Source organism: Lacrimispora sp. YZC11 (genome assembly GCF_057543815.1).
This window is the reverse complement of sequence record NZ_BAAJYQ010000002.1, coordinates 346,029-403,699: the sequence shown is the minus strand read 5'-3', so window position 1 is coordinate 403,699 and position 57,671 is coordinate 346,029. Positions and strand designations below refer to the sequence as shown.

Genomic DNA, 57,671 nt, shown 5'->3' with positions numbered 1-57,671 from the left:
CATGCCTGGAAGCGATTACTTAAAAGACCCGGAAACCGTAAAGAGCTGGAAATTTGGTCTCACTACCGTTGCCTGGAGAAAAGAGGATTTAAAAAACCGTTTAGCCAAGAGCCACCGTCTTGCAGGGGGCGAAGAAGAAATTGAACTGAAAGCATCAGGAGAAGAAGGAATCCTTCTCATCAAAGCCCTGTGCGGTCTTGAAAAAACTGTGAGCAATGTCAATATCCCCAATTCTTTCTTACAGATTCCAAACCTGCCGGCAGAATCCGTTGTTGAAACCAACGCCCTGTTCAGCCGGGACAGCATTAAACCGGTGGTTGCAGGCTCCATACCAGAAAGCGTCCTTGAACTGATCAAGCCCCATGTTGCCAACCATCAGCGCATCCTGGAAGCTGCCCTCACTTATGACCGCTCCCTGGTGTACGAAGCCTTCTTAAACGATCCTCTGGTAAAAGACCGGGCCGGGGAAGAAGAAATCAAAAAGCTGGCAGACGACATGATCGAAAACACTCTGGCTTATCTGCCAAAAGGCTGGAATTAGTACGATAAAAAATAAGGTGCTGCTGCAAAATGGATAGATTCTTCCTTTTGCAGCAGCACCTTAATCGTTTATTTATCCAGAAATTTCAGGGTGAAATGTGCTTCCCCCTGTTCATCGATCTCCATTATCATATAGGAGGGTTTTCTCCCTTCCTGCCTGGGATAGGAAAGACTGCCCGGATTTAAGATCGTAATCCCATTATGTACCTCGTAAAAGGGCCTGTGGGTATGCCCGTACATGGCGATATCAAGACCTCTATCCGCCGCCTCCTGCTCCAGCCGCTCAACTCCAAGGGATACGTTATAATAATGACCATGGGTCAGCAAAGCCCGGTACTTCCCTATTTTCACTTCCCTTTCCCGTTCCAGATCCGAGAAAAAATCATTGTTGCCAAGTACCATCTGAAGTTCACAGCCTGCAGGAATCCAGCCGGCTATTTTATCTTCGCTGCCTTCCGAATCCCCCAGGTGAATCAGCATGTCCAGGGGTCCGATCTCAGCAATGATCTTATGTAAACTCTCATCTTTGCGGTGCGTATCACTGACAATCAGTATTTTCATTATTCTCCCCTCCTGTAAAAATTTCTTTGAGCTGACCTTTCATGGCCTCAAGAGCCTTTCCGCGGTGGCTGATTTTATTCTTCTGTTCCATGGTAAGCTGTGCACTGGTCACTCCGAATTCCGGTATATAGAGGATGGGATCATAGCCAAAGCCGCCCTGTCCGGCAGGCCGGTCAGCCAGAAGCCCTTCCATGGACTCTTCCGTATGGAGTACCTGTCCATCCGGCAGCACTGCAGCAATATTGCATACAAAACGTGCGCTTCTTTCCCCGCCCTTTGCATTGGCCGCTCTGTCAAGGATATTCTGGTTTTTGATCTCATAGGAAGTATCTTCTCCCATATATCTGGCAGAAAGGATTCCAGGTTCTCCGTTTAAGCAGTCCACAACCAGGCCGGAATCATCTGCAAGCACGATTCCTCCGGTTACTTTCCACACTTCTCTGGCCTTTATCTCGGCGTTATCCCCAAATGTAGCTCCATCCTCCACAATATCCAGGCATGCACCTGCCTCTTTCATGGAAAGGACCTTCATTCTTAAGTCTTTTAGGATCTCCCTGACTTCCCTCATTTTTCCATCATTTCCTGTGGCAAATACGATTTTTTTATCGCTCATCTCTTCCGTCCTCCATAAAACATTTTCACCGGTCTGTTGTATAAGCCTTTAAGCACAGGTTGCAGTTCTTTTCTTCGGCCCGTTCCCATGTCATGCCATCGGCACTGATATAACCTTCTCCATCTGAGATATTGACAAAGGTACGTCCATCTCCCGCATCATATTCAATGGCAGCAGGATGGACTGCATCCGGCGTGGTAATCTTTACGATTACTGCAAAGCGCTCCCCCGGGGAAAGCTCTAAGTCTTCCTGCCATGCTCCCTTAAGAGGCACCGTATAATATCCCCCATAGTCAAGGCTTCCCTTAGAAAGAAGAACTTTCCGGTCAAAATCCCGGCCTTCCAATATATTGGATTCTTTCCCCGCATGACGCACGACGTAAACCTCATAGGAGGTGCTGGGACCTGTGGCATAGAAACCTGCCGCTTCAAGGCGTTGGGAGGTTCCGGCCTCGTATACATTGGAAAACCACACAGTATCTTCCCCATATCCCAGCTGGCCGACCCAGCCCCGGAGATCCGACTGATAAATATGGTCATAATTATCAGTATCTTCCACAACCGAATAAACAACGTTATTTATTCCAATATTGGAATCATAATAGGATATATAAAAATATCCCTGGTCTCCGAATCCATCTCCCCAGCTATTCATACAGATAAATGCCCCATCTCCCTGAACTTCCCCTTGAAAGTTCTCCTTCGGATAAGCATCATCCCAGCCAATGATCACGGAATCATGGTTAGGGGGCTCCGGACCTGCGTAGCAATAGGCGAAGGCTTCCTCATTATAGGAATCCGACCGGCTTTCCTCAGCCACCAGAGAGGTGTAAAGGGAGCTTTGAACCCCGCCATACGTAAGAACAGCCTGCTTGATCTTCTCATAATCTTTGTCCGGAAGAATCCGGATTTCCTGGACATGCTTTTCCGCTTTTAAGCCATCGGGCGAAATGCCGTCGCCGTATGGGTCATCTGATTCCAGTACCGGCCCTCTCCATGACAACAGATATGCCATGGACATGGTATATTCCCCGCCTTCTTCCTGGGGGATGCAAAAGCCATTGTTTAAAGACATATGATCTTCTGAAAAATCATAGTTTTCACCTGGCAGCAGTGCTGCTTCCAATGCCTGCAGCGATGCAAAGGCCCAGCAGGTTCCAATAGAACCCTGGTTTTTCACAGAAGGAACCCGGCCTTCCTTTCTCCCATCATAGAAGGCCGGGAGCTGTGTGTTTAAAATTTCCGTTTTCGATGATGACATCCGGCTGTTTGCCTGCACACTTCCTGATTCTATTAAGTAATCCTGGCCTGCTTTATTTGCAGGAACAAGCTCCGGACTTAGAATCCTGAATCCTGCCGAAAAACAGATGATCATCAGAAGGAGGAAAAACCATTTTTTATTCTTCAACCGAATCTCCCACTTTTCTTCTTGGGGGCTTTGGCCCCATAAACTGATAGAAATAGGTTTTCATCATACCATTATAAATCTTCCGGTTTTTATCCGCTTTTCTGCCGATGTATTTCTCAGCTTCCTCATAGGCAGTGATCATGTATAAAGACCAGGCATCAAGAGTCTTATACCGTTCTCCAATCTGCCGGTACAGCTCAGGTAAATTCTTCTTTTCATCAATTCGTTCCCCGTAAGGCGGATTCGTAATAATAAAACCGTATTTTTTTGGATGGCTTAAGGCAGCCAGGGGTCTTTGCTGAAAGTGGATCATATGGTCCACTCCCGCTGACTCCGCATTGGATCTGGCGGCCTTTACAATCTCACCGTCAATGTCATAGCCCTGTATGTCCACTTTGGCATTGGAATCCAAAAGATCGCTTGCCTCATCCATTGTCTCATACCAGCACTTTCTTGGAATTAAGTTTTTCCAGTCTTCGGCAAGGAAGGAACGATTCATGCCGGGTGCCATATTGGCCGCCATCATAGCCGCTTCAATCACAAAAGTCCCGCTCCCGCAGAAAGGATCTACCAGGATCCGGTCTTTATTCCATGGAGTCAGCATAATAAGGGCAGCAGCAAGGGTTTCCGTGATCGGAGCCTTGCTGGTTAATGTACGGTATCCTCTCTTATGGAGGGAATCTCCCGTGGTATCGATGCCAACGGTCACCTCATCCTTATGGAGGAATACCCGCAGAGGATAGCTGCTTCCGCTCTCTGGAAACCACTCCACGCCATAAGCCCCTTTTAACCGTTCCACCATGGCTTTCTTCATGATGGACTGGATGTCTGAGGGGCTGAATAATTTACTTTTAATAGAGGAAGCCTTAGCGACCCAGAACTTACCATCCTGAGGAATAAAATCCTCCCAGCAAATTGCCCTGGTTCCCTGAAAAAGCTCTTCAAAGGATTCCGCATGAAAGCTTCCTACCTTTAGCAAAACTCTTTCTGCAGTACGCAGAAATACATTGGCACGGCAGATGGCCTCATCATCTCCAATAAAAATGACCCTTCCGTCCTCTACTGATGCAATGTCATAACCCAGATCTGTGATCTCTCTTTTTAAAACCGCTTCCATGCCAAAATGACAGGGTGCGATCAGCTCAAATGTTTTTTTCACTTTATTCTCCTAAGTTCATCTCTTTTATTACATTTCCGTCAAAATCCATGACTCGGAACACCTTATCCTCCAGCATTCCGTAAGTAGGAGGATTGCCGCCCTTTGGAATGGACACGGAACCTGGATTCAATATGGTAATGTCACCAAAACGCTCTGCGGTCAGGATATGAGTGTGCCCATGAAGCAGGATATCTCCTTTTTGTACCGGAGGCAGGTTTTCCTTATTGTAAATGTGCCCATGGGTAGCATAGATTGTCAGGCCGGGAGCAGCAAGCAGGGCATAGTCCCCAAGAATCGGAAATTCCAGTACCATCTGATCCACTTCTGTGTCACAGTTTCCCCGAACGCTATAGATCTGGTCCTTATAGGCATTTAACATGGAAATCACCTCTTTGGGGGCATATTCCCTTGGAAGGTCATTTCGGGGGCCATGGTAAAGAATGTCTCCTAACAGGATCAGCCTGCCTGCTCCGGAAGATTTATATACATCTAACAGCTTCCTGCAAAAATAGGCAGAACCATGAATGTCGGAAGCAATCATATACTTCATAAGTTGTTTTCTCCTTTTGTATTTAATAGATATATTTTAAGGCTAGCGGGGTATTTCTGTCAATGAATTTACCTATCCGCGAACCATATATTTTCCTTTGTAATATGCGATTCCATTGGCTATATTGACTACATTATATCCAGACTGCTCCAAATTCCTGCAGACCATCATGCTTTGTCCGCCCCGGGAACAGTAAAATAACAAAAGTTTATCCTTTGGCAAGCTACTCACCCAACGATCCATATCTTCATATGGCAGATTTACCGCTCCCTGAATATGGGACTGCCTGTAGGACGATTGACTGCGAAGATCTATGATCATAATATCACTGCTATAATTGATATAATGATCGACTTCCCAAATCGGTATGGTCCTGAACATACTATCACCTGTCCTTTCTAGTAATAATATATTCCATATTTTCAGGTTTGCCAAAATCACATAGAAGAAGGAAGATTTCAACAAAAAAACGCGGGAAAGGACCTCTTTGTCACTTTCCCACGCCTTTTCTCAAGAACAATTGGATCAGCTTTCGTTGTTAGTTGAATCTGTTGCGGTTGTTGTCTTTGCTGGAATCACGGCTGCTGTCTTTGCTGGAATCACGGCTGCTGTCCCTGCTGGAATCGCGGCTGCTGTCCTTGCTGGAGTTACGGCTGCTGTCCTTGCTGGAGTTACGGCTATTGTTCTGATTGTTGTTCTGATTGTTGTTCTGATTGTTGTTCTGATTGTTGTTCTGGGAGTTTCTGGAATTTTCCATATCATTGTAGTTATTCTTGGACATAATAAATACCTCCTGTCGGCGTTTTACGTTACAAAGTTAGTATGGCGTGATTCCGAAATTTTATACAATTGTTTTTTTATTTTAAAATTAAAGCATAAATGGTATATTATTCGAAAACGCGGCTGTATTTTGTAAAAATACTTTGCATTTTTATCACAGCTATATTATAATCAAAATGAGGGGTTTTTCCCCTCATCCTTATTAATTATTTATACTCCCCTCAGAAGCAGCCGAGATAGCTCCCCTATTCCGGCTGCTTCTCTTTTTTTAATATCTAAAGACCCCCGGCATAAAATGCCGAGGGTCTTATATCCCTTTCGAAAATCCGGTAATCCGCTATTTTATTAATCGCCAAGAACATTAACGATTTTTACAGGTGCCCGATAATTCCACGGTGAAGTCTTAATACCTGTACTATAAGTTGATGAATGTACTACTTGTCCATTGCCGATAAACATGGCAACATGGTTTATGGATGATCCGCTTCCATAAAAAATCAAATCGCCTGGGCGCATCTGATCTGCGCTGACTGCTTTTCCCTGGGAAGCCTGTCCACCTGAGGAACGGTTTAAGGTAAGGCCTGCTGCATGCTGCATCACATATCTGGTGAATCCAGAGCAGTCTACTCCGGTGCGTGGATCGCTGCCGCCATATGCATAACGTCCGCCTACAAACTGAAGTGCGTAATTAACAATGCTCTGTCTGAAATTAACAACCGCCTCTGCCTGAACCTTTACATCCAATGCAGCCAATGTTTCCTCATCAGTTGAGGATACGGTTGCATTGCCCTCTACCGGCATAAAGCCATATGTATCATTGATCTTAACCTTCATGCATCCGTCGCCCATATCCTGTACAACTTCAAAGGAAGATCCTTTGGAAGCGGTCATAAGCGCTTCCTGACCAGCTTCATCCTTGCTGATCGTTACATTATCTGCTTCAACGGTCACCATATAATTCCCATAACTGAGTCCTGGACCGGAAATTTCATCTGCTCTTACATCTGAAGGAACTGCTATTACCATTGCTCCGCAAAAAGCCATAAGGCCTAACGTTTTCCATGCATTATTTATCATCGGGAAATCTGCTCCTATTTTTTACTTTTTGATTTTCAAATGTTACGTAAGTATTAAATTCATTACGGTTATTATACAATTACTTTATCTTTTCGTCAAGTATTATTTAAAAATGCACGAATTTCAAAATATTTTAGTTTAAAACCCTGACAAATTTCACAGGTTTGCGATACATGACGTTTGTTACGATAATTCCGGTCTTTTCTGTGGAAGCATGGACTACCCGGCCGTCTCCCATGTATAATGCAACATGGTTAATGGAACCATTTTTTCCATAAAATACCAAATCTCCTGCGCGGGCTTCCTCGAAGCTGACACTGCGCCCTTCCCTTGACTGAGACTTAGAGCTATGGCTTAAATTTACGCCAGCCGCATTCCTTAACACATAACTGGTAAACCCGGAACAGTCTACTCCTGTTTTAGGATTGACTCCTCCGTAGACATAGCGTCCGCCCACAAACTGAAGCGCATAATCTACGATTTTCTGGCGCTGCAGAACAGACTTGTCCACCTTTTCCTGAGTTTTCTCAATCAGGGTTGCAGCACTGCTTTGTATGTAACCTTCTCCTTCAGGAGTCTTTATTTTAAGCCAACCATCCTTGGGGGATTCAACCACTTCATAAGTCTGGCCTTCCCCAGCCAGGGAAAGAGCCGTTCCCAACCTATCAGCGTCTTCTCTGACAGACACAGGCATATCCATCTTCGCATAAAGTGTTGTGCTGGTTTCTACAGCAATTTCCGCTGCTTTCGCCTCTACCTGGGGAACCCCGCTTAAACTTGTTAAAAGTCCTAAAAGCCCCATCGCCTTCCACATTTTATTCTTCATATTAAATCTCCTGTTTTTACGTTTTTCTGTCGTTCCCGCAAAACTTCGTTAAAATGTTACATAATTGTTACATTTCGAATTATATACTTATTCCCTGATTTTGTCAAGCAAAAACGGCAGTCATGGCGCTTTATGCGTCATAACTGCCGTCACACTTTCGTAATATTTATTTGAATATATTAAATATATTTAACTTTATCGTCTCGTTCCTCTTACAAACCAGACAATGAGAAATACCAAAAGCAAGGGGCCCATAATAGGCATCAGAAGGCTGAAAATCCCTGTAACAATGCTGGCAATCAGAAAGAAAAATAAAATAAGCACCACAACTCCCAAAAGCTTCCAGTACCATTTGCTCAAGTCAATGTAATGCATACGACGTCCGAAATTACCCGGATCCTCATACACATCCCGGTCCGCGCCGGAGTAGGATTCATAGTAAGTTCTTCCGGATCCGCTGCTCTTTGCATTCTCGGCCGCCTCAAGAATTGTCCTGGCAATCAGCCTGGGATCGCCGATGGAAGCTATCACCGCCTCTTCCGTAGAACCATTTCTCACTTCCGTGCTGATATATTCTTCATAGTACCTGATATTTTCTTCGATCACGCTTCCAGAAACATCACCTGATAAAGCCTCCCTTAAGCGCTGTAAAAACTCCTGTCTGCTCATCTGAGCCTCCTTCAATTAAGTAAATAGCTTTGATTATTGTATCATCCGACAGGGATTTCGTAAAGAAACCTTCTCTGAAATAATTCTTAAAATTTCATAATATAGCTTATCAGAAATCGTTTTTCAGATTTCTGATAAAAGACAGTGCTTTTTACTGCCGTCCTTCCGATTATGAAAACTATTTTTTGTTTTCATAATACAACAGACTACTCTACCTTCTCCTTAATTACGCCATCCCGGTATGCCTCCACCAGTTCCTTTAAATCTGCAATCCGCTCGGCCAGCTCAGCGCCCTTATCCGTATCCGCCACCATGACCCGGTTCTTCATGTTCTCGACAACCGAAACCTTTGGTGTGCTTTCTTTATTAGGATCAAAAGGCTTGTGCTCCGCGAGAGCCAGATGATTGGAGTTATAAATCAGCGTATAGCCTGCGATCCCTGTCTTGGTCTGGTAAGCCTTTGACAGCCCTCCATCTATGAGAAACAGCTTGCCTCCCGCCTTTACCGGAGATTCCCCTTCCTTTATTTTCACCGGAACGTGGCCGTTGATGATGTGGGAACCTTTTTTGGGAAGGCCGAATTCTTCCAATATCTTATCACAGTATTCTTCCTTCATGCTAAGCCTGTAATAAGGGTTCATAGGCTCCTTGAGAGTAGAAGAATCTCCGATAAAATAATGTTCAAAGGTCGTCATCTTCCCCTTGCCGTAAACCGGGGATTTGGCTCCGCACCATAAATACCACATGAAATCCCTGGCATCCTCACTTTCCGCGGAACCCTCGGGCATAAAATATGCATTTTGAACCTTCCGGTCCACATAATCCATTAACGCCTTTCCTGAATAAGCATGGTGATCCACCACGATCTCTTCAAAGGAGCCGTCCTCCCTCATGGGAATACAGCCATGGTACAGGAGGTTTGAATTGTAGCATTTATACATGCTTCCATGAGAATACAGAAAACGAATATGCTTATGAAGAAGCTCGTTATGCATGAAGGAAAGCTGAAGGGTGTGGAGAAGCTCTCTCTCCTCTTTGCTCAGCTTTAACGGTTCCTTGGGATCCACCGTTGGGAAAAACTTATCAAGCATAGGATATTCCTTGCCCTCCACGGTCACAACGCCCCGTTCAAAGTCAATGGCCTCAATCAGGATCCGGTCGCTCATCTCGTATTCCGGATGTCGTTTTATGATCTGTCCTTCTACCTTAAACTGAATGATTGCAATGGCCTTATGCATCTTAGCCGCCAGTCCCGGGTCCACCGCGTCATAGATGTTTTCATCAAGGATCTGGGGAATGAACTGATCGCAGGGATCCTCCCGGTAAACCCTGGCCGCAAACATGGATAAAGGACGCAGGTTTATGCCATATCCGTCCTCCAGCACATCAAAGCTGTTATAGCTTATGGCAATACGCAGTACGTTGCAGATACATGCCAGATTCCCGGTGGCTGCTCCCATCCAGGAAACGTCATGATTGCCCCACTGTATATCAACGTCATGAAATTGCAGCAGTTCATTCATAATGATATCCGCCCTTGGGCCACGGTCGAAAATATCCCCGATAATATGCAGGCTGTCAATGGTCAGATTCTGGATCAGCTCACATAAGGCTATGATAAACTTATCTCCGACCCGGATGTCAATGATGGACCTTATAATCTCATTATAGTATACACGTTTATTGTCATCATTATAATCCACATGAAGCAGCTCATCGATAATGTAGGCAAACTCCGGAGGCATTTTCTTCCTTACCTTGGATCTGGTATACTTTGATGAAACCACTTTACAAATCTGTACCAGCCGGTAAATGGTCACTCTCTGCCAGTCGCCGTCTGCCAGGCCCTTAAGCTCCAGCTGATTCATGATCCGCTCCGGATAGTAAATTAAGCTCCCTAACTCCACTTCTTCTTTCTCTGGTATGATGTGGCTGAAGGTTTCCGTGATTTTTTCACGGATAACGCCTGAGGCACTTTTTAATAAATGAACAAATGCCTCGTACTCGCCATGCAGGTCACTGAAAAAATATTCCGTTCCCTTTGGTAAGCCCTGAATGGCCGTAAGGTTGATGATCTCGCTGGAAGCAGCCTTAATCGTCGGATACTCCCTCGCCATCAGTTTTAAATACGCCAAACTTCTCATAATACCTCCCCTTCTCCCTGAAGCGATGCTGCACTTCTATAGAGCTATAGTAACATAAAAGATATCAATTTAAAACCCTTTTTAGCGTGGCATTCCCGGCAGCCACGTCCCAACATACTGAATCGGATTCATGATAATGAGAGTTAGCCAGCAAGTTTATAGCGGGCGTGGTGTCTCAATTATGAACTGCGTGAACCAATCAATCTTATCATAACAAAAAAAGAATAGGGGTTGATTTCCCTACTCTCATATAGCACGGTTCATTGATGCCGGCACCTGCATATAAGGCGCCGGTATCAATTTGGGGCATTACTGAATAAAGGTTCCGGACTTAATCTGGTCAACGGCTTCCTTATACTTCGTCTGGATATCATCCGGTACAAGATTAGAGAAGGTTCCGACGCTTAGACAACCATTGCTTAAATCTCCATAAATAGTCTTGCCGCCGAAAGAACCGGATACCACATCCTCCATGCAGGCTTTAAGCAAAGCCGCGTTGTCAGTGACTATGGAGCAGATGATAATCTTGTCGTCGGCAGAACCTAAATCTCCCGGCTGTCCGATACCGTATCTGCCTTCGGAAGCTGTCAGGGCTTCGCGGGCTCCCGTATCGACTGCAGATGCGTCACCAAACATTACATCAACATCATAGGTGGAGATCATAGAGGAAGCGATTTCCTTTCCTTTGGCCGTGTCACTGAAGGAGCCGGCGTAAGCAGAAGAAACCTTGATATCCGGATTTACCTTCTGAGCGGCCTTTTCGTAACATTCGAGCTTTGCTTTGGTTGTGTCAAGTTCCATGCCGCCGATGAAGCCGATGCTGCCTGTTTTGCTCATAAGGCCTGCCAGAGCGCCCGCCATATAACCGATCTGTTTTGCATCAGGAAGGATTGAGGTAATATTATCCGTTTCGACCGTTCCATTTAACAGAGCGAATTTAATATCCGGATATTCTGCTGCCACCTGCTTTACTGCATCGGTATACTGGTTGCCGGGAGCAAAGATAAGGTTATAGCCAAGTTCCGCATAATCAGTCATAACCGTGGCGAAATCTGCAGTTGCCACATTATCGGTATACACAGTCTCCCAACCACTTTCCTTGGAAGCGCCAACCATCGCCTGGTAACAGCTTGCGCCCCAGCCTCCGTCAGAAACAGAGGAGTCCAGAATCATGGCTACCTTAAAATCTTTCGCCTTTTCGGTTTCAGCCGGAGCGGCAGTTGTTCCGGCTGCTGATGTGCCGGCAGCGGTGGTACCTGCCGTAGTTGTCCCGGCAGAAGATGGAGCGGCGGAACTGCCGCATGCCGGCAAGCTCATGACCGCAAGGGCGGCTGCCAGAAGCAACGAAGCGGTTTTCATAGTCTTTTTCATAATTAAATCCTCCTTTTTACGTTTAAAGTAGTATATAACTTCAGGAAAAAATCCTGTAATTACCTTTATCGCTCTTCCCGGTAATAAGGCTGTCCGTTTGCTTTGGGACCGCTCTTTTTTATTCCGAAAAATGCCAGGACGAACAAGGTACATAGATAAGGAATCATCTGAAGGATCTGGTAGGGAGTGGAAGGGCTTATAAGCTGCAGGCGGATCTGCAGGGCGTCGCAGAATCCGAAGAGCAGGCATGCAGCCATAACTCCCGTAGGCATCCAACGGCCAAAAATAACGGCGGATAATGCTATGAAACCGCGTCCGGCGACGATTCCTTCCGAATAGGTGCTGGTATAGCAGATGGTTAAGTAAGCCCCCCCGATGCCTGCAAGGGCCCCGCAGATGATGCAGGCAATGTATTTTTGAAGGATTACATTGATACCCAGAGTCTCGGCTGCCTTTGGAAACTCTCCGACTGCCTTGTAATTCAGACCGGCTTTTGTCCGATTTAAGAAAACAGCAGTGGCTGGGACCAGAAGATAAGCAAAATATATCAGCGGAATATGGTTGAAAAAGACAGGTCCTGCAATTGGAATTTTGCTGAGCACCGGAATAGGCACGGCTTTCATGGATACTCCCTGGATCAGCGTGGAGGTATCTGAAAATGACAGACGGTAAATAAAGGAGGCCAGAGCCGGAGCAAGGATGTTGAGTGCCATGCCGTATACGATCTGGGGAGCACAGAGCTTAATGGTACAAAAGGCATAGATCATATTGATGGCTATTCCGGATAAAGCGCCGGCTGCGATTCCTGCCATAGGACTTCCGGTACGAAAGCCGATAAGAAAACCCACTAAGGCACCGAATGACATGATGCCATCCAGACCGATATTGACTAGGCCTGCCCGTTCGGAATAAGTCTCCGCCAGAGCCACAAATAAGATTGGAGTAGCCATACGAACAGTGGATAACAGCAGTTCCACAAGGAAATTCAAATTTAAAAAAGCTTCCATTAGTCGGTTCCCTCCTTTCTTACGAGTTGCCTGCTAAAATATTGTTTCATAGACGGCAATTTAAGGAGTGCGGTACCGGCGACAGCAAATATAATGACAAGTGCCTGAATGATGTCTACGATAGCGGTAGGCACCTGCATTCCGGTCTGCAGGGTGCTTGCTCCTTTTCTTAGGACAGCAAAGATAAATGCCACAATTGCCGATCCAATGGGATTTAACTGAGCAATGAGTGCAATTGCCACACCGTCAAAGCCGTACCCCTGGCCAAAGCCGCTCATAAGGCGGAGCTGCTTTCCGTGAAGCTCTACACTGCCGCCAAGGCCGGCCACTGCACCGGAGATGATAAAGGAAAAAAGGATATACCGGTTTACAGGAAAGCCGTTAAAAAATGCGGCGGTTGCATTCAGCCCCACTGCCCGCAGCTTAAAGCCTTTGGAGGTGTAAAAAAGGAAGTAATAGCCTGCGAAAGCCAGGAAAAGTGCAATTCCAATTCCCCAGTGTACGGGAAAGCCTTTGGAAATAACGGCAATTTTCGTGCTGTCTGGAATGGCGTAGGTCTGAGGGACACTACCATCCCGCAGCAGGGTGGTGTATACATAACCCATGAACAAAGTTGCCACATAATTCAGCATAATGCTGACGATCATCTCATTTAATCCCCGGGTGATTTTAAGAATTCCGGGAATCGCTCCCCATATGGCACCGCTTACCATACCGATAAGCAGGCTCACAAGAATACCCGGTATTCCCTCCATTCCGGATTTGGTGACAAAGAATATGCTGGCAACGGCACCTATAATAAACTGCCCCTCTCCTCCAAGATTAAAAACACCGCATTTATAGGAGAAGGCAGCGGTCAGACTTGTGAAGATCAGCGGACAGGCGATGACCAGTGTCTGAGCAACCTTTCTGCTGCTCCCGAAAGCACCGGAAAACAAGTAACCATATGCCTGGAATGGATTCTTCCCGAGGCATAGTATGATGACGCCGCCAATGACAAACGCGACCAGAATGGAAATGACCGGCACGATGATTTTAGCCAGGTTATCTTTTAGTTTCATGTCCTAGTTCCCCTTTCCGGCCATAGCCAGTGAGATTTCTTCGATGGGCGGGTTGTCTCCGGCATAAACCCCCATGACCCGGCCTTCAAACATAACAATGATCCGGTCGGAGAGATTTAAGATCTCGTCAAAGTCAGCACTGATTAAAAGGATGCCGCAGCCTTTGTCTCTGGCGGCAATCATGGTGTCGTGAACATATCTGGCTGCTCCGATATCCAGTCCTCTGGTGGGATGGACCGCCACCAGAAGTTCCGGATCATTTTCCATCTCTCTTGCCAGAATGATCTTTTGCTGGTTTCCGCCCGACAGATTGCGGACCTCCTGTTCAATGGAAGCGCAGCGGATGTCATTTTTTTTCTGCATGCCAAGAGCAAATGCTGTAATGGATTTTCTTTTTAACAGTGCGCCTCGGCCATAAGAGAAACGTTTTTCTTCTGTTGACTTTAATACTAAGTTTTCCCATACGGTCATATTGCCGATCAGCCCCATTTTGTTCCGGTCTTCCGGTACGTGGGAAACATGGGAAAGGATAAATCCGTTTGGAGCAAATTTTGAAATCCTGTCTGCTTTCAGCGTTACGGTGCCGGCATCCGGTGAGATGATTCCTGCAGCCAGCTGGGCCAGCTGGGATTGGCCGTTCCCATCTACGCCGGCAATGCCCAGAACTTCCCCCTTTTTTACGGTAAGGCTGACGTCATTTAAACCGCTGTGCTTGTGCAGTTTCTGGTAATCCACATGCTCTAAGTTCAATACCTCAGCTCCGGGGGCCGTGACCTTTTGGTAGTGGCTTGGAACCATTTCCCGCCCGATCATTAGATTAGCCAGCTGAATTCCGTCCGTCTTATCCTTGTCCAGAGTGGTAACTGTTTCTCCTGCCCTGAGTATGGTAACGCGGTCACTGATTGCAAGTACCTCACGCATTTTATGGGATATAAAGATAACAGATTTGTTTTCATCTGTCAGCTTTCGGATGATGGCAAAGAGTCCTTCCGCCTCAATGTCAGTGAGTGCGGCTGTAGGCTCGTCCAGGATGAGAAGTTCAGCTCCGCGGTATAGGGCCTTTAAAATTTCAACCCTTTGCTGGGCACCAACGGAAATTTCTGTAACAGGCTTGTCCAGCTCCACATCCAAACCATATTTTTGGGCAAGTTCAAGGATATCCTTTTTCAGCTGCTCCTTATTAATAAATATAGAAGAATCCTTTTTGCTGCCTAAAATAATATTTTCAAGAACAGTCATGGCTTCAACCAGCATAAAGTGCTGATGCACCATGCCAATTCCCAGCCGGACGGCAGCCTTGGGAGATTCGATCTTTACCTTCTCCCCGCGCAGATAGATTTCCCCGCCGGTAGGCTGGTATAAGCCGATGAGAATATTCATCAGGGTGCTTTTTCCGGCCCCGTTTTCGCCTAACAGGGTATGTACCTCTCCTTCCTGTACCGAGAGATTGATGTTGCGATTTGCATATACTTCACCAAAATGTTTTGTGATATGTTCCATTTTCAGCAATTCTTTCATGGAAACCTCCTATCCTTTGATTTCCTTTATCAGGATTTCCTTGCAGTATGCAAAATACAAATCCAGGTCAAATGCCTGCCTATCTGCCAGAAACTGAACCGCAGCCCCTTCCAGCAGGGAGACTGTAATGCCGGAAAGCAGATTCTGTTTTATGAGAGGCATCTCCGGCGCAAAACAGCTGATCATATCACGGATTTCCTGGCGCCAGCTTTCGTAAGAAAGGCAGAATTCCCGGTGCATGTCCGGTTCCAGACGTGACTGGTTCCAGAAATCCAGCTCTGCAACATCATACCTTTTTTCTTTACGAATGGTATATATCTTTTGGTTTATGAAAATGCCTAAGTGATCTTCAAGGGATAACTGGGAGTCGGCTTTTAGAAGGCTGATGGAATGCTGACGGATTTCACGGTAGCGGTTTAAGACTTTTTTCTGGACAGCAAGGAGAAGATCTTTTTTGCTGATAAAGTAGTATTGGATGTTGGACTGAACCATATCGGCTTTTTCTGCCACTAGTCTGATTCTGAGTCCACCTATGGTTTTTTCCTGAATGATATCAAGCGCTGCATCCAGTATCCGGTCTTCGGTAGAAGAACCCCGGCGTTTTTTTGATTCCTGATTATTTGTTTTCATAAGCATTCCCCCTTTTGGTCAGGTGATCAATTTCTTGCATTATACGGAAATGACTTTTGGGTGTCAACGATTAAAAGGAATAATTGCAAATGTTAAGTTATTGGTTAATATTATGAAATAAATCAATTCGAACTAAGCAAAATTCAAAAAAATAATAAGGAATAACTAAATTTTCTAAAGATAGATACAATAGAAAAAATACGGTTTAGGAGAAGTGAAAACAGAACCAGGGGGACTCACAATATCCAGCGGAAATGAAATCGTTTTATAGAACCATAAAAAAAGAGCTTATTCCGGATGCTCATTATGAGACTCCGGAACAAGCCCGAGATGATATTTTTCAAATACATCAATATTTTAATACCAAGAAACCTTCTCAATAGTAAGGGATCGCAGCCACACCAAAGAAACTCCTCTCCAGGCGGCTTCAATGAGCATCTGACGCATATCCCTGCTGTGAAACCGGCTTCCTATGTTTTCATGGCTCCACTTATGCATATCTTCCATGGAGTGTAATACTGTTTCCATTGGTCGGATGTCATACCCTGTTTTTCTATGAATATAGTCCCGGCTTCCGCCTAAAACAAAATGATTGTGCAAATCAGCCTTGGGAATCCTGCGAACGGAATAGTATCCAGTACCGCTTTATTCTTGTATCGTCCACACATATTTCCTTTTCAAATTCTCCGCCATTTGCAATAATTGTCTTTTCACTTGACACATTATCGTAATTGCAGGTAATCAGCACTTTTTCTAATCCATAGCTTTTACAATTTTCCAGGTTTTGCTTGAGCATTTCTGTTGCATAGCCCTGTTTTCTTTCAGATGGCCGGACAGAATACCCGATATGGCCGCCCCAAACACTTAAGACAGGATGATTGATGTGATGCCTGAAATCAATGATACCCACAATTTTATTGTCAGCCAGGCGGACAGCAAGGTACGTGTCGGAAGTGACCTTGTCTTTTGGACAGGTTTCTTCATGTTTAAGCATTTCAATGCCCTGAATCCATTCTTCTGCCGATGAGCACTCTCTTAAATTCCCGCAGCCAGCCATGCTGTCACCAGAATCGATAAAATCCTGGCGATACTTCATAATATCATCTGCATATTCCGCAGATGGTTTTATAAGCTTGATTTTATCCATAAACAAGACCTCCCTGATTTTTAATTTTATGAACCTTCATTATATTCGTTTACATAATGCAGTTTTCTATTAAGCAAAAAATCCCTGACAGGCCATATTTCCCGGGGATTTTCTTCATTTAACTCTATAGCTTCCAGCTTATGTCCGCATGGGTCAGCCGGTCATCATCGCTGGATTTACATACGATGCATTCTCACTCTTTGGTATACTAATTACATTGTGCTGCGGAATTCCTTCTGCATTCTATGTAGTCTTTCTATAATTATATAATACGAAAATCATGAAAGCAACCCTTTTAAGCCCGCTATCATTCCATTGTGGCCGATAAAACACTTCCGGAAATCCCAAACATTTTGGGGTCACTCCTTGATGCCGCATTTGGCAAATGATATAATCTCTTTATTACGGAGACAGGATGTAACGCTTGTGCAATCAGAATACCGTTATACGTTGACTCAATCTGTGTTTCCCATTGCACTCACTGTTATTGACGTTGTTATGATTGCATTAACTTATTCAGAATATAAGAGGATTAAATCCTTATTTACCGAAGTCGGTTGGAAAGGTGGTTAAACAACATGTGCGGCAGATATTACATTGAAATTGATGATTTTGAATTGCGTTCTATTATTGCTGAAGTAGAGAAAAAAACTGTGGTAAAAACCGGAGAGATATTTCCCACTAACCTTGCACCTGTCTTATCCTCAAATGGAATCATGACAGCAATGCGTTGGGGATTTCCTAAATATGACGGCAAAGGCGAGATAATTAACGCCCGAAGCGAAACTGCAGCGGAGAAAAATATGTTTCGGCGCCCGATGATGGAGGGACGCTGCCTGGTGCCCGCAAGCTGGTATTTTGAATGGGAACGCCGCGGTAAACAAAAGGTGAAGTATGCTCTGATGGCTCCGGAAAGAAGTCCGCTATGGATGGCAGGACTTTCAAAAACAGACTCACAAACCGGAGACTCCACTTTCGTTATTCTGACCCGTCCAGCCTGGTCCGGTATTTCATTTATTCATGACAGAATGCCGGTAATTCTCCCTCAAAAAAATCACGACGAATGGCTTAATGGACATAACCCAATAAGTACAATGAATCAAGCGGTTAGTGAGGTACAATATAAGGTTGTATAAGAGACCGGGCGGGTAATATTTCTTCCATAAGCGACATTTCCGGCTCAATCATAGTAATATTTAAAATTTACGCATATAATATAAAGATTATATAAAATCTCTAAGAGGCACAAATGCACATGAATGAATTTGGTACAATCACACAATTGGGACGAATACTGCAAGTTAATGATGCAATGGTTACAGAGGTTTTTACCCGCAGCAGAACTACCGGATATGTAAGCATTGCCACTATATCCGAGCCCTTAAGACTTAATGTAGACTTTTACACTGACATTCTGAATCCATTTGGTCAACATATGTGCTTATGTGACATCCAAGAAGGCATGCTGGCAGACGCTTTATTTTCTCCAATTATGGAAAGGCGCATTCCACCGCAAGCTAACGCTTATTTAATTGTTGCAAGGGAATACGATCAGCCACCATTGAGCTCTACTACGGCCCGGATCACAAATGTAGACATCGATAATTTTATTATCTATACTGACGATGCCGATAATCCAGGCAATCAAATAGAATTTAATATTGGCACTATGGCTACCATTCGTGATAAAAATGGCAACCCTGTTCCTTTCCGCTCACTTCGCCCTGATTTAATAGTAAACGTGACTCATTCCGATATTCAAACTGAGGTTATCCCGCATCGGGCTGATGCTTTCCATATTCAAACATTATAAATTTTACTTAATGGTGCCAGCAGGTCTCAGTCAGCCTGCTGGTTTTTTGATTTATAACACTAACTTCGATAGTTGTAGAAGTTACTTCTTTATTTTAGGCTTCCCTTTTATTTCCACTATTAATCGAACGTACATTCGATTATAATATACCCGAGGTGATTACATGAATAATGTCATATTTCATATCGATGTAAACTCCGCCTTTTTAAGTTGGGAAGCAGTATATCGGATCCATCATTTGGGGGGAAATTTAGACTTGCGGGATATACCGTCAGCGGTTGGCGGAGATACTACAAAAAGGCATGGTATTATACTTGCCAAAAGTGTGCCGGCAAAGAAGTATCATATAAAAACAGGGGAATCCGTGACTGAGGCACTAAGAAAGTGTCCTGACCTGGTTTTAGTTCCCCCAAACTACAACCTCTACCAGAAATCTTCATCTGCATTTATCCATATTCTGAAACAATATTCTCCCGTTGTGGAGCAGTATTCCATTGATGAGGCGTATATGGATATGACTGGTACTGACTCATTATTTGGAGATCCTTATAAGGCAGCAAATGACATAAGAGAACGTATACACAAAGAACTTGGCTTTACAGTAAACATTGGAATCTCAAACAATAAAGTCCTGGCCAAGATGGCATCAGACTTTAAAAAGCCTGACAAAGTGCATACGCTGTGGTTAAGTGAAATAAAAGAAAAAATGTGGCCATTATCTGTAGCAGAATTATTTTTTGTAGGCAGAGCAACATTTCAAAAATTACGAAGATTGGGAATCAAGACCATTGGAGAATTGGCGCAGACTGATTTATCAATCATCAAAAGTCATTTCGGCAAGTATGGTGAGGTTATATGGTCTTTTGCAAACGGAATAGATGTTTCAGCGGTAGAACCTGCTCCCCCGCCAAATAAAGGCTATGGGAATAGTACAACCACTGCATTTGATTTAGTGGATGCAGGCGCAGCCAAGTTGGTCCTGTTATCATTAGCAGAGACCGTATCTGCCAGATTAAGAGACGACAACGTGAAAATCAGCGTGATCTCCGTGGGAATAAAGGACTATGACTTTGTATATTATGGCCATCAAAAAACCCTTGATACGCCAACAAATATCACTTATGAAATTTATGAAGCCGCTTGCCAAATATTTGATGAGATGTGGAATAAGATACCTATCCGTCATTTAGGAATCCATACGGGCCACGTGACCACAGAGGACAGCCGCCAATTGAATATATTCGATAAAGTTGACTATGAAAAAATGGAGCGGCTGGATAAAGCAGTGGATGAGATCAGAAAGCGTTTCGGAATGGACTCAATTAAAAGAGCAAGCTTTTTAAATGCGAAAGCGGTCGATCACATGAGCGGCGGAATCAGCAGAGAAAAAAGGACCGTGGACTACAGCAAACAAAATATATTGTAGGTGACAGATATGGGAGTATTTGGAATTGGGACTAATGTAAAGGACATTAGCAGCAGAGAACCACAAGGTAAAATGTATCATGTGGCATGCAAGGTATGGTTTACCGCCAGCTGCAGCCCCAGACCTCTGAGTCTTAAGTTTGAAGGGGATGATGGCATGATACAAACAATATCCGGGATAACCATAAAATGTTGGGAAGATAAAAATTATAACGGAATTCCATCGAAAGAATTTCAATGTGATGCAATCATCGGCGGATTAAAAAGAGAATTTAAACTGATCTTTTATATGGAAGCCTGTAAATGGGTTATGATAATATAAAAAGGTGGGACCGGAATCCCGGATACCCACCTGAAATTTTGCTCTGATAGTCCCGGATTCTGCAGTTCCCTGCTATCCTATGGAGTGATTCTTACCACCACCAGTTACATCTATTATTACAGAATCCAAAGTTATTACAGAAGTTGCATCTGCAATTTCTTCGGCAGCATCTGTTAAAACAACACATATATTTCCCTCCTTTCAGACAATGATATATTATACTTTATGGAAAGAACAGACAAGATGTGAAAATCAGATCCCCAGGGGCAATACTGCCTTAAAGATTTCCCGGATCCTGGATACCATTATGATCCGTCTTTACCAGTTACTTCTTTGCATTCCATTTTTTATATATTACAATTGTGTTACATAAGTGTTACAATAAAGTTGTTTCAAGAAAGCAAAACGAAAAATAATAAGGAGGTTACGTATCATGTTTTTTGACTTCAGCTCATGTAACTTAAGCGATTTATTAGATTTAATTTCTCAGTTCTGCAAATAATTTTTTAAAAAAGGTTCAACCCTCACGGCTGAACCTTTTTTGTAGGCAAATCCAGTTTAATTATACATGGAGCACTTCCCCATATTTAATGGATTTTTTTCTAAAATATTGATATAATCAGCATAGAGTTATTCACATTACCTTTAAGGAGGTAACTATATGCAAAAAATGCCGGTATTATTTATTGGACATGGATCACCCATGAACGCAATTGAGGAAAACCAGTATTCTTCCCAATGGGAGAAGCTTCCTGCGCGGATTCCCAGGCCTCAGGCCATCCTTTCCGTTTCAGCCCATTGGTTTACGTCAGGTACCAGGGTTACGGATTCCCCTGCTCCGAAAATGATTTATGACATGTATGGCTTTCCTGACGAGCTGTACCAGGTTACATACAGTGCACCTGGTTCACCACATTTTGCTGCGCTGACAAAAGAGCTGCTCAAGGACAGTGTTTCGTTTGATAATACCTGGGGCCTGGATCATGGCTCCTGGTCTGTCTTGCGGCGGATCTATCCTCATGCCGATATCCCCGTATTTCAACTTAGTGTGGACAGATTAGCACCCGCCAAAATCCATTTTGAAATCGGACGTAAGCTCCGTGCCCTTCGCCATCAGGGTGTACTGATTTTGGGTAGCGGAAATATCGTCCATAACCTTTCCAGAGTAAACTGGGATATGAATGGGGGATACCATTGGGCAGAGGAATTTGACGATTATATCAAAAGCAATATCCTGAAGGGAAACTTTGAAAATGTTATTCACTATGAACAGGCCGGTGCATCTTCTACTTTTGCATTTTCCGCATTGGATCATTTTGCTCCGCTGCTGTATGTTTTGGGAGCATCTGACGAGAGTGACCATGCCACCGTCTTCAATGATTCCTGTGTACTTGGCGCTCTTTCCATGACCAGCTACCTATTTGAATAACATTGCAAATCTTTCCGGACATTGTAAGAGCTGCTGCACCACAGGCGATAAGCCAGCGGGGCAGCAGCTCCTTCTGTTAAAGCGAAAATCAAACTTCTGGCATCCCTTCATTCTTCAAAGTAATTTTCCAAAAGTGACTCACGCTCGTCCCCGGAGCCGCATATGATATAACAATAGAAAAGGCAAAGGAGTTTCTTATATGTGCTGCCCATGCAATTTTACCCCCTACCGCGATGTAAACTGCAAGGACCTGGCAATCTTCTTTGAAGCCACCAGGGAATTACGGGGCGCAACCTACAAGCCTTACCTGGTAGCCATTCAGGAAGCCCGGGGAATCAACTTCCGCTTTATCTGCAATTCCTTCATTATGACCCGCCCGCCGCAAAATGCCATAACCATGGTATCCATTTTCAAACCCTTTTGCAAAGAAGGAGAGAAAGAGGAAGCAAGGGCGGTTGTAACGAATATATGCAAAATGGGATGCTATAAAGGTTAGTGAAGGTCCGCAGAAAATATCAGGATGCTATATCCCCTTTACCTCGCTGCAGAACAGAAAGGTAAGGTGATTTTATGATATATATAATACCACATTTAAAAAATCGCAAAAATACAAGCTATAAAACCAAACCCAAGATCGGAGGTTGGATGTTATCCTGCCCCGATTTTCTTTCATTGGAGACGGCCTGCCTGATCATCAATCAAAGCAGGCCGCTTTTATGTGGCCATAAATAAGGAGCCTGGCAGAAGCTAGATAGCAGCCGCCCGAGGCAGCAGTTTACGCAAAGCCCTAAAACGCCAGCCGGTACACATCAATCATCTCCGGTTTCCCCAGTGACCGGATTCCGGGCAAGGTTCTGGTTCCGTAAAAGGAGCATTTATCCGCCAGAATTTCTAAATCCGTTTCCTTTATTCCCGCATTCAGTCCTCTTAAGCTGACAGGCATTCCAAGGCTCCTAAAAAATTCTTCCAATCTGTTGATCCCATTAAGAGCTGTTTTTAAAGGTTCTTCAAAGTTCATTTCCACATTCATCACCCGGACAGCCAGCTGGGCAAACCTCATAGGATCGTATTCACATACATATCTGGCCCAGGAACAGAACAGGGCAGACAAACCGGCGCCATGGGCAATGACCGGATACATCCCGGACAGCTCGTGCTCCAGTTGGTGAACCTGCATCATAAATTCCCTTCCCAGACCGGTTAGTTCATTATGGGAAAGGCTGCCCGCCCACATAAGAGTGGCACGTGCCTCATAATCCTTAAGATTCTTATCCGCCACGGTTCCCGCTTCCATAACGGAGGTTAAAAGCCCTTCTGCGATCCGGTCTGTCAAAGGTGTATCCTTTGTCGTTCCTCCCAGATACCGCTCCAGGGTGTGCATCATGATGTCCACAGTTCCGCAGCCGGTCTGAAATTTGTTAACCGTAAAGGTCAGCTCCGGATTGCAGATGGCAAACAGAGGACGATGGGTCGGACTGTTGAATCCCCGCTTCAAGTCCCCGTCTTCATTTGTGATGACGCAGGATAGGCTTGTCTCACTTCCTGAAGCGGACAGGGTAAGAATGTTTCCGTGGGGAAGGGCTTTTGCCGGAACTTCTTCTTTTAAAAAGAATTTCCATGGATCAATTTCCGGATTAGGCGCTCCGTCAGCAATGCACTTGGCTGAATCAATGACACTTCCGCCTCCCACTGCCAGAATGAACTCCACATTTTCCCTTCTGCATAATTCCATGCCTTCTTTTACCAGTGATAAAACTGGATTTGGCTGTACTCCTCCAAAAAGAACATATTCTATTCCATGCTCCCTTAAGGATTCTTCCACCAGTCCAAGCAAACCGCTTTCCTTTACGCTGCCGCCTCCATAATGAATCATGATCTTATGGAATCCATATTCAGAAATAATGGCTCCTGCCTTTTTATGGGTATCACGGCCGAATATCACCCTTGTAGGTACACAATACTCGAAATTATTCATTCCTAGCCTCACTTTCCGCTGCGGTTTAAGTCTTCATGTTCCGCATCATTTTTATTCTTAATGAAAATTATACCACGAACACTTATTTTTTCCAATATAGACTCTCCCCACCTGTTTCCCTTCATATTTTTTAATGCCTTTGCATATCTTATATAGGAAAGCCTTAGTAATCTGCTTTCCTTTTTCATATGTAAGAAGTTTGATTAACCTGGCGGCTCATCGAACGGCTGATCTGCTGTATTCAGACCGGGCCTGGCTTGCCCTTATTAAGTAAATCATGCCATGGAATGACAAGGAGAACGCTTATGAACCTATTCAAAAAAGATATCAGACTTTCCCATGTATCCAGACACCATATCATTATTTACATAGAAGTCATCATTCTGACATTTCTTCTGGTCTCCTTGTTTTTCATATCCCCAGGCGGGAAGCTATCATTTCCGGTGGTCAATCAGGACAGAAACGCCAGTCCCTCAGAAGCAAAAAAATACATAAAATGGGTGGATTTTGATGTGACCGCAAGGGCCATGCAGGAAGCCTTCCGGTATGATGTCAACACCTGTCAATCCGAACCCCATTTAAACTGGGTGGATCTGCTTGCTTATCTTGGCGCCAAGTATGGAGGAGATTTTTCCAGGTATTCCACCAAAGACTTGGATTCGCTGGCAGAACAGCTTCTTTCCGGCAAGACCATGGAAGAACTGACTGCAAAAATGAGCCATTATGCTTATTACCGAGAAGCCTATGGAGCTGTGCTGGATGGCCTTGTAGGCCAGTATGACATTCAGATTCCCTCCCAAAACGCTCCCCTTTACGCCACTCCTGCCCTTCTTCCCGACGGCAGCTTAGATCCGGATAAGGTCTGGGTAAAAAAGTATGGGCTGAAAGGCTTTTCTCCTATTGCTAAGGGTTTCCCCTACAATGATTTTGACGATTTTGGGGTTGCACGCTCTTATGGCTACAGACGGCAGCATCTGGGGCATGATATGATGGGGCAGGTGGGGACTCCCGTAATTGCAGTGGAAAGCGGCTATGTGGAGGCCATCGGATGGAACCAGTACGGTGGATGGCGTTTAGGAATCCGCAGCTTTGATGGCAAACGGTATTATTATTACGCCCATTTAAGAAAGAATTATCCTTATCATAAATCCTTAAGCCAGGGCAGCATCGTTACGGCGGGAGATGTGATCGGTTATCTGGGCCGTACCGGATACAGCCGGAATGAAAATACCAATAATATCAATGAACCTCATCTCCACTTTGGACTTCAGCTCATCTTTGATGAGTCTCAGAAGGAAGGGAACAACGAGATCTGGGTGAGCTGCTATGAACTGACCAAATTCCTTACCATGAACCGTTCCGAGACTTTTAAAAACCAGGAGACAAAGGAGTATAACCGGGTTTATGATATGACAGATCCCGGGATCCCTGATAATTTCATTCCACCGGAACCTCCTAAGGAAGAAAATTAACTCTTAAATAAGTACGGGGGCTGTTGCGGCAAGTGCAACAGCCCCCGTACAATGCATACATTCGAGGAGATATGTGTGATACGCTTTATTTTACTTTTGGCTGCTGCTGGGTAATGCAGTGGATATTTCCGCCGCCAAATGCAACCTCTTCGGTACGTACCCCAACTACTTTGCGGTCCGGGTACATCACCTGGATCTGCCTTAAGGCCAATGCATCGTTTTCATCGCCATACTGGGGAACGATCACTCCCCCGTTTACTACAAGGAAATTCATATAGGAAGCGATGGAAACCTCGCCGTCCTCTCTTGGAAGAGTTCCTTCTACCATATCAATGGCTTCTGAGCCGTGAAGCAGAACCGGCTTCTTGGTCAGGCAAAGCTTATGTACCTTTAATTTACGGCCCTTTGCGTCTACTGCTTCAGATAAGGTCTTATAAGCTTCCTGAGCTTCTCTATAGAAAGGATTCTCTTCATCCTCAGTCCAGATGCAGGCAACCTCTCCTGGTCCTACATACTGGGCAACATCGTCAACATGTCCATTGGTTTCGTTAGGATCAATGCCATCCTTAATCCAGATTACTTTTTGGCAGTTCAAGTATTCATCCAGCATCTTCTCGATTTCTTCCTTTGTCATATGAGGATTTCTTCCCTCACTTAACAGGCACATTTCTGTTGTAATAATGGTTCCTTCTCCATCTACATGGAAGGAACCGCCTTCCAGAACAAAGCCTTCGGTACGATAGGAATCGATTCCTTCGTTTTCACATACCTTATGGGCCACAAGATCATCCTGATCCCATGGGAAGTAAAGTCCGTCTACCAGACCGCCCCATGCATTAAAGGTCCAGTCGCAGCCTCTGATGCCGCCTTTATCATTGATGACAAAGGTAGGTCCGCAGTCACGGATCCAGGAATCATTGCTTGTCATTTCAACCACCCGGATTTCAGACGGAAGATGAGCGCGGCAGTTCTGAAATTGCGCCGGGGATACACAAACGGTAACCGGCTCAAACTGAAGGATCGCTTTAGCAACCTCAGTAAATACAGCCTGTGCAGGCTTTGCGCCGTTTCTCCAGTTATCCGGCCTTTCCGGCCATAACATCCAAATCTGTTCCTGCTCTTCAAATTCTGCAGGCATACGGTATCCGTCCTGCTTTGGAGTTGTGTTCTCAATTCTCTTTGCCATAATTTATCCCTTCTCTTTCTTATTTATCTCTTTTTCTGTTTACAATCAGCTCGCCAAGTATGAGGAATACTACCGCACCGATGGTGATCGGCAGGACTCCTGCCAGGGTGTCCGGATCAAAGCTTAAAGGAACTGCGGTGAAGATCAGCGCCACGATGATCAGTGTCATTGGGACGAATGCCAAAACCCTTAAGAAAGCGTTGTTTCCCGGAACCTTAAAGGGCCGTTCTGTATCCGGGTCTATCTTTCTGAGCTTTAAGAAGGCCGGAAATACAGGAATATAGGAAAGCAAAAACATAACCAGATTCAGTGCGAAGAAGCACCAGAACAGATCCTGATTAGGTATTAAGGGCGCGATGATTAAAACCGTGCTGGCTACCAGTCCATTCATAATGGCAGCGCCAGTGGGCATATCATTCTTTTTGCTTCTTATCTTAAATACCGCCGGCATATCCCCGTTCTCTGCCGAATAAGCCGCTACATTGTTTACTCCCAGTGACCAGGAAACCATATTTCCAAAAAGCGTAAGCAGGAAACCAATGGCAACCACTGTGACAATGATTCCTCTGGTGCTGCCGGTCAAAAGCTGGACACTTGCAACCAATCCGGTACTGGTACTGATCTGGTCGGCCGGAATCGCAACACCGATTCCGAATGCCATAAAGATATAGATAGCAGCAATGACAATACCTCCTGCAACAATGGCCTGAGGAATCTGCTTCTTGGGATTCTCCATATCATCCGCAAAGGTACAAACAACTTCAAATCCAAGACAGTTAAATAAAATAACTGATATGTAGGATAAGCTGTTTAAATCAAAGCTTGGAATCAATGAAGCTAAGGTGTATTCATTGGCAACTCCATGAGTCACCGCACCATAGATACCAAGGCAGCCCAGGATTACAGCTATGAGTATTTTAATTACTGCCGCCCCGTTTAAGATCCAGGCACTGTCACAAATCGAATGAAAGCTGATAAAAACAATGATCCATACAAAGGCAAGCTCTATGATCAAGGACGGGAAAAATCCCAGTTGTCCTCCGGTCAAAAGATTAATAACTTCGGGGAACATAAGCGCCAAAGAAGCCATCCAAAGCGGAAAGTTGATCCAGTAATACCAGGACACCCTTCCTCCCCATTTTTTACCAAAGGCTTTTGACACCCAGTCATATAATCCACCGTCACCCTCATAGGTTGTCCCCAGTTCTGAGGAGATCAAGCCATATGGCAGCAAAAATGCTATTAAGAGGAAAATCCACCAGAAATACTGGGAATTACCAATCGCCGCCACCGGACTTGCTGCTTCTGCCACAAATACAACGCATATTACAGTCATTATGGCATCAATTAACCGAAACTTCTTCTTTGGCGCGTCTGACATAATTCTCCCCCTATCTGATATTTCTATCATCCATGAATTTCTCTAACTGTTCCTTTGCTGCTGCGATCTGAAGCTCGCTTGGAGCCTGATCTCTCTGATACTGTGTAAAGTAAACAAGCAGACCTCTCATTGCTGTTAAGCGGTTTCCTGCCTCTAAGAATGCAATGGAGCTATCGCTGTCAATGACTTCATCGGTCACGTCTTCTCCTCTGGTAGCAGGCAGACAGTGCATGAATTTGCATCCGATATTTCCAAGAGACATTAAATCTCTGTTTACCTGGTAATCCTTGAATGTAGCAACGCGCTCTTCCTTTGGTGTCTCGTTTTCATACAGTCCATACCATACGTCTGTATAAATGAAATCTGCACCCTTTACGCTGTCACGGTTATCGGTTACTTCCCATGTACCGCCGGAGATCCTGCAGTTTTCTTCCATGATCTTTTTGTGCTCTTCTAAAAGCTGATTGTTCTTTGGTCCGTAATGAACGAAATGCATGCCAAGCTTTGTGGTGATAAATCCGAGAGAAGCGCATACCTGTGTTCCGTCGCCTACGAAAACAACCTTGCAGTCTTCCAGCTTTCTGCCTCTTGGAAGATGCTCTACGATTGTACAAAGATCGCCGATTTCCTGGGTTGGATGATTGTAATCACTCATACCGTTTAATACCGGGATCGTGCATGCTTTGGCTAACTCTACCACTGTGTTGTGTTCAACCACTCTGGTCATTACCACATCGATCATCTGGGAAAGCACTCTTCCTGTGTCGCCGATGGTTTCATGTCCGCCAAGCTGGATCATGCCAGGTCCTAAGTACTGGGCATGTCCGCCAAGCTGTTCCATCGCTGTTTCAAAGGAAACACGGGTTCTTGTTGAAGACTGCTGGAAAATCATTCCCAGTGTTTTTCCTTTTAACAGAGGAGGATTATAGCCTGCCTTGATACTTCTTTTAATTGCCAGAGACAGTTCAATGATGTCTAACAACTGCTCCTTGGTGAAATCGTTGGTGTCAATAAAATGTGTAATTCCGTTTGCTTTCATGGCAAAGTCTCCTTATATAAATTTTTATTGTTAATTAGTTAAATGTGAATATAGTGCCTGTCTTTCCGTCCAACGCTTCAACCGCATTGTCAAGAGAGGTGATGATCGCCCGTTTTGACGGATTGGATCTTACAAACTTCATAGCTGCCTGAACCTTTGGAAGCATGCTTCCCGGAGCAAACTGCCCTTCCTCACAATACCGGTTTGCTTCCATAAGGCTAAGATGGTCCAGATTCTTCTGATCCGGTTTCTTGTAATTGACTGCCACCTTTTCCACTTCCGTTAAAATCACCAGTATATCTGCCTCCACTTCTTCTGCCAGGAGTTCTGCTGCAAAATCCTTATCAATCACTGCTGCTGTTCCATGGAGAGCTCCGGTTGGATCTTCAATGACCGGAATTCCGCCTCCTCCGCAGGTTATGACAATTGCCTTTGGCCATAACTCTTTTACCGCCTCAATCTCCACAATCTTTTTAGGAATAGGAGACGCGACCACTCTGCGGTATCCCCGGCCGGCATCTTCTTTCATAACGTATCCCTTTTCCTCTTCCAGAGCGTGAGCCTCTTCTTTGGAATAGAAAGGTCCGATGGGTTTGGTCGGATTGTGAAAAGCCGGATCGTGTTCGTCTACAATCATCTGGGTAGCGATGGTGACAACAGGAAAGTTCTGATTCCTCTTATTGAGCGCATATTTCAGACCCTGCTGCAAATGATATCCGATATAACCCTGGGACATTGCCCCGCACACATCAAATGGCATAGGCGGTGTTACATCTTTTGCAGTTTCAGAGGCAAGCAAAATTCTGCCCACCTGAGGTCCGTTCCCATGTACAATGGCCATCTCATAGCCACGCTCATTTAATTCTGCTATATACTCACAAGTCTTATGAACGACTTCAAGCTGTGCCTGAGCAGTTGCTTCTCCCTTTCCTGACTGCAGCGCATTTCCGCCTAAAGCAAGGACTATTTTCTCTGCCATCAGTAAAACCTCCTTTTGTGATTTTTGTTCTGCCGTGATTTGCTTTTTGCTGCGTCGTCACAAGATGAAAATAACAGTTCTCACTCCGGTTGAGAATGCAACCAGAGGGTAGATATTTATAACACTTTTAACTCTAATCCACATAAACTTCTCTAAACTTTTGTGCATTGTGCACCAAAAAATAGGCTTCTCGTGAAATTTTGGAGTTGAAAAAACTTTTTTATTTGCTATACTGATGATGGACAGCATGCGGACGAACAACAATCAGGAGGAATTATGGAAAAAGGTATCGTATTCATTTACAATCTGGTTCTGATCATGGTATACTCAGGTATCTTTTGGATGTCTTTCTCTCTCTTTTTTAATGGGAAAGAAAAGATCCTGTTATGGATAGGGATTATATTCGGGGCAGTTTTAATGGATGATATTGTGATTTTTGCGTCAGAAATGTTTGGGAATTTTGCAGAAAATTATAATAGGCTTTTTATGATCGTTCCGACCCATAAGACAATGATCTACCTGATCCTTTCACTGGGCTACTTAACCATTTTCAAACGGTTGTTAAATAAAGCAATCAATTGGCGTGATTATATGATTTTAGTAATTTACGTGACTTTCATGCTGTTCATACCGATCATGGAAAACAGTGCCTGGAAGATATGGCTCTATTTCCTCCCAAGCCAGCTTTATAACGCCTATATTGGAACAGAATGCCTGGGGATAATAAAAAAGAACCCTGAGGAATATCAGGATCCTTTCTTTATATGGTGTAAAAGGCTTTTTTATTTTACGGTCATCATGAATATCTCCATCATTGCAGAAGATACCATTGTGATTTTTAACTTTGATACTTACTCAAAATATTATATTAATATGAATAACAGGAGTTTTAGCTCCGATATCTTATATCTTATTTATGCCATATTTTCTGCCGGGTATCTTATGTACTACTTAAAGATATTATTAAAGAATAATACCATTGTATCAGAGGTAACCAGCCATACCCGGGGAAATCTGCCCTCTGATATAGAAGAAAGTATTTTGTACCGTTTCAGCGAAGCTTTCCATCTTACCGCAAGGGAGAGGGAAATACTGAGAGTTCTTCTAATGGACAAAACCAACCAGGAGATAAGCGATGATTTATACATCTCTCTGGGAACAGCGAAAACGCATGTTCATAATATTTTTCAAAAAATAGAAGTTGTAAAACGCCCTCAGCTTCTGGAGGTTTACGCCACCTACCGCGATGAACAACTTAAAAAAGAACCTGAAAAAGAAACGCCGTCCCCATAGGCTTTTACCTGCCGGGGACGGCGTGTTTTATTTCAGAAGATGGATAAATAAACCGCTGCGGAGCTTTGGCTCGAACCATGTGGATTTAGGGGGCATCAAAAGCCCTGCATCCGCCACGGCAAATAGTTCCTGAATGGAGGTGGGGTACATGGAAAATGCAACCGCCATATCCTGGCTGCACCGTTTTTCCAGCTCCTTAAGACCACGGATCCCTCCGATAAAATCAATTCTCTTGTCCGTTCTTGGATCTCCGATTCCTAAAACAGGACCCAGCAGATTGTCCTGGAGGAGGGATACATCCAGGCCCTTTACCGGATCTGAAGATTTCAGGGAATTTAAAGCCCTCAAGCTATACCATTTCTGGTTTAAGTACATTCCAAAAGACCATTTATTCAAAGGGGCGAAAGCTTCAGTCCCCATACAGGCCACTTCAAAGGACTGCCCTGCTTTTTGAAGAAACTCATCTTCTGAAAGGCCGTTTAGATCCTTAACCACCCGGTTATATGGCATGATCATCAGCTGGTCATGGGGAAACAGCACGGAAAGGAAATAGTTAAAGGGTTCTTCCCCTGTATATTCCGGATTTTCCATGCGCCTCTTAAGCCCTACCTTTACGGCGGAAGCCGCCCTGTGATGTCCATCTGCGATATAGGTAGAGGGGATCGTGCGGAAAGCCTCTTCAATCACGGAAATCCTGTCTTTGTCATGGATCTGCCATACCCTATGGCTGATCCCGTCTTCCGCCATAAAATCATACATGGGCTCTGTACCTGTTACTAAATTCACAATCCCGTTGACCGCTTCATTGGAACGGTAGGCCAGGAAAATTGGGCCGGTCTGGGCATCGGTGGTATCCACATGTCGGATCCGGTCCACTTCCTTTTCTTCCCTTGTGTTTTCGTGCTTTTTAATAACTCCATTTACGTAATCATCAATGGAAGAACAGGCCACGATCCCGGTCTGACGCCTTCCGTCCATCGTCAGTTCATAGATATAATAGGCTTCCAGACAATCCTTCTTAAAAGTCCCGTCCTCTATCCAGTTTTTCAGCATCTCCCCGGCTTTTTCATAAACACGGTCATCATAGGTATCCACATCATCGGAAAACTGGGTTTCCGGTCTGTCAATGTTTAAAAATGACCTTGGGTTGGCTGCTGTCACCTGGCAAGCCTCCTTACGGCTGTACACGTCATAGGGAAGGGCTGCTACCTGATGAGCATACCGTTCATCAGGCCTAACGCACTGAAATGGTTTTACAATCGCCATAATATCTCCTTTATTTGTTTACAGTTCAATCATGCAGAAACATGTATGTAATTTGTGCGTGTGAGCTTGCTCACTAAGTACAAATCACATACATGTTTCTATAGGGCGGACGCCCGGCATGAATCATTTAGCGGCCTCTTCACTTACCTTTAGGATAAAACTTCTATCCGCTAAATGATGAATGGCATGGCTAAACTCCAACTCTATTTAACTACCCTTACCCGGAGTACGCCTTTGATGTCACTTAGTTTCTTTATGCTCTCTTCATCCGGGGCGCTCTCCAGATCAAGGAGGGTATATGCATATTTTTCACGGCTTTTGTTAGTCATATCGGAGATATTCACATCCCCTGCTGCCAGTGTTCCCGTAATCTGCCCGATCATGTTGGGGATATTTAAGTGAAGCACTGCAATACGGCTGACCGCCTTGCACACTCCCATGTCGCAGAAAGGAAAGTTAACGGAATTGCGGATGTTGCCGTTATCAATATAATCCACGATCTCCTCTACCGCCATTTTGGCGCAGTTATCCTCAGATTCCTCGGTAGAAGCGCCTAAGTGGGGGATAACGATGGCTCCCTCCATATGGCTGGACTTTGGATTTGGGAAATCGGTCACATATTTCTTTACCTTGCCGGATTTAAGGGCCTCTGCCATATCATCCTCATTCACCAGAACATCTCTTGAAAAGTTCAGGATTACAACGCCGTCCTTCATGTGGTCAAGGACAGCCTTATCCACCATTCCTTTTGTAGAATCAATTAAGGGCAGGTGAAGGGTTATGTAATCGCACTCCTGGTAAATGGTATCCGCGGAGGTAATGTGCTTGATGTTTCTGGACAGCTTCCATGCTGCGTTTATGGAAATAAAGGGATCGTACCCATAGACCTCCATCCCTAAGGAAGAGCAGGCATTTGCCACTTCCGAACCAATGGCTCCAAGGCCGATGACGCCCAGCTTCTTTCCCTTGATCTCACATCCTGCAAAGTCTTTTTTGGCTATTTCCGCAGATTTTGCAATGTTCTCATCATTCTTATTATCTTTACACCAGCGGATGCCTCCTTCAATATCCCTGGAAGCCAGCATAAGGCCAGCGATGACCAGTTCCTTGACTCCGTTTGCATTGGCTCCAGGGGTGTTGAACACCACGACCCCTTTTGCGGCACACTCATCCAGAGGGATATTATTGACTCCCGCCCCGGCTCTTGCAATGGCTAAAAGACCTTCCGGAAGTTCAAGCTCATGCATGGAAGCGCTTCGGACAAGGACGCCCTCCGCTTCTTTTATGTCATCTGTTAATGTATAATCTTCTGTCAGCAATGCGGTTCCGCAGCTGGAAACCGCATTGAGGCAATGAATTTTCCTCATTATGTCTCCTCTCCCGACCGTATGGTCATTTCCCATGCTTTGCTTCAAAATCCTTCATAAAGGAAACCAGCTTCTCCACACCTTCTAATGGCATGGCATTGTAGATGCTGGCCCGCATACCGCCCACGCTTCTGTGGCCTTTTAAGTTTTCAAAACCTGCCGCTTTTGACTCCTTAACAAACAGTGCATCCAGTTCCTCATTTCCGGTCACAAACGGAACATTCATCAGAGAACGGTCCTTCTTTACTACGGTACCGGTAAACATCTGGCTCTGGTCCAGGTAATCATAAAGGATGGCTGCCTTCTTTTCATTTAATTCTTTCATGGCCTCTAAGCCGCCCCGCTTCTTTAACCACTGAAATACCTTTCCGCAGATATAGATTCCATAAGCCGGCGGTGTATTATAAAGAGATTTCTCATCGGCATGAGTCTTATATCGGAGCATGGTAGGCGTTCCCGGAAGCACATCCTCTGTGATCAAGTCTTCCCGGATGATGGCGATGACCACGCCTGCAGGCCCTACGTTCTTCTGGGCGCCTGCAAAAATCAGGCCATATTTTGAAATGTCAACAGGTTCCGATAAGAAACAGGAGGAGAGATCAGCAACAAGTGTTTTTCCTTTTGTATTTGGCAATGTTTTGAACTTTGTACCGTAGATCGTGTTATTTTCACAGATATAAACGTAATCCGCATCATCGGAAATCGGCAGATCCGAAACATCCGGGATATAACTGAAGGTCTTGTCGGCGCTTGACGCAACCGCATTGGCCGTACCGAAAAGCTTCGCTTCCTGGTATGCCTTCTTTGCCCACTGACCTGTAATGATGTAATCTCCCACGCGGTTCTTGAATAAGTTCATGGGAACCATAGCAAACTGCTGGGAGGCTCCGCCCTGTAAAAACAACACCTTGTAATTGTCCGGAATCTTCAATAAATCCCTCAAATCCGCTTCTGCATCACCGATGATGGACTCGAACATCTTAGACCTGTGGCTCATCTCCATGACTGACATACCACAACCTTTGTAATCCATCATCTCTTGTGCGGCTTCTCTCAGGACTTCTTCCGGCAGCACAGCAGGTCCTGCGGAAAAATTGTACACTCTGCTCATAATCTTCCTCCTCATACTTTTGTCTTAAATCTTTAAGTCTTCTGCGTCAAACGCATCCTGGATGGGCGCTCCCGGGGATACCATCGGGAATACCTTGTCATCACAATGAATCTGACAATCTATAACAACAGGAACGTTTAACTCTATAGCTTCTCTGAGGACAGACTCAAATTCGTCCTTACTGGTCACCCGGTAAGCCTTGGCTCCCAATCCCTCTGCCACCTTTACAAAATCCACCTGATCATTAAGTACTGTATGTGAATACCGTTTTCCATAGAACAGGGTCTGCCACTGGCGGACCATGCCCAGTACATGATTGTTTAAAACTACCTGGATGATGGGGATATTGTAGCGGGTGGCTGTGGCGATCTCATTCATGTTCATACGGAAGCAGCCGTCTCCTGCTACATTAATGACCACCTTATCCTTACAGCCCAGCTTTGCTCCCAGAGAAGCCCCTAAGCCGTAGCCCATGGTTCCAAGACCGCCGGAGGAGAGGAAGCTTCTGGGGTATTTATACTGGTAGAACTGGGCAGCCCACATCTGATGCTGGCCTACCTCTGTTGTAATGATGGCATCTCCCTGAGTGATCTCATAGATCTTTTCAATGATATAAGGACCGGTCAGTATGCTTTTATCAAAGCGCATAGGATACATATCCTTCAACCGGTCAATGTGAGCTAGCCATTCTTCATGGTTGATGGGATCTAAACGGGCATTCAGCTTTTTTAAGATGACTTTTACATCACCCACAACGCTGGCAAAGGTCTTGACATTTTTATTGATCTCCGCCGGATCCACATCAAACTGAAGGATCTTCGCCTTCCTGGCAAACTTGGCGGCATTTCCTGTCACCCGGTCGCTGAAACGGGCGCCCACTACGATCAATAAGTCACATTCAGTAATTCCAAAATTAGAGGTCTTGGTTCCGTGCATTCCTACCATTCCGGTGTACAATTCATCGGTTCCGTTAAAGGCTCCTTTTCCCATAAGACTGTCTGCCACCGGGGCCTGGATCTTGTGGGCAAAGGAAGAAAGTTCTTCCGAGGCATTGGCTGCAACCGCACCTCCGCCTACGAAAATATACGGCTTCTGGGATTTCCGGATCAGCTGCAGTGCTGTCTCTAAATCCTCCTCGGTTATGGTATCCTCCTGCCTTTTAATAGGTTCCGGAGTCTGAGATTCATATTCAAAGGTACCGGCGGTCACATCCTTTGTGATGTCCACCAGCACAGGACCCGGTCTTCCGGTCTGCGCGATCTGGAATGCCCGGCGGATGGTATCCGCCAGCTTTGTTATATCTTTAACGATAAAGTTGTATTTTGTGATGGGCATGGTCACACCGGCAATATCTATCTCCTGGAAGCTATCCCGTCCAAGGAGGTTCATCGCCACGTTGCACGTAATTGCCACCATTGGGATGGAATCCATGAAGGCGGTTGCAATTCCGGTTACCAGGTTGGTTGCTCCAGGTCCTGAAGTAGCCAGGCAGACGCCCGTCTTGCCTGTGGCTCTTGCATATCCATCCGCCGCATGGGCTGCCCCCTGTTCATGGGAGGTCAGGATATGGGTTATCTCATCCTGATGCTTATAAAGGGCATCGTATATATTCAGGATCGTACCGCCCGGATAACCAAAAACAGTATCCACTCCCTGCTCTTTCAGGCATTCAATTACAATCTCTGCTCCTGTCAATGTTTTCATAGGCTGCTCCTTATCTTTTATATTTCAAGAATCGCTCCCCGGCTTGCCGGGGCTGCCATGGCCGCATAGCGGGCCAGGTATCCTGTGGTCACCTGAGGTTTCCTTGGCTGCCAGCTGGCCTTTCTTCTGGCCATTTCGACCTCAGATACCTTTACGTCTAACCGGTGGTTATCAATGTCAATGGAAATGATGTCTCCCTCTTCCACCAGGGCAATGGGGCCTCCCACTGCTGCTTCCGGACATGCATGCCCGATGGAGGCGCCTCTGGAAGCGCCGCTGAAGCGGCCGTCGGTAATGAGGGCCACCGTGGAACCAAGTCCCATGCCTGCAATGGCTGAGGTGGGATTTAACATCTCCCTCATGCCTGGGCCACCCTTGGGGCCTTCATAGCGGATAACAACCACGTCTCCTGCCACGATCTTTCCGTCCTTGATGGCTGCTATGGCATCCTCCTCACAGTCAAACACTCTTGCCGGGCCTTCATGCTTTAACATCTCAGGCGCCACTGCGGAGCGCTTAACCACTGCAGAATCAGGAGCCAGATTTCCCTTTAATATGGCTATGCCGCCGGTCTGGCTGTAGGGATCTTCCACAGGCCGGATCACTTCATGGTTCTTATTTATACAATTCTTTATATTTTCTCCAACCGTTTTTCCGGTTACAGTCATACACTCTAATTCCAGAAGTCCCAGCTTGCTGACCTCGTTCATAACAGCATAAATGCCGCCTGCTTCATTTAAATCTTCCATATAAGTGGGTCCTGCCGGAGCCAGATGGCAAAGGTTCGGAGTCTTTGCACTGATCTCATTTGCGATTTCCAGATTTAAATCCAATCCTGCCTCGTGGGCAATGGCCGGAAGATGAAGCATGCTGTTGGTGCTGCAGCCCAGAGCCATATCCATGGTCAGGGCATTGCGGAAAGCTTTTTCCGTCATGATGTCACGGGGACAGATATTCTTCTTAAGCATCTCCATAACCGCCATTCCCGCATGCTTTGCCAGCTTAAGGCGTTCCGAATAAACCGCCGGAATGGTTCCGTTGCCTTTAAGGCCCATTCCCAGGACCTCGGTAAGACAGTTCATACTGTTGGCCGTATACATGCCAGAGCAGGAGCCACAGGTAGGGCATGCATTTTGCTCGTATTCCCTCACATCCTCTTCTGTCATGTTTCCTGCGGTATAAGCTCCCACCGCCTCAAACATGCTGGAAAGGCTGGTTTTATGGCCGTGCACACGCCCTGCTAACATTGGTCCGCCACTGACGAACACTGTGGGTATGTTAATGCGGGCTGCTGCCATTAAGAGTCCAGGAACATTCTTATCACAGTTGGGTACCATGACCAGGGCGTCAAAGGCATGGGCTCTGGCAAGGCATTCTGTGGAATCTGCAACCAAGTCCCTGGTAACCAGGGAGTATTTCATGCCAATGTGTCCCATGGCAATTCCATCACATACCGCAATGGCCGGAACCATCACCGGTGTACCGCCTGCCATGGCGACTCCCATTTTAACGGCATCCACTATTTTGTCCAGGTTCATATGGCCTGGTACGATTTCATTATAAGAACTGACAATACCGATCAGAGGTCTTTCCATCTCTTCCTCTGTCATTCCCAGCGCGTGAAACAGGGAACGGTGAGGCGCCTGCTGCATACCTTTTTTTACTGAATCACTTTTCATGTGCTGCACACTCCTTTTCTTTTCCAATCCGTTCCGCAATTAAATCTCCCATCTCTGCGGTTGAGACTTTTTTACACATTTCCGAATAAATGTCTGCCGTCCGGTATCCTTCCTTCAACACCTGTTCCACTGCTGCCTCCACTGCTGCCGCTTCCCTGTCCAGATCAAAGGAATAGCGAAGCATCATAGCGGCGGAAAGAACCGTTGCGATGGGATTTGCAATATTTTTACCCGCAATATCCGGGGCAGAGCCATGACTTGGTTCATACATTCCAAACTTGCTTTCATTCATGCTGGCCGAGGAAAGCATTCCAATGGAGCCTGTTATCATGCTGGCTTCATCGGATAAGATATCGCCGAACATATTTTCCGTCAGGATCACATCAAACTGTCCAGGGTTCATGACAAGCTGCATGGCACAGTTATCCACCAGCATATGGGTTAACGTCACCTCCGGATAATCCTTTGCCACCTCTTCCACCACGTTTCTCCAAAGTCTGGAGGAATCCAGCACATTTGCCTTATCCACGCTGGTCACTTTTTTCCGGCGTTTCATGGCAATATCAAAAGCCTTAACGGCGATTCTTCTTATCTCATTTTCATTATAGGTTAGGGTATCCACGGCAGTCATAACGCCATCCACCTCTTTGGTATACCGCTCCCCGAAATACAGGCCTCCTGTCAGCTCTCTCATAATGACCATGTCAAACCCGTCTCCGATGATCTCCCTTTTTAAAGGGCAGGCATCAGACAGTTCTTTATACAGATAGGCAGGGCGGATATTGGCAAATAAATTAAGACCCTTACGGATGGCCAGCAGTCCCGCTTCAGGTCTCAGATTCGGTGCCACATCGTACCATCTTGAATTTCCTACATCTCCGCCAACTGCCCCAAGGAGAACGGAATCACTGTTTTTCGCTGTTTCAAGGGCTTCATCTGTTAAGGGAACGCCATATGCATCAATGGAAATACCGCCCATTAATACTTCTGTATACTGGAACTCATGACCGTATACACTTCCCACTTTATCAAGGACCTTTCTCGCCTCTCCAATGATTTCAGGCCCGATCCCGTCGCCGGGAATCACTGCAATGTTGTAATTCATCTCTACCTCTCCCTCTATGACACTGTACTATGCTAATATATTTCTTCTCATAATAGAACATTTATCGGGATTTTTCAACTAAAATAAAATAATTTTCGGGAAAAGAATATATGAGATTGGAATTGATACTATAAATTTAGGTTATAAGTAAAAAAATGGGAACCAATAATCTGGTTCCCTCTGACTGATTTTCTTTCTAATTTTCTTCTGGGCTCAATGCCTCAATTTTCCGGGCAATGTCCATTTCTTCTTTGATCAGCTCCTGGAAATGCCCGCATACTTCCCCGATGATTTCCCGGTTGTTCTGCCTGAAAGAAGCCTTATATAACCCATGTTTCACTGCCGTCCACTTTAAGAAATATTCCTTATGGAAATACCCGCCATATTTATCACTGGACAATGGAATGTTCTGAAGATAATGAAGATAAAGATACCGGTTGTTAATCAAAGCATCTATGTACTTTGCAAGCAGTTCCCCATTTTTCTGTTTTCCATTCGCACATTCCCCGATTTGTTCAAGGAGATTTTCCTGTGTTATCTGATGAGTGCGCAGAATTTCCTGTGCCTCCCGCCGGATTCCTATATTATACTGTTTTTCTGCAATCTTATGAATCCGGCAAATATCAGAGGCGTGGGAAATCATATCTTCATCTGTTATCTCCATATCCTTTTTATCATACGTAGGATCAAAACAGGAAAAAAACCCTTTTTCCTCCTTCCGGGCAATAAAATAATGGAAACTGTGTAATGTATGATAATAAGGAACCCACGGAATGAAAAATGCATCCATCTCAACTACATTCCATTGTCCAACGGTAAGACAGGATATATTTTTCTCCATTTCCTGTTTGGAACAGCAATTCAAAAATTTCAGGCTTACTCCCAAGGCTTCCAGATTCACAGGCATTCTTCTGGATAAATATAAATGATGGATCTGGTCATACGTAAAGTCTGTTTCCGACCATAAGTCAGCTAAAGCATTCCGGTAATCCACACCTATGAGAACAGCAGCATTTATCATGCTGCTGGTATAGCAGTTTAATCCCTGAAAATAAATCAGATTCATAGCTGCTCCCCTCTTCTCCTTTCATTTTTTCCAGATGCAGTTTTTCTGATTGCATCAACTATTTGTATTTTTCGAGGCTGTTTAAATCCTGACAAATGGACTTTGCAGTAAGCCCTGATTTCTTCCTTGATTTTTTCCTGGCAGACTAGTGGATCGGCTGGAACGATATCTGCGCATACGGCTTCAATTCCTAAAGTATCCGTTTCTCCATAAACAACGCAGTCATTTACAAGCAGACTGTTTAAGATACAGGCCTCCACTTCTTCCGGATATACGTTGAATCCTCTGACAATAATCACATTTTTCTTACGCCCGCAGATATACAAATAGCCGTCCTCATCCAGATAGCCAAGATCACCCGTATACAAATAGCCGTTTTTCAATACCTTCTTTGTTTCCTCTTCATTTCTGTAATATCCCGACATCACGTTAGGTCCCTTTACAAGGATTTCTCCATTGGTATGAGGAATATCCGTGATCCCCCCGTCAGCTTCTATGGATATTTTAACTCCTTTTATTGCCTTTCCTACGGAGTCCAGTTTCTCTAAACTGATTTTCGAGCATTTTGTAATTAACGGAGCAGCTTCTGTCATCCCGTAGCCTTGCCAAAGCTGGATTCCCGGATAGGCAGTTAAAAGTTTTTTCAATGTGGCACCGGAAACTTTGCTTCCTCCGAATCCGAAATATTTTAATAAATGAATATCATAAGGAACAGGCCTGCCTGCTGTCTGTTCCATCAAAAGAGGAACCGCTGCCCCACCCTCATAGTGGGTCACCCTGCTGTCCTGAGCCGTTTTATAAAAAGAATCCAAAGTAAAGTCTTCTTTAAGGAGAACCATGGGAAACGCTTTCATTAGACAGGCACATAGGATCATCAATCCGTATGCAGAAGAAAACGGAGCTGCAAGGATGTACCTGATATCCTTCTCATCCATGTCCTCAAAACACATTTTATCTATATATCCCAAAACGGAAGTTTCAACATTCCTCTCTGAAAGAGGTACAATTTTTACCCTGCCTGTAGAGCCAGATGTTGTTAACAGGATTATTGGTTCATCTGGTCCTGGGCTGCTTTCGAAAAGAATAGGCATAGATTCTTTAAGCAGGCATTCCTCAACGTAAATCACCCGTAAATCAGGAACTTCCATGGATTTTATCTCATCAAAAAACTGTTGGAATCTCATGGAAGTAATGATAATATCTGTGTCTGTCTGGTCCAGCAGAGGAATTACTTCGTGTTTTGTCAGACGGACACTTATAGGAAATGCTGTTTTCCCCAACAGGAATATCCCGAAAAGAGCAGCAATATAATCAATCCCATCCGGTAAAAATATTGCGGCATTTTCCCAATGGTTTCTGGGCAGGCAGACCTGAATTGCCACGGCTTTTTTAATTAGATCTTGAAACGTAATACTTGTTTCCCCGTCAATAATCGCTTGTTTTTGCAGGTTTGTTTGATTTATGAGCAAATCTCTAATCATTTTTTAATTTTTCTCCTTTACTTTCTTCTCAGCCAGTTCAATCATCCGGCCGACTTCCAGACAGGATTCCATTTCCGTAATATCAAAGGTAATGGAATACGTATCCTCTATCTTGAGTAAAAGATGGATAAAAGAAAGGGAGTCAAGCCCCAGATCCTTATACAGATTGGTCTTTCTGTCAGAAACCGGAAACTGGGCCGCTTCCTCTATCATACGGATAATTTCGTCATTGATCATCACAACCGGTTATCCCTCCTTCTCCCTTCGGATATTCCTTTTACAGAAAAAGGCCTGTATCATGCTGCAAGGCCGGATACAGGCCTTTTTCTATTGCTTATTCTAGCAAAATCCCGCCGCTTACAGAGAACCTGACGAATAGTTCTGAAGTAACACCTTCTGCTCTGCAACCGACAATAATTCCAACAAGGGACCCCGCCGGGATAGTGGCATTGATGTCTGTCAGGGAACCTCTTTCCAATGTATATTTGGGAACCTGCCCTCCTCCAGCCGGTGCTATAAACGGATCTGAATAAGTCAGGGTATCCTGAAGTATGGTAAACACCATCTCACCTGTCATCTGCCCCGGTGTATCTGAAGTTAAAACTGCAAGAGCCGCAAACGGAAACAGCGTAGATCCCTCCGGTAAAAATAGTGACATTTTAGCCCCAAATAGTACATAAATATTTTTTACGACTGCATCATAAGGCATAACAAAACAACTACGGTAAAATTGATCATAGTTAACGAAGTTAAATGTAATCGTTCCAGCCGCCCAATCACCCTCTTGAAGTTGTGTAGGCCTGCCTGAATTAATTGCATTTGCTTCAAATCCGGCAAATTGAATAATTGATGGATTGCCCAGGTCATCTGTGGAAACCTCGGCATATTCATCGTCAATGGCAAAGGGAATCACTCCTGACATATTGGTGCCCGTTCCTGCTGGTCCGGTAGGTCCAGTTGCCCCGGCAGGCCCAGTCGCTCCGGTTAGCCCTATGGGGCCGGTGGATCCGGTAGGTCCAGTGGATCCGGTAAGGCCGGTGGGACCAGTCGGTCCAGTTGCTCCGGTAGGTCCGGTGGGGCCAGTTGCTCCGGTAAGACCGGTGGGACCAGTCGGTCCAGTTGCTCCGGTAAGTCCTGTGGAACCAGTGGGGCCGGTAGGGCCGACGGTGCCAGTTGCTCCGGTAGGTCCGGTGGGGCCAGTTGCTCCGGCAGCTCCGGTGGGACCAGTCGGTCCAGTTGCTCCGGTGAGCCCTATGGGGCCAGTTGCTCCGGTAGGTCCGGTTGGGCCAGTTGCTCCGGCAGCTCCGGTTGGACCAGTCGGTCCAGTTGCTCCGGTGAGCCCTATGGGGCCAGTTGCTCCGGTAGGTCCGGTTGGGCCTCCGGCAGCTCCGGCGGGACCAGTCGGCCCAGTTGCTCCGGTAAGTCCTATGGAGCCAGTAGGTCCAGTCGGGCCGGCGAGGCCAGTTGCTCCAGTCGGCCCAGTTGCTCCGGTAAGTCCTATGGAGCCAGTAGGTCCGGTCGGGCCGGTAGCTCCAGAAGGTCCAACAGGTCCAGTCGGGCCAGTAGATCCAGTCGGGCCAATAAGTCCCCGTGGTCCCATTGGTCCCATCGGTCCAACAGGTCCTTGTGGTCCCATCGGTCCTTGAGCGCCAGTTGCCCCGGTTGGTCCAGTAGGTCCGGTTGGCCCTGGTATGCCTTGTGGTCCTGTTGGTCCCACGCAGCATCTGCAACCTTGCGATCCTGTTGAGTTACAGCAGCGATTTTCATCAAGGCAGCAATTTTCATTACAATTTCTACATTTATTCATTATAATCCTCTCCTGTTAGAGCGTGAATTACGGCTTTTACTTGTAAGACTATTGTGCAAAACGAAATCATAACATAAAGGGTTTTCTACCTCTTTATACATTAATATATGTATTTTTTCTCTTACTGTCTAATTCCCTTACTGCGTACCGCCTTTATTAAAAGGGTTTGCTGTCAGTTATGGCACCCATGGCATATCACAACAATGATTCTGTTGCAGCATAAAAGAAAAGTACCTGCCAAAATTGACAGGTACTTAACCTAAAAATAAAACCGGTATTTACTGATGAATCATATCCTGATAGAACTCATAGGCCTCCTTAGCAGTAAATCCTTCGTGTACGATCTTTCGGACAGCCGCACTCATCTCCACAGGGTTTTGGCTCTGGAAGATATTTCTTCCCATATCGACCCCTCTTGCACCCTGGCTGATGGAGTTGTACGCAAGCTCCAGGGCTTCATTCTCAGGAAGTTTCTTGCCTCCTGCTACCACAATGGGAACGGGGCAGGCAGATACTACTTCTTCGAAGTTTTCACAGTAATAGGTTTTTATAATATTGGCTCCTAACTCCGCCACAATACGGGTTGCCAGTTTAAAGAACCTGTCCGTGCGCTCCATCTGCTTTCCTACTGCAACAACTCCCATGGTAGGAATGCTGTAGCGCATTCCCAAGTTCACTGCCTTTGATAAATTGTCAAGACTTGAAAGCTGTCCATCCCCTCCGATAAAAGTCTGAACCGCCATACAATCCGCATTCATACGGATCACATCCTCTATGTCAACGGCAAGAACTTCATGGGACAAGTCCTCGTCAAGCATAGAAGAACCCGAGGTAACACGCAATGCAATGCCTTTCCTTCCTTCTGCCGGTACACAGCTCCTGATCGCTCCTCTTGTTCCCATTAAAACATCAATGTTGGGAAGCAGCCTGGGCACCACTAGATCCAGTCTTTCCAGACCAGATACAGAACCCATGAAATATCCATGATCAAATGCGAACATAACCGTATTTCCGCTGTTCTCATCAAAGATATTCGTTAAATGCTTCTTCATACCCCAATCCAGATGACCCGCTCCCTTTACATAAAAAGGCCTATTGTTCGCAAACGGTTCATCCGTGTGATATTCATGTTCCACCTTTATTCCATCCAGATCTGCCATATTCTTTCTCCTTTTGCTTCTATATTATTTGCTGTCATGACTCCTGGCGTTTCATCCGTGTTAGAAATCATAGTTGTTCATATTATCTTTATTAAATACGGTACGCTCCGGAAGGAGAACAACTCCATTGTTTACCTCACCGGTGGCGGCTCCCTCAACCAGACAGTCATTGGGCATTACTTCCACAGTACCGATTTCCGGAATATCAATCTTGTCTCCCACCTTTACCTGATTCCCTGCGGACAGATAGGCGCCAAGATAGCAGCCGATGGCACCCTGTACCTGGCAGTCCCAAAGCCCCCACTGTTCAATCACTCCCGCATTGCAGTAATCCTTAATGGACATCGGGGATGCAAAACCGGTAATGGTCACATCTTCTTTTGTAAGGCCCTTGTTCTGGGCTGCCTTACACTGGCCTGGAAGAGCTGTGGAATCATTGCAGATAATCAGGTCAATATCCGGGTTGGCTTCCAGAATAGAAGCGCCGATAGAAACCGCTTTTTCTGCATCCTGCTCGGAATAATAGTTATTCGGAGCCACATTCACCCAATTCGGAAAGTTCTCTTTGATATAGGCTTCTCCCGCGACCTGCCAGGAGTTCTGGTCCGCTACCGTTGCCTGGGAATAATGCCAGCAGTATTTCACCGCGTCAGCTTTGACATCCTTCCCCCGCTTTGTTAAAGAATCCACTCCCATATCTACCAGCATTTTCCCCAGCATCTCAGGAGTTCCCTGTGAAACCATTAACGTACGTACCGTATCTGAAACATCAGAATCCCATGTGACCACGGTCAAGCCCGCGTCAGTGGCCTCCTTTAACGCGGAGTCAAGCCCTGTTGCATCTACAGAGGAAACACAGAGGGCATCTACGCCGCTTGCCACCGCATTATTGATTACCTGAACCTGGTCTGCCACAGCCGCGTTTGCGCTTCCCTGGTAGTCAACGTTAATTCCCCAGGATTTTCCATACTTCTGTGCTCCCGCATTAGCGGATTCAAAAAATGCATTTCCCGTAAGTTTTGGAATAAATGCAACTGTTTTTCCAGAAATACTGGAAGAACCGGTATTGTCTTTGCTCTCTTCCGCTTTTAATTCTGTTTTCGTTTCCCCATCAGGTGCCTTAGTTGCCACAGCCGGCTTTCCTGAGCCACCGCAAGCTGTCAGCGATGCCGCCACCAGTCCAGCTAATACAAGTGTCATTGCTTTTCTCATAAATAAAATCCTCCTTATATGTATTTGATCGTTTTATATTAATGAGGTTTTCACCTCATGTTACCAATCACTTCCGTTCTCTTTTCAGAAAACGTGCTTTGAGAGCCGGATTATTCAGGACGGCCCTGCCTGTCACCACTGCCAGTAAAAGAAGCCCGGCTGGAATATCTAAATACTGCTGGCTCACCTTAAAGCACAGGGGAAGCCCGAATCTCAAGGTTCCAATGACTACCGCTGCGAGGGCCGTACCAGGTACGCTTCCTTTCCCTCCAGTACTTAAAGTACCGCCCAAAACCACTGCAGTGATGATGGGAAGGGTCAGAGTAGAGCCAATATCGCTTTTTGCCGTGCCAAGATATGAGGTCAGGACGATTCCGGCCACAGCCGCACTGATTCCAGACAGAACATACGTACTCATAATAATGAGTTTCGCATGAATACCTGAATATTCCGCTGCATTGGGATTTACCCCTACCAGAAACACCTGTCTTCCATACCTGGTTTTATGGAGAAGAAAATAAGCAAGTACTGCCAGGATAAGAAAAATGATCACCTGACTTGGAATGACGCCAAACAGCTTTACTTTAGAGATCTTTAAAAAGCTGTCCGGGAAACCGCTGATCCCTTTGTAGCTCTCTGTTGCTGACAAATTGGACACCAGAAGAGCAATTCCCGAGTACAGAAAACTTCCTCCAAGAGTGACCACCATGGGCTGCACGCTGCAGTATGCGATAAAATAGCCGGAAAGAGCGCCGCATAACCCTGCTGCAATCATAGCGATCAGGGAAGCAACCCAGATATTCACTCCGCCATCCTGCCAGGCAACTCCCAGGATAATGGAAGAAAGCCCTACAATGGAACCGGCCTGGATATCGATCCCTCCTGTGATCATGACAAAGGTGACAAACAGTGAAATGATACAAATGGAAATGATGTCATTCATACTGCCAAACAGCACTCTCGGCATAAGGAACTTACTGTTCTTTGATGCAAAAACAACGATTTCCAGAATTAAAATCAAAGAGAGTACAAATTCCCACTTTTTCCAGATAAGAGCTTTCATTTCTTCTCTCCTCCTTTTTCTGCAGTCCTGGCGGCCAGGATCCGGTGGCGGTTTTTCTCTGCCGCCCGGTTCTGTGCCACCGTATTAATTACAACAATGGTCAGAAGCATGACACCTGTGATCGTATTGTCATAATCAGAAGAAAATCCAAGAAAGACAAGAATTCGGCTGATGGAGGACATGATGACCGCACCGATGGAAGCGCCGGCCAGGCTTCCAATCCCGCCGTTTAAACTTAAACCTCCAAGAACGCAGGCAGCAATTGCCTTCATCTCATATCCGCTTCCTGCCGTAGGCGTGATAAAGCCAATGCGGGATGCATAAACCATACCTGCTGCGGAAGCAAACACTCCGCACAGGACATAAGCTGCAATCTTCGTTTTATCTGCCGGTATTCCCACCAAGGTTGCACCAGCCGCATGATCTCCGACTGCAATAAAATATTTTCCCTTTTTCGTTTTTGTCAAAATAAGATGGGCAGTCAAGACCACAAGAACTGCCAGCGCATAAAAAACAGTTAAGTTTCCCATCAGGATGCGGTTTGACATTCTGGTAAATTCAGCCGGAAGGTTTTCTACCCAGGCACCCTTTGTGTATACATAAATCATCCCCCGCACAACACCGTTAACGCCCAGAGTAAAAATCAGAGAGGGAATGTGAAATACCGCCACGCCGACTCCATTGACCAGTCCTGTAAGAATACCGATAGCAAGAGCGGCTGCCGTAGCCGTTACCACCCCATATCCATCCCTTAAGAAAGCGGCTCCCACGGCTGCCGATAAGCCCAGCACCGCCCCAATGGAAACATCGATTTCTCCCGTCAAGATCACAAATGCAATTCCTGCCGACAGAAGAGTAAATACAACGCTGTCATTAAAGCAGTTCCATATGGCTGCCGGCTGCCAGAAACTCCTATTCACCAGGCCCACCAGAAAAATCAATCCTGCCAGAAACAGAAAACTATTTAACTCACGGATTTTTCCAATCTTCTTCATGCTTCCACCTGCTTTCCTTCTGTCACGCCAAAAGATGCCGCCATAAGGCTTGCCTGGGTGATCTCATGTCTGCCTAATTCTCCTCTAAGCCGCCCTTGAAAGACCACAACTGCCCTGTCTGAAAGCTCTACAATCTCTTCCATATCAGAAGAAATCAGCATAACCGCCACTCCCTGCTTTTTCAGTTCATGGATAATTGCATACACATCTCCCCGTGCCGCCGCATCAATACCACGTGTTGGCTCGTCCAGAATCACCAGCTTGGGATTGGTAGACAGAGACCGGCCAATTACGATTTTCTGCTGATTGCCGCCAGAAAGGCTTCCCGCAATCTGATCCTGCCCCGTAATCTTGATGCGGAAATCCTCCACATATTTCCGGGTGATAAGCTGCTCCGCCTTCCTATTTAAAAATATCCGCCCAAGGGATTTCCCCGGAACCAAAGCGGAGGTGGTATTAGCCGCAACATCGCTGATTCCAAACAGGCCATTTAAGCGGCGGTCCTCCGGTACATAATTGATACCGGTTTTTAAAACCTCCCTGGTAGAAAGGCCTGTCACATCTTTTCCATCCAGAAAAGCCTTCCCTCCAAGAACCTTATCTTTACCAAAAATCGTGACTGCGAGTTCGGTACGCCCGGCTCCCACAACTCCTGCAACCCCAAGAATCTCTCCCGGATAAATCTTAAGGTTTATGTCCCGGAATCCGTAACCGGAGTATCCCTTCAGTTCAAATACCGGCTCCAGTACAGAGTAATCCAGATCACAGGATTCTTTTTCCCCAGCTCTCTGCTGCCCATCCATATTGGGAGGAAGCAGCCCCTTAACCAGCATCTCCCTGGTAAAGTCCGAGGACTTTCCCTTTAATGTGATCACGCCGTCCCTCATAATTGCCACATGAGTGGCGATCTGAAATACCTCAGCCAGACGGTGAGTAATATAGATGATCCCAATGCCCTTCTTCTTTAAATCCTCTACAATCCGGAAAAGGCTTTCTACCTCATCAAAGGTCAGTGCGCTGGTAGGTTCATCTAAAATCAGAAGCTTAGCCTGCCTTAGAAGCCCTCTTAAAAGCTCCACCAGCTGCTGTTCTGCGATAGAAAGGCTCATTGCCTTCCGATCCGTATCCAGATGCCAGCCGATCTCATCCATGATGTGCCGCAGACGCTTCCGAAGAACAGCCGTATTTTCACTAAAACCGATCAGGATATTCTCTTCAACAGTCATATTGGGAAACAGCATGGGTTCCTGGGGAACCATATAAATCCCTTTTGAAAGAGCAACAGACGGTTTGAATACCGAAAGCATGTCCCCTGCAACCGTTACATTTCCTGCATCCGGTTGGTAGATACCCATTATGATTTTCATCAAGGTGCTTTTTCCCGCTCCGTTACCGCCAATCAGGGCAAGTACTTCTCCCTCTCCTACGCTTAAATCGATGCCTTTTAAAACAGCATTGGAGCCAAATGATTTGACAATACCGCTGACAGAAAACAGTGTCTGTTCTAAACGGGCTGCTTCTGATTGTTTCATATTTCCTCCCACCCATCATACTTGATATTTTTGTTCGCATCACCAACTTTTGTTCATGCCCATATCATACATGACCCAAAACAGGTTGTCAATAGTTTTTTCAGAAATTTATGGTGTTTTTGAACTAATTTAAGCGTTATATTATGTATTATTTATCATATATTACACATCAATTTCATGATTTCATTTTTTGATCCGGCACTATTGACATATGAAATTCCATTTGTTATACTAAAGAAAATTCGAAACATTTTATTCAATGCGAAACATTTGTTTAGAATAATAAAGAACAGGAGACCTAAAAATGAATTATGAAGATTCCCTTATTATTAAAACAGCATGGTACTATTATATAGAAAATATGACCCAGCAAAAGATTTCTGAAAAACTTGGAATATCCCGTATGAAAGTGATTAAGCTTTTGGAGAAAGCCAGGCAGGATGGAGTGATCCAGTTTCAGATTTCCCAGGAACGGAGCCGTCACTTAAAAGTCGAACAGGAATTAATCCGCAGATGGAATTTAAAAGATGCATTTGTAGTTCCCTCTGCACCAGGTATTTCCGCCCTCAACGATACCATCGCCAAAGCCGCCGCTATGTACATCAGTGACCGGATTACAGAAAACACATACATCAATATTGGATACGGAGATACTCTTGGCCGGGTTATCAATCATCTGGCCACCATAACGGAAGCACCTCTGTCTGCCGTATCTTTAACTGGAGGAGTCAGCTATTATCTTCCAAATACATTTTCCAGCAAATTTAATGCAAAACTGTTTCTGTATCCTGCACCGCTCGTTGTTTCTACTAAGGAGCTTTGCAGCGCTATGCAGAACGAACCTTCCGTTCAGGAAATTTCCCGCATGGTGAATCTGGCTTCCATGACAGTCGTAGGCATAGGAGGGATCAGAGAAGACGCAACCATAATCAAGAATGGGATCTTCACAAAGAATGACTTTCTCTATTTATCCATGCAGGGAGCCGTAGGTGATATCCTGAGCCATTTCATCGATCAGGACGGAAATCCCATTCATACCGATATTGAAGACCGGCTTTTAAGCACATCTCTTGCAACCCTGCGCACCCTGCCCAATGTCATTGGAGTCGCCGCAGGAGACAGCAAATTAAAAGCCATACGTGCTTCTTTAAAAGGCGGCTATTTAAATGTGCTGATCACAGATGAACAAACTGCATTAAACCTGATGGAAGAAGATCCCGACTCACCGATATGAAAATAGAATGGAGGAATGGATATGTCATCAAATTACCTTTTAGCCATTGATGCAGGCACCGGCAGCATCCGTGCCGTACTTTTTGACAGCAAGGGCAATCAGATCTCTTGTATTCAAGAGGAATGGGAACACAGGGAAGATCCCAGGTATCCGGGGAGTATGGATTTTGACTGGGTACATAACTGGGAGCTTGCCGCCTCCTGCATCCGAAGGGTCTTATGCACGAGCGCCGTCGATCCTTATGAGATAGCCGCAATCTCCACCACCTGCATGAGAGAAGGTATTGTTCTTTACGACAAGGAAGGAAAAGAAATCTGGGCCTGCGCCAATGTAGATGCCCGGAGCAATGAGGAAGTAGAACAACTGATCCGCAGAGACCCAGAGCTTGAACGCCTCCTCTATCAGGAAACAGGACAGTCATATGCCCTGGATGCCCTTCCCAGGCTTCTCTGGGTAAAGAATAAAATGCCTGATATTTATAAACGGATCGCATACATTGGAATGTTCAATGACTGGCTTATGTTTAAGCTGACCGGACTCCTTGCCGTAGAGCCAAGCAACGGATCAACAACAGGATTGTTTGATTTAAAAACCCGCTGCTGGAATCCGGAGATTGCCGGACGGTGTGGGCTACGGACAGATATTTTTCCCCTTGTAAGGGAATGCGGGACCGTAATCGGGAAAACCACTTCCTGTTGCAAAGACCAGACAGGACTGCCGGAAGGAATTCCTGTCGTCGTTGGCGGAGGAGATGCCCAGCTAGGCAGTATTGGTGTAGGTGTGGTACATGCCGGGGAAGCCGCGGTATTCGGAGGCAGCTTCTGGCAGTACGAATACAACACTGACAAGCCGGACACGGATCCGGACTGCCGTGTCCGTGTAAACTGTCATGCCATACCAGGCATCTGGCAATTTGAAGCTCTTGCCTTTCAGCCGGGCCTTGTCATGCGATGGTATCGGGACAGCTTCTGCCATGCAGAAAAAAAGCTTGCCGGGGAAACAGGCACGAACATCTATGATTTGATGAATGAGGAAGCAGAGAAAATACCGGCAGGGTGTTATGGAATGATGTGTACTTTTTCCGATGTGATGAACTTTATTAACTGGAAACACGCCGCACCGACTTTCTCCAACTTTGGCCTTGATCCCGGGAAATATAACCATTATACCTTTTACCGGGCAATTTTAGAGAATGCGGCTTTGGTTACAAAAGGACATTTAAATCTGGTCCAGGATGCCATCGGCCATCTTCCAAGAGAAATCACTTTTGCAGGCGGAGCCGCTAACAGTTCCCTCTGGGCTCAGATCCTGTCTGATGTTCTGGGGCTTCCTGTAAAGGTTCCTAAGGTAAAGGAAGCAACAGCACTGGGCGCCGCCATCCTGGCCGGATATGGAATTGGCATGTATCATGATATTGCTGAAACTGCAAAAGAACTGGTGACTATAGAGAAGCAGTTTATTCCAAACATGGAAAATCACAGGATTTATAATGAGATCTATGGGAAATGGAGAGAATTTTATCAGGCTCAGCTGGTTCTCTGCGACCGAAAAATCACCAAAAACATGTGGATTGCGCCCGGTTTATAAGTGAATAAAAAGGAGAGAAAAATATGTTCATCATCAATGAATCAGAAAAAGAATTCCGTTTTGGGGACAGCGGCCCAAAATATTTAATGAAAGGCCCCCGCATGAATTTTGCAGTCGTGCAGTTCCAGCCAGGGGAGGATTTTACCGCTCACTATCATAACGTGATGGAGGAAGATTTCTTCATCCTGGAGGGAGAGATCAATATTGTTGTAGATGGAGTCGTCCACCATTTAAAGCAGGGGGACTTCATCCACATTGAGCCTTCGGAGGTTCATTATTGCTTTAATCCCTACCAGAACAAAGTAAAGATGATATCCACGCTGGCGCCGTTCCAGGAAGTAGATAAGATAGAAGTAAAAGACTATACGTTTTAGTCATTATAAACTGTACCCTGATGGCTGGATATAGAAAAAGAGGCTGTTTGCCTCTTTTCTACCTCTTACGATCGGGGTACAGTTTATTTTTTTATGAAATACCTTTGTCTACCGTCAGACATTTATCAATGGAAGCTTTTTCTATTTCATTGATATTGGAAGAATTTTCTGTACGAGTGTAATAGCAGGTGGAATCACTGTTTAAAGAGCCTATGGACAAAGTAAAGGTTTCTTCCGAACCGTTCTTATCATAAGCATAGGTAATGACCGCAGACGGCTGATCAAGGCCATATCCTGCCAGTTCATTTTCCTGCACCTTATAATTAGGACAGCTTTTTACCTTTAAGCTGCTTAAGGAATCTGCCAGTACATTTAAGCCGGAATTATCGGAAACCTTATTGTCCGGCAGATCCACAGAGTCCCTGTACCATTCAATGGACCCATCTTTATCATCCAACTTCTTTTTTACAAAATGTTCACTGGAGTCTGCCTTAGTTATTGTAATGCTTTTTATGTCAGCTCCGGAAACAGCCGGAAATTCCTCCAGGGCCATCAGATCATTTAGTCCGGTGTTGGTTTCGTTGTACAACGTGGCGCTGATGAGATATGGGGTATCCTGCCCCTCCAGGGCGGCATAATAATCCTCGTCCCCGGCGGCATTGCCAAGGAGGATTACGGATCTCGTCCCATCTTCTGCAGTTGCGGCGATCCTTCTTATAGGCTGATCCAGGCCATAGGCGCTTAAGCTGTCCCCTCCTTCCAGTTTCCGCAGGGCTTCAAGCTTTGAAACCGTGGAAGCAAGTGCATCCACTTCCGCCTGTTTTACCGGAAAAAGTTCATCCCCGTCATAGTTCCATTTGCCATCCTTTTTTGTAAAGGACAGCTCCTTGCCGTCAAAATCATAGGAAAGGCTGGAAACATTGGTAAGATCGGTGAGATGGATTATATCTCCCCCCTTTTTCTCCTTTGCCTGTTCCTGGGAGCGGTTCATATACTGACCCACTCCCACATAAACCACACACAGAACCGCCAGAGCGGCCGTTCCGTATAAAAGGCCTCTTTTCTTTTTCATGTTTTAGCCTCCTTTTACAGACGTTTGCGCTTCAGCCAGATCACAAGCCCGGCTGCCAGCGTCACCACCGGGATAACAAAAATAAACAGGATTCCCCACATGCCTCCATGGGTAACAGTGTTATAAGTTACATCCAGGCTCTTGGCTGGTATGGATACATTTGAAACGTCATCGAAATTGGCTGTAACCGCATTCATGAAAAGATTTAAATTGGTTAAGTTGGTAAAGCTGGTGTTAAGACCTTCATCAATAAGGGAAGGGGTGCTGAATACGGTCAAACGTGCCGTTCCGGAACTCAAAGTCTTCTCAGATACGGCTCCCAGGATATAGGTTCCTTCTGTCTGCTTATCGGCCGTTACCAGCATACCTCCGTCACTGGTCTCCATAAATGGGGTCACTTCCACGCCTTCCGGCAAATCCTCCTTCTGGGTCAGGGCGGCGGACTGAAGGACAAGAGCCGCGCTTTTTTCGTCAATGCCGTTTGTCACTTCACTTCCTGCCTGAATGGTTGGAAAGATATAGTAGGGATTGTTCTGATAAAACTTCTTGGTATCTGCTGCAAGACCGTTTTCCAGATTCAGGCCATAATCGTTCATAAGCGCATTTAAATTTGTACGGTCCTTCTCTGAATAGCCTGCAAGGATCATAACCCTGCCGCCTTTATCCAGGTAATCGGAAATCATCTTCTTTTCATCATTAGCCAGGTCTGATACCGGCGCATTAATGAGCAAAAGTTCACAATCCTCAGGAATGCTGCCGCCTGTCAGGAGATTTAAGGAATTCACGGTTAAATTGGATTTTTTCAACATATCAGAAGCCGTGGCCCCAAGAGCCGGTTCTCCATGGCCTTCTGTCACGTAAACCGTTTTCTGTACATTGTTGATCACATGGGAAATAGCCCCGGTAAGCTGGCCTTCTCCATCAAATTCTGTTTCCTTGGACTGTCCGTAATAATAGTATGACATTTCATCCATTTTAATGATATCCGTCAGGGCGATGGATTCTGTCCTGCCTGTAGAATCACAGCTTACTAAAAGCGTGTTGTCTTGCGCATTCAGCTGTTTTACCTGGTCTGGATGAAGGACGGAATCCACGGTCACTACCTTGACATGGCTGGATAAATCCTCGTAGCGTTTTATAAAGCTTGTAATCCGCTTATCCACAGACTCAGGTGCTGCCACCACATAAATCGTAATATCCTTATCAAGTCCCTTAACAAGATTCTCTGTGGTTCCTCCCAGGGTGTAGATCCGGCTGCTGCTCATATCCCATTGCCGTACCTTCTCCGGAAGACGGCCTACGATCAAGTTTAATATTACTACGGCTGCTATGACGATCAGGGAAAGGATCGCCGTATAGCCACCTTTTTTTAATTTTCTTGTCATTTCCATCCTCCTAACTCCATCTGCGTTTCTCTATGGACTGCACGGTCAAGAATATCAGCAGGAATATGATGCTGATATAGTAAACCAGACCGCCTGCATCAAAGATGTCATGACTGGCAAAGTTCTGGAACACGTCGGTCACTGCGATCTTTTCCAGCACATTTGTCAGGGCGCGGTCAAAAAGACCTCTTTTCACGAGGTACAGCACCGCGATGCAAAGGACTCCTGCTGTTTCTAAAAAAGCCGCAAGGGGACCATGACTTGTTACACGGTAGACAGCAAAAACAATTCCGGTCCAGAGGATCAAAAACCCTGCTGCAGAACCGATCGCCGATGTGGGCAAAAATCCTACAAGGCTGGGCCATAAAAGCAGCAAAAGGATGATTCCAAAGGTTCCCACCGCTGCGATGATCTGGCTTTCAGTTAAGGAAGAAATAAACATCCCCACGGCAATATAGACGCCTCCCAGCAGGAAAAAGGCCAGTATGGAAGCATAATCCGCCTTTAAATTCGCATTTCCGTTGAGCTTGATGATGAGAGGACAGATTCCGGAAAGCAGTACCGGAACAGCGTAGACAGTTATCATGGAAAGATATTTTCCAAGAACCATCTGGGTAACGGATACCGGGGAGGTGAGTAAAAGCTGGTCTGTTTTCGTCTTCCGGTCATCCGCAAAGCTTCTCATGGTAAGCACCGGAATGCCGATCATGATAATGGTCACCATACCGGACAGGGTATAGGAAAAATAGGGGTATCCGCTCATCATGTTATAAGCCATAAAGTAAATTCCTATGAACAGCACCATAAAAGCGATAAATACATAACCGGTCATGGACTGAAAATATGCCTTCAGTTCCCTTCTATAAATAGCTGCCATTATTCTTCATCCCCCTCTCCGTCTACATCCTCTTCCTTAAGATCCTCCTCTGAAGGCTCCTCTTCAAAATCATCTGCTTCAGGGCTTTCGCCTGTTTCTATAACCTCTGCGGCCCCTTCACCTGTCAGTTCAAGGAACACCTCTTCCAGAGACGCCCTTGTGACCTGCATGGAAAGAATGGGAAGTCTTTGGCCGGCAAACGCAAAGAAAATGGTTTCCCTGATATCCTCTCCATCTCCTTCCTCTTCTGTGCAGATACGGAAATTCACCCTGCTTATTCCTTCTTCTCCGCTCTCCTGTACCGATACATCGGCTGCCTGGGGAATGGTTTCCAGAATTTCAAGGATCTGTTCTGGATTTCCTTTCACCAAAAGTTCCATTCCGGCGGTTCCGGCCATCTGGCGTTCTAAATTTTCCGGCGTATCGCTGGCAATCAGCTTTCCCTTATTAATGATCATGATGTGATCGCATACCGCGCTGACCTCGGAAAGGATATGGGAGCTTAAAATAACCGTATGCTTCTGCCCCAGCTTACGTATGGTATCCCGGATCTCGATGATCTGCTTAGGATCCAGTCCCACGGTAGGCTCATCTAAAATAATGACCGGGGGAAATCCTAAAACTGCCTGAGCCAGACCCACACGCTGCCTGTAGCCTTTTGATAAGTTGCGGATCAAACGGCCTTTTACATCTTCCAGTCTGGCAAGCTCCATGACCTGGTAAACAGCCTCATCTCTCTCTTTTTTCGGTATTTTCTTTAATTCCGCAGCAAACAGCAGCTGCTCTTCCACAGTCATATCCACATAAAGCGGAGGAAGCTCCGGCAGATAGCCAATGCACTTCTTTGCTTCCTCCCCATCTTCCAATATATTATGGCCGTTGATCAGCACATCACCTCCCGTAGCGCCGATGTACCCAGTCATAATGTTCATTGTCGTGGATTTTCCGGCTCCATTTGGCCCTAGAAATCCATATATCTGGCCATCGTTGATGGTAAAGCTCAAATGGTCCACAGCCAGATGGCCGCCGTAATCCTTTACCAGATTCCTGACTTCAATCAACTCTCTCTCCTCCTGTTCTTTCATGCATTTTGCATCTTTACTTAGGGTAAAAGGGAATTGTGAAAATTGTGTGATATATTTTTGTTAATTGTGTGATGAAAGTATGAAATATTTCGACAAACTTAAAAATAAAAAAGCCGTACACAGGAATGACTGCA

54 protein-coding genes (1 of these 54 only partly in view) are annotated in these 57,671 nt (G+C 45.4%); 12 read left to right on the top strand and 42 right to left on the bottom strand.

Features of this window, described 5'->3' with window-relative positions; translation table 11 throughout:
• Nucleotides 1-541, top strand: the 3' end of a protein-coding gene (locus AC27IJ_RS01845) for a family 4 glycosyl hydrolase (protein ID WP_487147290.1). It extends 857 nt beyond the left edge of the window; 541 of the gene's 1,398 nt are visible here — the last part of the coding sequence; its start codon lies beyond the left edge, outside the window; it ends in the stop codon at nt 539-541.
• A gap of 68 nt (nt 542-609) precedes the next feature.
• Here AC27IJ_RS01845 and AC27IJ_RS01840 read toward each other — a convergent pair whose 3' ends face one another.
• The 18 genes from AC27IJ_RS01840 to AC27IJ_RS01755 all read right to left on the bottom strand — a co-directional run bounded on the left by AC27IJ_RS01840 (nt 610) and on the right by AC27IJ_RS01755 (nt 17,061).
• Nucleotides 610-1,101 carry a metallophosphoesterase family protein gene (locus AC27IJ_RS01840; protein ID WP_312446086.1) on the bottom strand — a complete coding sequence of 164 codons (492 nt, stop codon included), beginning with the start codon at nt 1,099-1,101 and terminating at the stop codon, nt 610-612.
• Nucleotides 1,079-1,714 (bottom strand): RdgB/HAM1 family non-canonical purine NTP pyrophosphatase, encoded by a 636-nt coding sequence (rdgB, locus tag AC27IJ_RS01835; RefSeq protein ID WP_312446084.1) that lies wholly within the window; start codon nt 1,712-1,714, stop codon nt 1,079-1,081. The genes AC27IJ_RS01840 and rdgB overlap by 23 nt, the downstream gene beginning before the upstream one ends.
• Before the next feature lie 25 nt (nt 1,715-1,739).
• Nucleotides 1,740-3,122 carry a lectin like domain-containing protein gene (locus AC27IJ_RS01830; protein WP_312446083.1) on the bottom strand — a complete coding sequence of 461 codons (1,383 nt, stop codon included), beginning with the start codon at nt 3,120-3,122 and terminating at the stop codon, nt 1,740-1,742.
• Nucleotides 3,112-4,281 (bottom strand): THUMP domain-containing class I SAM-dependent RNA methyltransferase, encoded by a 1,170-nt coding sequence (locus AC27IJ_RS01825; RefSeq protein WP_330695056.1) that lies wholly within the window; start codon nt 4,279-4,281, stop codon nt 3,112-3,114. Before AC27IJ_RS01825 ends, AC27IJ_RS01830 begins: the two co-directional genes overlap by 11 nt.
• Before the next feature lies 1 nt (nt 4,282).
• Nucleotides 4,283-4,831, bottom strand: coding sequence for a phosphodiesterase (yfcE, locus tag AC27IJ_RS01820; protein ID WP_312446082.1), 549 nt, complete (start codon nt 4,829-4,831; stop codon nt 4,283-4,285).
• Nucleotides 4,832-4,903: 72 nt separating this feature from the next.
• Nucleotides 4,904-5,212 (bottom strand): rhodanese-like domain-containing protein, encoded by a 309-nt coding sequence (locus AC27IJ_RS01815; protein ID WP_312446081.1) that lies wholly within the window; start codon nt 5,210-5,212, stop codon nt 4,904-4,906.
• Between the two features lie 157 nt (nt 5,213-5,369).
• Nucleotides 5,370-5,612, bottom strand: coding sequence for a hypothetical protein (locus AC27IJ_RS01810; RefSeq protein WP_312446080.1), 243 nt, complete (start codon nt 5,610-5,612; stop codon nt 5,370-5,372).
• A gap of 344 nt (nt 5,613-5,956) precedes the next feature.
• The gene (locus AC27IJ_RS01805) at nt 5,957-6,688 is read right to left on the bottom strand and encodes a C40 family peptidase (protein WP_331663214.1); all 732 of its coding nucleotides are present in this window, start codon (nt 6,686-6,688) and stop codon (nt 5,957-5,959) included.
• 133 nt (nt 6,689-6,821) lie between these two features.
• Nucleotides 6,822-7,514 carry a C40 family peptidase gene (locus AC27IJ_RS01800; protein ID WP_312446079.1) on the bottom strand — a complete coding sequence of 231 codons (693 nt, stop codon included), beginning with the start codon at nt 7,512-7,514 and terminating at the stop codon, nt 6,822-6,824.
• A 195-nt stretch (nt 7,515-7,709) separates the two neighbouring features.
• The gene (locus tag AC27IJ_RS01795) at nt 7,710-8,183 is read right to left on the bottom strand and encodes a DUF1700 domain-containing protein (protein ID WP_312446077.1); all 474 of its coding nucleotides are present in this window, start codon (nt 8,181-8,183) and stop codon (nt 7,710-7,712) included.
• A gap of 206 nt (nt 8,184-8,389) precedes the next feature.
• A complete protein-coding gene (locus tag AC27IJ_RS01790; protein WP_487147289.1) occupies nt 8,390-10,327 on the bottom strand; it encodes a fructose-1,6-bisphosphatase in 1,938 nt (645 codons plus the stop codon).
• 309 nt (nt 10,328-10,636) lie between these two features.
• Nucleotides 10,637-11,698 carry a BMP family protein gene (locus AC27IJ_RS01785; RefSeq protein ID WP_487147288.1) on the bottom strand — a complete coding sequence of 354 codons (1,062 nt, stop codon included), beginning with the start codon at nt 11,696-11,698 and terminating at the stop codon, nt 10,637-10,639.
• 65 nt (nt 11,699-11,763) lie between these two features.
• Nucleotides 11,764-12,705, bottom strand: a complete 942-nt coding sequence (locus AC27IJ_RS01780) for an ABC transporter permease (protein WP_312446073.1) — start codon at nt 12,703-12,705, stop codon at nt 11,764-11,766.
• On the bottom strand, nt 12,705-13,766 hold the full coding sequence (locus tag AC27IJ_RS01775) for an ABC transporter permease (protein ID WP_313256663.1): 1,062 nt from the start codon (nt 13,764-13,766) through the stop codon (nt 12,705-12,707). Before AC27IJ_RS01775 ends, AC27IJ_RS01780 begins: the two co-directional genes overlap by 1 nt.
• A gap of 3 nt (nt 13,767-13,769) precedes the next feature.
• A complete protein-coding gene (locus AC27IJ_RS01770; RefSeq protein WP_313256662.1) occupies nt 13,770-15,284 on the bottom strand; it encodes an ABC transporter ATP-binding protein in 1,515 nt (504 codons plus the stop codon).
• 9 nt (nt 15,285-15,293) lie between these two features.
• Nucleotides 15,294-15,914: a TetR/AcrR family transcriptional regulator gene (locus AC27IJ_RS01765; RefSeq protein ID WP_312446069.1), complete on the bottom strand. Its 621-nt coding sequence runs from the start codon at nt 15,912-15,914 to the stop codon at nt 15,294-15,296.
• Nucleotides 15,915-16,271: 357 nt separating this feature from the next.
• Complete coding sequence (locus AC27IJ_RS01760; protein ID WP_312446068.1) at nt 16,272-16,442, bottom strand: hypothetical protein; 171 nt, start codon at nt 16,440-16,442, stop codon at nt 16,272-16,274.
• Nucleotides 16,443-16,515: 73 nt separating this feature from the next.
• Entirely contained in the window at nt 16,516-17,061 is a 546-nt protein-coding gene (locus tag AC27IJ_RS01755; protein ID WP_312446066.1) for a GNAT family N-acetyltransferase, read from the bottom strand.
• A gap of 578 nt (nt 17,062-17,639) precedes the next feature.
• On the opposite strand from AC27IJ_RS01755, the gene AC27IJ_RS01750 reads away from it, so the two are divergent.
• The 6 genes from AC27IJ_RS01750 to AC27IJ_RS01725 all read left to right on the top strand — a co-directional run bounded on the left by AC27IJ_RS01750 (nt 17,640) and on the right by AC27IJ_RS01725 (nt 22,546).
• Nucleotides 17,640-18,197 carry an SOS response-associated peptidase gene (locus tag AC27IJ_RS01750; RefSeq protein WP_312504224.1) on the top strand — a complete coding sequence of 186 codons (558 nt, stop codon included), beginning with the start codon at nt 17,640-17,642 and terminating at the stop codon, nt 18,195-18,197.
• Nucleotides 18,198-18,316: 119 nt separating this feature from the next.
• Nucleotides 18,317-18,874, top strand: a complete 558-nt coding sequence (locus tag AC27IJ_RS01745; RefSeq protein ID WP_312446063.1) for a hypothetical protein — start codon at nt 18,317-18,319, stop codon at nt 18,872-18,874.
• Between the two features lie 163 nt (nt 18,875-19,037).
• Entirely contained in the window at nt 19,038-20,300 is a 1,263-nt protein-coding gene (locus AC27IJ_RS01740; protein ID WP_312446062.1) for a Y-family DNA polymerase, read from the top strand.
• Nucleotides 20,301-20,309: 9 nt separating this feature from the next.
• Nucleotides 20,310-20,621 carry a hypothetical protein gene (locus AC27IJ_RS01735; RefSeq protein WP_312446060.1) on the top strand — a complete coding sequence of 104 codons (312 nt, stop codon included), beginning with the start codon at nt 20,310-20,312 and terminating at the stop codon, nt 20,619-20,621.
• 661 nt (nt 20,622-21,282) lie between these two features.
• Nucleotides 21,283-22,050 (top strand): 4,5-DOPA-extradiol-dioxygenase, encoded by a 768-nt coding sequence (gene ygiD, locus AC27IJ_RS01730; RefSeq protein WP_312446059.1) that lies wholly within the window; start codon nt 21,283-21,285, stop codon nt 22,048-22,050.
• A 199-nt stretch (nt 22,051-22,249) separates the two neighbouring features.
• Nucleotides 22,250-22,546, top strand: a complete 297-nt coding sequence (locus AC27IJ_RS01725) for a hypothetical protein (protein ID WP_312504223.1) — start codon at nt 22,250-22,252, stop codon at nt 22,544-22,546.
• A 291-nt stretch (nt 22,547-22,837) separates the two neighbouring features.
• Here the strand turns inward: AC27IJ_RS01725 and AC27IJ_RS01720 are convergent, their stop codons facing one another.
• Complete coding sequence (locus AC27IJ_RS01720) at nt 22,838-24,025, bottom strand: iron-containing alcohol dehydrogenase (protein WP_312504222.1); 1,188 nt, start codon at nt 24,023-24,025, stop codon at nt 22,838-22,840.
• A 305-nt stretch (nt 24,026-24,330) separates the two neighbouring features.
• Here AC27IJ_RS01720 and AC27IJ_RS01715 point away from each other — a divergent pair, with 305 nt between their 5' ends.
• Complete coding sequence (locus AC27IJ_RS01715) at nt 24,331-25,497, top strand: M23 family metallopeptidase (protein ID WP_312446055.1); 1,167 nt, start codon at nt 24,331-24,333, stop codon at nt 25,495-25,497.
• Between the two features lie 85 nt (nt 25,498-25,582).
• Here the strand turns inward: AC27IJ_RS01715 and aguA are convergent, their stop codons facing one another.
• From aguA to arcC, 4 genes are read right to left on the bottom strand one after another with little or no spacing between them, the layout of a single operon-like run.
• Nucleotides 25,583-26,683 carry an agmatine deiminase gene (gene aguA / locus AC27IJ_RS01710; RefSeq protein ID WP_312446053.1) on the bottom strand — a complete coding sequence of 367 codons (1,101 nt, stop codon included), beginning with the start codon at nt 26,681-26,683 and terminating at the stop codon, nt 25,583-25,585.
• A 19-nt stretch (nt 26,684-26,702) separates the two neighbouring features.
• Nucleotides 26,703-28,064, bottom strand: coding sequence for an APC family permease (locus AC27IJ_RS01705; RefSeq protein ID WP_312446050.1), 1,362 nt, complete (start codon nt 28,062-28,064; stop codon nt 26,703-26,705).
• A gap of 10 nt (nt 28,065-28,074) precedes the next feature.
• Entirely contained in the window at nt 28,075-29,103 is a 1,029-nt protein-coding gene (gene ptcA, locus AC27IJ_RS01700; protein WP_312446049.1) for a putrescine carbamoyltransferase, read from the bottom strand.
• A 34-nt stretch (nt 29,104-29,137) separates the two neighbouring features.
• Complete coding sequence (gene arcC / locus AC27IJ_RS01695) at nt 29,138-30,082, bottom strand: carbamate kinase (RefSeq protein WP_487147287.1); 945 nt, start codon at nt 30,080-30,082, stop codon at nt 29,138-29,140.
• 276 nt (nt 30,083-30,358) lie between these two features.
• Between arcC and AC27IJ_RS01690 the strand changes: the two genes are divergently transcribed.
• On the top strand, nt 30,359-31,375 hold the full coding sequence (locus AC27IJ_RS01690; RefSeq protein WP_313256654.1) for a helix-turn-helix domain-containing protein: 1,017 nt from the start codon (nt 30,359-30,361) through the stop codon (nt 31,373-31,375).
• Nucleotides 31,376-31,402: 27 nt separating this feature from the next.
• On the opposite strand, the gene AC27IJ_RS01685 is transcribed toward AC27IJ_RS01690, so the two are convergent.
• From AC27IJ_RS01685 to AC27IJ_RS01615, 15 genes are all read right to left on the bottom strand, one after another.
• Nucleotides 31,403-32,641, bottom strand: coding sequence for a DUF1015 domain-containing protein (locus AC27IJ_RS01685; protein ID WP_487147286.1), 1,239 nt, complete (start codon nt 32,639-32,641; stop codon nt 31,403-31,405).
• Nucleotides 32,642-32,844: 203 nt separating this feature from the next.
• Nucleotides 32,845-34,008, bottom strand: coding sequence for a phosphoglycerate dehydrogenase (locus AC27IJ_RS01680; RefSeq protein ID WP_312446041.1), 1,164 nt, complete (start codon nt 34,006-34,008; stop codon nt 32,845-32,847).
• Nucleotides 34,009-34,033: 25 nt separating this feature from the next.
• The gene (gene serC, locus AC27IJ_RS01675; RefSeq protein WP_312446040.1) at nt 34,034-35,119 is read right to left on the bottom strand and encodes a 3-phosphoserine/phosphohydroxythreonine transaminase; all 1,086 of its coding nucleotides are present in this window, start codon (nt 35,117-35,119) and stop codon (nt 34,034-34,036) included.
• Nucleotides 35,120-35,143: 24 nt separating this feature from the next.
• Nucleotides 35,144-36,823, bottom strand: a complete 1,680-nt coding sequence (ilvB, locus tag AC27IJ_RS01670) for a biosynthetic-type acetolactate synthase large subunit (RefSeq protein WP_312446037.1) — start codon at nt 36,821-36,823, stop codon at nt 35,144-35,146.
• A gap of 17 nt (nt 36,824-36,840) precedes the next feature.
• Complete coding sequence (gene ilvD / locus AC27IJ_RS01665; protein ID WP_312446036.1) at nt 36,841-38,502, bottom strand: dihydroxy-acid dehydratase; 1,662 nt, start codon at nt 38,500-38,502, stop codon at nt 36,841-36,843.
• A complete protein-coding gene (leuB, locus tag AC27IJ_RS01660; protein WP_312446034.1) occupies nt 38,492-39,607 on the bottom strand; it encodes a 3-isopropylmalate dehydrogenase in 1,116 nt (371 codons plus the stop codon). The genes ilvD and leuB overlap by 11 nt, the downstream gene beginning before the upstream one ends.
• Nucleotides 39,608-39,803: 196 nt before the next feature.
• Nucleotides 39,804-40,673, bottom strand: a complete 870-nt coding sequence (locus AC27IJ_RS01655; RefSeq protein ID WP_487147285.1) for a hypothetical protein — start codon at nt 40,671-40,673, stop codon at nt 39,804-39,806.
• On the bottom strand, nt 40,670-42,154 hold the full coding sequence (locus AC27IJ_RS01650; protein ID WP_312446029.1) for a class I adenylate-forming enzyme family protein: 1,485 nt from the start codon (nt 42,152-42,154) through the stop codon (nt 40,670-40,672). The genes AC27IJ_RS01655 and AC27IJ_RS01650 overlap by 4 nt, the downstream gene beginning before the upstream one ends.
• A 3-nt stretch (nt 42,155-42,157) precedes the next feature.
• Nucleotides 42,158-42,391, bottom strand: coding sequence for an acyl carrier protein (locus tag AC27IJ_RS01645; protein ID WP_312446027.1), 234 nt, complete (start codon nt 42,389-42,391; stop codon nt 42,158-42,160).
• Between the two features lie 97 nt (nt 42,392-42,488).
• Nucleotides 42,489-43,961 (bottom strand): collagen-like domain-containing protein, encoded by a 1,473-nt coding sequence (locus AC27IJ_RS01640; RefSeq protein WP_487147284.1) that lies wholly within the window; start codon nt 43,959-43,961, stop codon nt 42,489-42,491.
• A gap of 278 nt (nt 43,962-44,239) precedes the next feature.
• Nucleotides 44,240-45,121: a 3-hydroxy-5-phosphonooxypentane-2,4-dione thiolase gene (gene lsrF / locus AC27IJ_RS01635; protein ID WP_312446025.1), complete on the bottom strand. Its 882-nt coding sequence runs from the start codon at nt 45,119-45,121 to the stop codon at nt 44,240-44,242.
• A gap of 60 nt (nt 45,122-45,181) precedes the next feature.
• Nucleotides 45,182-46,333 (bottom strand): substrate-binding domain-containing protein, encoded by a 1,152-nt coding sequence (locus AC27IJ_RS01630; RefSeq protein ID WP_487147283.1) that lies wholly within the window; start codon nt 46,331-46,333, stop codon nt 45,182-45,184.
• Between the two features lie 67 nt (nt 46,334-46,400).
• A complete protein-coding gene (locus AC27IJ_RS01625) occupies nt 46,401-47,396 on the bottom strand; it encodes an ABC transporter permease (RefSeq protein ID WP_312446022.1) in 996 nt (331 codons plus the stop codon).
• Nucleotides 47,393-48,391 (bottom strand): ABC transporter permease, encoded by a 999-nt coding sequence (locus AC27IJ_RS01620; RefSeq protein ID WP_312446020.1) that lies wholly within the window; start codon nt 48,389-48,391, stop codon nt 47,393-47,395. Before AC27IJ_RS01620 ends, AC27IJ_RS01625 begins: the two co-directional genes overlap by 4 nt.
• Nucleotides 48,388-49,923, bottom strand: a complete 1,536-nt coding sequence (locus AC27IJ_RS01615; protein ID WP_313256650.1) for a sugar ABC transporter ATP-binding protein — start codon at nt 49,921-49,923, stop codon at nt 48,388-48,390. Before AC27IJ_RS01615 ends, AC27IJ_RS01620 begins: the two co-directional genes overlap by 4 nt.
• A gap of 304 nt (nt 49,924-50,227) precedes the next feature.
• Between AC27IJ_RS01615 and AC27IJ_RS01610 the strand changes: the two genes are divergently transcribed.
• The 3 genes from AC27IJ_RS01610 to AC27IJ_RS01600 are packed head-to-tail and all read left to right on the top strand — an operon-like array spanning nt 50,228 to nt 53,118.
• Nucleotides 50,228-51,157, top strand: a complete 930-nt coding sequence (locus tag AC27IJ_RS01610) for a sugar-binding transcriptional regulator (protein WP_312446014.1) — start codon at nt 50,228-50,230, stop codon at nt 51,155-51,157.
• A gap of 21 nt (nt 51,158-51,178) precedes the next feature.
• The gene (gene lsrK, locus AC27IJ_RS01605; protein WP_313256649.1) at nt 51,179-52,744 is read left to right on the top strand and encodes an autoinducer-2 kinase; all 1,566 of its coding nucleotides are present in this window, start codon (nt 51,179-51,181) and stop codon (nt 52,742-52,744) included.
• Between the two features lie 23 nt (nt 52,745-52,767).
• Entirely contained in the window at nt 52,768-53,118 is a 351-nt protein-coding gene (locus AC27IJ_RS01600) for a cupin domain-containing protein (protein ID WP_312504211.1), read from the top strand.
• A gap of 91 nt (nt 53,119-53,209) precedes the next feature.
• Here the strand turns inward: AC27IJ_RS01600 and AC27IJ_RS01595 are convergent, their stop codons facing one another.
• From AC27IJ_RS01595 to AC27IJ_RS01580, 4 genes are read right to left on the bottom strand one after another with little or no spacing between them, the layout of a single operon-like run.
• On the bottom strand, nt 53,210-54,190 hold the full coding sequence (locus AC27IJ_RS01595) for a DUF4340 domain-containing protein (protein ID WP_487147282.1): 981 nt from the start codon (nt 54,188-54,190) through the stop codon (nt 53,210-53,212).
• Nucleotides 54,191-54,204: 14 nt separating this feature from the next.
• A complete protein-coding gene (locus AC27IJ_RS01590) occupies nt 54,205-55,575 on the bottom strand; it encodes a Gldg family protein (protein ID WP_312504208.1) in 1,371 nt (456 codons plus the stop codon).
• 10 nt (nt 55,576-55,585) lie between these two features.
• Nucleotides 55,586-56,452 (bottom strand): ABC transporter permease subunit, encoded by an 867-nt coding sequence (locus AC27IJ_RS01585; RefSeq protein ID WP_312446001.1) that lies wholly within the window; start codon nt 56,450-56,452, stop codon nt 55,586-55,588.
• Nucleotides 56,452-57,513: an ABC transporter ATP-binding protein gene (locus AC27IJ_RS01580; RefSeq protein ID WP_487147301.1), complete on the bottom strand. Its 1,062-nt coding sequence runs from the start codon at nt 57,511-57,513 to the stop codon at nt 56,452-56,454. Before AC27IJ_RS01580 ends, AC27IJ_RS01585 begins: the two co-directional genes overlap by 1 nt.
• Nucleotides 57,514-57,671: the final 158 nt, after the last annotated feature.

What these genes read in the sequence shown, in the direction of transcription:
- AC27IJ_RS01625 (WP_312446022.1), bottom strand. Translation starts at nt 47,396, where the DNA reads ATGAAAGCTCTTATCTGGAAAAAGTGGGAATTTGTACTCTCTTTGATT.
- rdgB (WP_312446084.1), bottom strand. Translation starts at nt 1,714, where the DNA reads ATGAGCGATAAAAAAATCGTATTTGCCACAGGAAATGATGGAAAAATG.
- AC27IJ_RS01780 (WP_312446073.1), bottom strand. Translation starts at nt 12,705, where the DNA reads ATGGAAGCTTTTTTAAATTTGAATTTCCTTGTGGAACTGCTGTTATCC.
- aguA (WP_312446053.1), bottom strand. Translation starts at nt 26,683, where the DNA reads ATGGCAAAGAGAATTGAGAACACAACTCCAAAGCAGGACGGATACCGT.
- AC27IJ_RS01795 (WP_312446077.1), bottom strand. Translation starts at nt 8,183, where the DNA reads ATGAGCAGACAGGAGTTTTTACAGCGCTTAAGGGAGGCTTTATCAGGT.
- leuB (WP_312446034.1), bottom strand. Translation starts at nt 39,607, where the DNA reads ATGAATTACAACATTGCAGTGATTCCCGGCGACGGGATCGGGCCTGAA.
- AC27IJ_RS01630 (WP_487147283.1), bottom strand. Translation starts at nt 46,333, where the DNA reads ATGAGAAAAGCAATGACACTTGTATTAGCTGGACTGGTGGCGGCATCG.
- AC27IJ_RS01800 (WP_312446079.1), bottom strand. Translation starts at nt 7,514, where the DNA reads ATGAAGAATAAAATGTGGAAGGCGATGGGGCTTTTAGGACTTTTAACA.
- AC27IJ_RS01770 (WP_313256662.1), bottom strand. Translation starts at nt 15,284, where the DNA reads ATGAAAGAATTGCTGAAAATGGAACATATCACAAAACATTTTGGTGAA.
- AC27IJ_RS01610 (WP_312446014.1), top strand. Translation starts at nt 50,228, where the DNA reads ATGAATTATGAAGATTCCCTTATTATTAAAACAGCATGGTACTATTAT.
- AC27IJ_RS01705 (WP_312446050.1), bottom strand. Translation starts at nt 28,064, where the DNA reads ATGTCAGACGCGCCAAAGAAGAAGTTTCGGTTAATTGATGCCATAATG.
- AC27IJ_RS01760 (WP_312446068.1), bottom strand. Translation starts at nt 16,442, where the DNA reads ATGGAAACAGTATTACACTCCATGGAAGATATGCATAAGTGGAGCCAT.
- AC27IJ_RS01755 (WP_312446066.1), bottom strand. Translation starts at nt 17,061, where the DNA reads ATGGATAAAATCAAGCTTATAAAACCATCTGCGGAATATGCAGATGAT.
- AC27IJ_RS01790 (WP_487147289.1), bottom strand. Translation starts at nt 10,327, where the DNA reads ATGAGAAGTTTGGCGTATTTAAAACTGATGGCGAGGGAGTATCCGACG.
- yfcE (WP_312446082.1), bottom strand. Translation starts at nt 4,831, where the DNA reads ATGAAGTATATGATTGCTTCCGACATTCATGGTTCTGCCTATTTTTGC.
- AC27IJ_RS01645 (WP_312446027.1), bottom strand. Translation starts at nt 42,391, where the DNA reads ATGATCAATGACGAAATTATCCGTATGATAGAGGAAGCGGCCCAGTTT.
- AC27IJ_RS01735 (WP_312446060.1), top strand. Translation starts at nt 20,310, where the DNA reads ATGGGAGTATTTGGAATTGGGACTAATGTAAAGGACATTAGCAGCAGA.
- AC27IJ_RS01810 (WP_312446080.1), bottom strand. Translation starts at nt 5,612, where the DNA reads ATGTCCAAGAATAACTACAATGATATGGAAAATTCCAGAAACTCCCAG.
- serC (WP_312446040.1), bottom strand. Translation starts at nt 35,119, where the DNA reads ATGAGCAGAGTGTACAATTTTTCCGCAGGACCTGCTGTGCTGCCGGAA.
- ptcA (WP_312446049.1), bottom strand. Translation starts at nt 29,103, where the DNA reads ATGAAAGCAAACGGAATTACACATTTTATTGACACCAACGATTTCACC.
- AC27IJ_RS01745 (WP_312446063.1), top strand. Translation starts at nt 18,317, where the DNA reads ATGAATGAATTTGGTACAATCACACAATTGGGACGAATACTGCAAGTT.
- AC27IJ_RS01620 (WP_312446020.1), bottom strand. Translation starts at nt 48,391, where the DNA reads ATGAAGAAGATTGGAAAAATCCGTGAGTTAAATAGTTTTCTGTTTCTG.
- AC27IJ_RS01685 (WP_487147286.1), bottom strand. Translation starts at nt 32,641, where the DNA reads ATGGCGATTGTAAAACCATTTCAGTGCGTTAGGCCTGATGAACGGTAT.
- AC27IJ_RS01615 (WP_313256650.1), bottom strand. Translation starts at nt 49,923, where the DNA reads ATGAAACAATCAGAAGCAGCCCGTTTAGAACAGACACTGTTTTCTGTC.
- AC27IJ_RS01590 (WP_312504208.1), bottom strand. Translation starts at nt 55,575, where the DNA reads ATGACAAGAAAATTAAAAAAAGGTGGCTATACGGCGATCCTTTCCCTG.
- AC27IJ_RS01775 (WP_313256663.1), bottom strand. Translation starts at nt 13,766, where the DNA reads ATGAAACTAAAAGATAACCTGGCTAAAATCATCGTGCCGGTCATTTCC.
- AC27IJ_RS01805 (WP_331663214.1), bottom strand. Translation starts at nt 6,688, where the DNA reads ATGATAAATAATGCATGGAAAACGTTAGGCCTTATGGCTTTTTGCGGA.
- ygiD (WP_312446059.1), top strand. Translation starts at nt 21,283, where the DNA reads ATGCAAAAAATGCCGGTATTATTTATTGGACATGGATCACCCATGAAC.
- AC27IJ_RS01740 (WP_312446062.1), top strand. Translation starts at nt 19,038, where the DNA reads ATGAATAATGTCATATTTCATATCGATGTAAACTCCGCCTTTTTAAGT.
- AC27IJ_RS01720 (WP_312504222.1), bottom strand. Translation starts at nt 24,025, where the DNA reads ATGAATAATTTCGAGTATTGTGTACCTACAAGGGTGATATTCGGCCGT.
- AC27IJ_RS01690 (WP_313256654.1), top strand. Translation starts at nt 30,359, where the DNA reads ATGGAAAAAGGTATCGTATTCATTTACAATCTGGTTCTGATCATGGTA.
- lsrF (WP_312446025.1), bottom strand. Translation starts at nt 45,121, where the DNA reads ATGGCAGATCTGGATGGAATAAAGGTGGAACATGAATATCACACGGAT.
- ilvB (WP_312446037.1), bottom strand. Translation starts at nt 36,823, where the DNA reads ATGAAAACATTGACAGGAGCAGAGATTGTAATTGAATGCCTGAAAGAG.
- arcC (WP_487147287.1), bottom strand. Translation starts at nt 30,082, where the DNA reads ATGGCAGAGAAAATAGTCCTTGCTTTAGGCGGAAATGCGCTGCAGTCA.
- AC27IJ_RS01815 (WP_312446081.1), bottom strand. Translation starts at nt 5,212, where the DNA reads ATGTTCAGGACCATACCGATTTGGGAAGTCGATCATTATATCAATTAT.
- AC27IJ_RS01650 (WP_312446029.1), bottom strand. Translation starts at nt 42,154, where the DNA reads ATGATTAGAGATTTGCTCATAAATCAAACAAACCTGCAAAAACAAGCG.
- AC27IJ_RS01765 (WP_312446069.1), bottom strand. Translation starts at nt 15,914, where the DNA reads ATGAAAACAAATAATCAGGAATCAAAAAAACGCCGGGGTTCTTCTACC.
- AC27IJ_RS01725 (WP_312504223.1), top strand. Translation starts at nt 22,250, where the DNA reads ATGTGCTGCCCATGCAATTTTACCCCCTACCGCGATGTAAACTGCAAG.
- AC27IJ_RS01715 (WP_312446055.1), top strand. Translation starts at nt 24,331, where the DNA reads ATGAACCTATTCAAAAAAGATATCAGACTTTCCCATGTATCCAGACAC.
- ilvD (WP_312446036.1), bottom strand. Translation starts at nt 38,502, where the DNA reads ATGAAAAGTGATTCAGTAAAAAAAGGTATGCAGCAGGCGCCTCACCGT.
- AC27IJ_RS01680 (WP_312446041.1), bottom strand. Translation starts at nt 34,008, where the DNA reads ATGAGGAAAATTCATTGCCTCAATGCGGTTTCCAGCTGCGGAACCGCA.
- AC27IJ_RS01785 (WP_487147288.1), bottom strand. Translation starts at nt 11,698, where the DNA reads ATGAAAAAGACTATGAAAACCGCTTCGTTGCTTCTGGCAGCCGCCCTT.
- AC27IJ_RS01840 (WP_312446086.1), bottom strand. Translation starts at nt 1,101, where the DNA reads ATGAAAATACTGATTGTCAGTGATACGCACCGCAAAGATGAGAGTTTA.
- lsrK (WP_313256649.1), top strand. Translation starts at nt 51,179, where the DNA reads ATGTCATCAAATTACCTTTTAGCCATTGATGCAGGCACCGGCAGCATC.
- AC27IJ_RS01750 (WP_312504224.1), top strand. Translation starts at nt 17,640, where the DNA reads ATGTGCGGCAGATATTACATTGAAATTGATGATTTTGAATTGCGTTCT.
- AC27IJ_RS01585 (WP_312446001.1), bottom strand. Translation starts at nt 56,452, where the DNA reads ATGGCAGCTATTTATAGAAGGGAACTGAAGGCATATTTTCAGTCCATG.
- AC27IJ_RS01640 (WP_487147284.1), bottom strand. Translation starts at nt 43,961, where the DNA reads ATGAATAAATGTAGAAATTGTAATGAAAATTGCTGCCTTGATGAAAAT.
- AC27IJ_RS01655 (WP_487147285.1), bottom strand. Translation starts at nt 40,673, where the DNA reads ATGAATCTGATTTATTTTCAGGGATTAAACTGCTATACCAGCAGCATG.
- AC27IJ_RS01595 (WP_487147282.1), bottom strand. Translation starts at nt 54,190, where the DNA reads ATGAAAAAGAAAAGAGGCCTTTTATACGGAACGGCCGCTCTGGCGGTT.
- AC27IJ_RS01600 (WP_312504211.1), top strand. Translation starts at nt 52,768, where the DNA reads ATGTTCATCATCAATGAATCAGAAAAAGAATTCCGTTTTGGGGACAGC.